At 50.2% G+C, this 57,671-nt stretch carries 45 protein-coding genes and 1 other RNA gene (2 of these 46 running past the window's edge); 38 read left to right on the top strand and 8 right to left on the bottom strand.

What is annotated here, in order from left to right; translation table 11 throughout:
- Positions 1-3,518 carry the 5' portion of a DNA polymerase III subunit alpha gene (gene dnaE, locus C510_RS0107850; protein ID WP_018710795.1) on the bottom strand. 280 nt of this gene lie to the left of the window's left edge, so the window shows 3,518 of its 3,798 coding nt (coding positions 1-3,518); the start codon lies at positions 3,516-3,518; the stop codon falls past the left edge of the window.
- Between the two features lie 313 nt (positions 3,519-3,831).
- On the opposite strand from dnaE, the gene C510_RS0107845 reads away from it, so the two are divergent.
- Genes C510_RS0107845 through C510_RS0107835 form a run of 3 tightly spaced genes read left to right on the top strand, consistent with a single transcriptional unit; the run spans position 3,832 to position 5,593 of the window.
- Positions 3,832-4,518, top strand: a complete 687-nt coding sequence (locus C510_RS0107845; protein WP_025892339.1) for a phosphatidylserine decarboxylase family protein — start codon at positions 3,832-3,834, stop codon at positions 4,516-4,518.
- A gap of 18 nt (positions 4,519-4,536) precedes the next feature.
- The gene (pssA, locus tag C510_RS0107840; RefSeq protein WP_018710793.1) at positions 4,537-5,244 is read left to right on the top strand and encodes a CDP-diacylglycerol--serine O-phosphatidyltransferase; all 708 of its coding nucleotides are present in this window, start codon (positions 4,537-4,539) and stop codon (positions 5,242-5,244) included.
- Between the two features lie 58 nt (positions 5,245-5,302).
- The gene (locus C510_RS0107835) at positions 5,303-5,593 is read left to right on the top strand and encodes a DUF4834 family protein (RefSeq protein WP_018710792.1); all 291 of its coding nucleotides are present in this window, start codon (positions 5,303-5,305) and stop codon (positions 5,591-5,593) included.
- Between the two features lie 63 nt (positions 5,594-5,656).
- Here the strand turns inward: C510_RS0107835 and C510_RS0107830 are convergent, their stop codons facing one another.
- Together C510_RS0107830 and C510_RS0107825 are read right to left on the bottom strand one after the other, a co-directional pair.
- Positions 5,657-6,091: a nucleoside deaminase gene (locus tag C510_RS0107830; protein WP_018710791.1), complete on the bottom strand. Its 435-nt coding sequence runs from the start codon at positions 6,089-6,091 to the stop codon at positions 5,657-5,659.
- A gap of 10 nt (positions 6,092-6,101) precedes the next feature.
- Positions 6,102-6,335, bottom strand: coding sequence for a hypothetical protein (locus C510_RS0107825; RefSeq protein ID WP_018710790.1), 234 nt, complete (start codon positions 6,333-6,335; stop codon positions 6,102-6,104).
- 76 nt (positions 6,336-6,411) lie between these two features.
- On the opposite strand from C510_RS0107825, the gene C510_RS0107820 reads away from it, so the two are divergent.
- The 4 genes from C510_RS0107820 (at position 6,412) to pyrH (ending at position 9,677) form a co-directional block, all read left to right on the top strand.
- Complete coding sequence (locus C510_RS0107820; RefSeq protein ID WP_025892338.1) at positions 6,412-6,777, top strand: YraN family protein; 366 nt, start codon at positions 6,412-6,414, stop codon at positions 6,775-6,777.
- Between the two features lie 54 nt (positions 6,778-6,831).
- Entirely contained in the window at positions 6,832-7,569 is a 738-nt protein-coding gene (locus C510_RS0107815; protein ID WP_018710788.1) for a biotin--[acetyl-CoA-carboxylase] ligase, read from the top strand.
- A 2-nt stretch (positions 7,570-7,571) separates the two neighbouring features.
- Positions 7,572-8,882 (top strand): MATE family efflux transporter, encoded by a 1,311-nt coding sequence (locus C510_RS0107810; protein WP_026320151.1) that lies wholly within the window; start codon positions 7,572-7,574, stop codon positions 8,880-8,882.
- Positions 8,883-8,966: 84 nt separating this feature from the next.
- A complete protein-coding gene (pyrH, locus tag C510_RS0107805; RefSeq protein WP_018710786.1) occupies positions 8,967-9,677 on the top strand; it encodes a UMP kinase in 711 nt (236 codons plus the stop codon).
- A gap of 141 nt (positions 9,678-9,818) precedes the next feature.
- Here the strand turns inward: pyrH and C510_RS0107800 are convergent, their stop codons facing one another.
- Positions 9,819-10,337 carry a histidine phosphatase family protein gene (locus C510_RS0107800; protein ID WP_018710785.1) on the bottom strand — a complete coding sequence of 173 codons (519 nt, stop codon included), beginning with the start codon at positions 10,335-10,337 and terminating at the stop codon, positions 9,819-9,821.
- Between the two features lie 333 nt (positions 10,338-10,670).
- Between C510_RS0107800 and C510_RS0107795 the strand changes: the two genes are divergently transcribed.
- The 16 genes from C510_RS0107795 to C510_RS0107720 all read left to right on the top strand — a co-directional run bounded on the left by C510_RS0107795 (position 10,671) and on the right by C510_RS0107720 (position 33,720).
- Positions 10,671-11,561 carry a hypothetical protein gene (locus tag C510_RS0107795; protein ID WP_018710784.1) on the top strand — a complete coding sequence of 297 codons (891 nt, stop codon included), beginning with the start codon at positions 10,671-10,673 and terminating at the stop codon, positions 11,559-11,561.
- A 162-nt stretch (positions 11,562-11,723) separates the two neighbouring features.
- Positions 11,724-12,284, top strand: a complete 561-nt coding sequence (gene frr / locus C510_RS0107790) for a ribosome recycling factor (RefSeq protein ID WP_018710783.1) — start codon at positions 11,724-11,726, stop codon at positions 12,282-12,284.
- Positions 12,285-12,384: 100 nt separating this feature from the next.
- On the top strand, positions 12,385-13,320 hold the full coding sequence (rsgA, locus tag C510_RS0107785; protein ID WP_018710782.1) for a ribosome small subunit-dependent GTPase A: 936 nt from the start codon (positions 12,385-12,387) through the stop codon (positions 13,318-13,320).
- A gap of 99 nt (positions 13,321-13,419) precedes the next feature.
- Complete coding sequence (locus C510_RS0107780) at positions 13,420-14,463, top strand: M28 family metallopeptidase (RefSeq protein ID WP_018710781.1); 1,044 nt, start codon at positions 13,420-13,422, stop codon at positions 14,461-14,463.
- A 470-nt stretch (positions 14,464-14,933) separates the two neighbouring features.
- On the top strand, positions 14,934-16,013 hold the full coding sequence (locus tag C510_RS0107775; RefSeq protein WP_018710780.1) for an efflux RND transporter periplasmic adaptor subunit: 1,080 nt from the start codon (positions 14,934-14,936) through the stop codon (positions 16,011-16,013).
- 12 nt (positions 16,014-16,025) lie between these two features.
- Positions 16,026-19,061: an efflux RND transporter permease subunit gene (locus C510_RS0107770; RefSeq protein ID WP_018710779.1), complete on the top strand. Its 3,036-nt coding sequence runs from the start codon at positions 16,026-16,028 to the stop codon at positions 19,059-19,061.
- The gene (locus C510_RS0107765; protein ID WP_018710778.1) at positions 19,058-20,377 is read left to right on the top strand and encodes a TolC family protein; all 1,320 of its coding nucleotides are present in this window, start codon (positions 19,058-19,060) and stop codon (positions 20,375-20,377) included. Before C510_RS0107770 ends, C510_RS0107765 begins: the two co-directional genes overlap by 4 nt.
- Before the next feature lie 96 nt (positions 20,378-20,473).
- A complete protein-coding gene (locus C510_RS0107760; protein ID WP_018710777.1) occupies positions 20,474-22,132 on the top strand; it encodes an amino acid permease in 1,659 nt (552 codons plus the stop codon).
- A 330-nt stretch (positions 22,133-22,462) separates the two neighbouring features.
- Positions 22,463-23,269, top strand: coding sequence for a 3'(2'),5'-bisphosphate nucleotidase CysQ (cysQ, locus tag C510_RS0107755; RefSeq protein WP_018710776.1), 807 nt, complete (start codon positions 22,463-22,465; stop codon positions 23,267-23,269).
- A 9-nt stretch (positions 23,270-23,278) separates the two neighbouring features.
- Positions 23,279-24,826 carry an SLC13 family permease gene (locus C510_RS0107750; RefSeq protein ID WP_018710775.1) on the top strand — a complete coding sequence of 516 codons (1,548 nt, stop codon included), beginning with the start codon at positions 23,279-23,281 and terminating at the stop codon, positions 24,824-24,826.
- Between the two features lie 30 nt (positions 24,827-24,856).
- Positions 24,857-25,462: an adenylyl-sulfate kinase gene (gene cysC / locus C510_RS0107745; protein WP_018710774.1), complete on the top strand. Its 606-nt coding sequence runs from the start codon at positions 24,857-24,859 to the stop codon at positions 25,460-25,462.
- Between the two features lie 55 nt (positions 25,463-25,517).
- Positions 25,518-26,429, top strand: a complete 912-nt coding sequence (gene cysD, locus C510_RS0107740) for a sulfate adenylyltransferase subunit CysD (RefSeq protein WP_018710773.1) — start codon at positions 25,518-25,520, stop codon at positions 26,427-26,429.
- Between the two features lie 19 nt (positions 26,430-26,448).
- Positions 26,449-27,957 carry a sulfate adenylyltransferase subunit CysN gene (cysN, locus tag C510_RS0107735; RefSeq protein ID WP_018710772.1) on the top strand — a complete coding sequence of 503 codons (1,509 nt, stop codon included), beginning with the start codon at positions 26,449-26,451 and terminating at the stop codon, positions 27,955-27,957.
- 13 nt (positions 27,958-27,970) lie between these two features.
- On the top strand, positions 27,971-29,077 hold the full coding sequence (locus tag C510_RS0107730) for a cholesterol-responsive sulfotransferase (protein WP_018710771.1): 1,107 nt from the start codon (positions 27,971-27,973) through the stop codon (positions 29,075-29,077).
- 273 nt (positions 29,078-29,350) lie between these two features.
- Complete coding sequence (locus C510_RS0107725; RefSeq protein WP_026320150.1) at positions 29,351-32,077, top strand: SusC/RagA family TonB-linked outer membrane protein; 2,727 nt, start codon at positions 29,351-29,353, stop codon at positions 32,075-32,077.
- Positions 32,078-32,088: 11 nt separating this feature from the next.
- Positions 32,089-33,720, top strand: coding sequence for a RagB/SusD family nutrient uptake outer membrane protein (locus tag C510_RS0107720; protein WP_025892335.1), 1,632 nt, complete (start codon positions 32,089-32,091; stop codon positions 33,718-33,720).
- Positions 33,721-33,816: 96 nt separating this feature from the next.
- Here the strand turns inward: C510_RS0107720 and C510_RS0107715 are convergent, their stop codons facing one another.
- Positions 33,817-36,282, bottom strand: a complete 2,466-nt coding sequence (locus tag C510_RS0107715; RefSeq protein WP_018710768.1) for a bifunctional UDP-N-acetylmuramoyl-tripeptide:D-alanyl-D-alanine ligase/alanine racemase — start codon at positions 36,280-36,282, stop codon at positions 33,817-33,819.
- Positions 36,258-37,244 (bottom strand): GSCFA domain-containing protein, encoded by a 987-nt coding sequence (locus tag C510_RS0107710; RefSeq protein ID WP_018710767.1) that lies wholly within the window; start codon positions 37,242-37,244, stop codon positions 36,258-36,260. Before C510_RS0107710 ends, C510_RS0107715 begins: the two co-directional genes overlap by 25 nt.
- 93 nt (positions 37,245-37,337) lie before the next feature.
- Between C510_RS0107710 and dxs the strand changes: the two genes are divergently transcribed.
- The 14 genes from dxs to C510_RS0107635 all read left to right on the top strand — a co-directional run bounded on the left by dxs (position 37,338) and on the right by C510_RS0107635 (position 54,802).
- Complete coding sequence (gene dxs, locus C510_RS0107705) at positions 37,338-39,245, top strand: 1-deoxy-D-xylulose-5-phosphate synthase (protein WP_018710766.1); 1,908 nt, start codon at positions 37,338-37,340, stop codon at positions 39,243-39,245.
- Positions 39,242-40,582: a Trk system potassium transporter TrkA gene (gene trkA / locus C510_RS0107700; protein WP_018710765.1), complete on the top strand. Its 1,341-nt coding sequence runs from the start codon at positions 39,242-39,244 to the stop codon at positions 40,580-40,582. Before dxs ends, trkA begins: the two co-directional genes overlap by 4 nt.
- 655 nt (positions 40,583-41,237) lie before the next feature.
- Complete coding sequence (locus C510_RS0107690) at positions 41,238-41,588, top strand: NADH-quinone oxidoreductase subunit A (protein ID WP_018710763.1); 351 nt, start codon at positions 41,238-41,240, stop codon at positions 41,586-41,588.
- Positions 41,579-42,178 carry an NADH-quinone oxidoreductase subunit B gene (locus C510_RS0107685; protein ID WP_018710762.1) on the top strand — a complete coding sequence of 200 codons (600 nt, stop codon included), beginning with the start codon at positions 41,579-41,581 and terminating at the stop codon, positions 42,176-42,178. The genes C510_RS0107690 and C510_RS0107685 overlap by 10 nt, the downstream gene beginning before the upstream one ends.
- 2 nt (positions 42,179-42,180) lie before the next feature.
- The gene (locus C510_RS0107680) at positions 42,181-43,803 is read left to right on the top strand and encodes an NADH-quinone oxidoreductase subunit D-related protein (RefSeq protein WP_018710761.1); all 1,623 of its coding nucleotides are present in this window, start codon (positions 42,181-42,183) and stop codon (positions 43,801-43,803) included.
- 163 nt (positions 43,804-43,966) lie between these two features.
- Complete coding sequence (gene nuoH, locus C510_RS0107675) at positions 43,967-45,055, top strand: NADH-quinone oxidoreductase subunit NuoH (protein ID WP_018710760.1); 1,089 nt, start codon at positions 43,967-43,969, stop codon at positions 45,053-45,055.
- Between the two features lie 16 nt (positions 45,056-45,071).
- Positions 45,072-45,539: a 4Fe-4S dicluster domain-containing protein gene (locus C510_RS0107670; RefSeq protein WP_025892334.1), complete on the top strand. Its 468-nt coding sequence runs from the start codon at positions 45,072-45,074 to the stop codon at positions 45,537-45,539.
- 9 nt (positions 45,540-45,548) lie between these two features.
- Positions 45,549-46,073: an NADH-quinone oxidoreductase subunit J family protein gene (locus C510_RS0107665; protein ID WP_018710758.1), complete on the top strand. Its 525-nt coding sequence runs from the start codon at positions 45,549-45,551 to the stop codon at positions 46,071-46,073.
- Between the two features lie 105 nt (positions 46,074-46,178).
- Complete coding sequence (gene nuoK / locus C510_RS0107660; RefSeq protein WP_018710757.1) at positions 46,179-46,496, top strand: NADH-quinone oxidoreductase subunit NuoK; 318 nt, start codon at positions 46,179-46,181, stop codon at positions 46,494-46,496.
- A gap of 27 nt (positions 46,497-46,523) precedes the next feature.
- Positions 46,524-48,413, top strand: a complete 1,890-nt coding sequence (gene nuoL / locus C510_RS0107655; protein ID WP_018710756.1) for an NADH-quinone oxidoreductase subunit L — start codon at positions 46,524-46,526, stop codon at positions 48,411-48,413.
- A gap of 26 nt (positions 48,414-48,439) precedes the next feature.
- On the top strand, positions 48,440-49,921 hold the full coding sequence (locus tag C510_RS0107650; protein ID WP_018710755.1) for a complex I subunit 4 family protein: 1,482 nt from the start codon (positions 48,440-48,442) through the stop codon (positions 49,919-49,921).
- A gap of 4 nt (positions 49,922-49,925) precedes the next feature.
- Entirely contained in the window at positions 49,926-51,338 is a 1,413-nt protein-coding gene (locus tag C510_RS0107645) for an NADH-quinone oxidoreductase subunit N (RefSeq protein ID WP_025892332.1), read from the top strand.
- A 192-nt stretch (positions 51,339-51,530) separates the two neighbouring features.
- Positions 51,531-52,499 carry a type I phosphomannose isomerase catalytic subunit gene (locus tag C510_RS0107640; RefSeq protein WP_018710753.1) on the top strand — a complete coding sequence of 323 codons (969 nt, stop codon included), beginning with the start codon at positions 51,531-51,533 and terminating at the stop codon, positions 52,497-52,499.
- Between the two features lie 101 nt (positions 52,500-52,600).
- Entirely contained in the window at positions 52,601-54,802 is a 2,202-nt protein-coding gene (locus C510_RS0107635; RefSeq protein WP_026320148.1) for a GH92 family glycosyl hydrolase, read from the top strand.
- A 161-nt stretch (positions 54,803-54,963) separates the two neighbouring features.
- Here the strand turns inward: C510_RS0107635 and C510_RS0107630 are convergent, their stop codons facing one another.
- A complete protein-coding gene (locus C510_RS0107630) occupies positions 54,964-56,121 on the bottom strand; it encodes a lactonase family protein (protein ID WP_018710751.1) in 1,158 nt (385 codons plus the stop codon).
- 113 nt (positions 56,122-56,234) lie between these two features.
- Here C510_RS0107630 and ssrA point away from each other — a divergent pair.
- Positions 56,235-56,631: a transfer-messenger RNA gene (gene ssrA / locus C510_RS17070) on the top strand.
- A gap of 181 nt (positions 56,632-56,812) precedes the next feature.
- Here the strand turns inward: ssrA and C510_RS17750 are convergent.
- Positions 56,813-57,671: the 3' portion of a hypothetical protein gene (locus C510_RS17750; RefSeq protein ID WP_244870465.1), read on the bottom strand. It continues 284 nt past the right edge of the window; 859 of the gene's 1,143 nt are visible here — the last part of the coding sequence; the start codon falls outside the window, past its right edge; the stop codon is at positions 56,813-56,815.

Genomic DNA, 57,671 nt, shown 5'->3' with positions numbered 1-57,671 from the left:
ACCTCCCACTCATCTTGCTTCCATTGCCGGGGTTGGCATTTGCCGTGCATGAAAAGGAACATCCCTTCGCAGAAGAAATTCTTCTTCTCCACCCATTCGTTACCGAAGAAGGCGAATTCCGCCACACCGGAGTAATCCTCTACCTTCGCCACTCCGTAAGGCTTCCCGTTCTTGGTATAGCCTTCACGCACTCCCGTCACGATACCTCCCAGTACCAGGTCGCGGTTCTGAAGCGAAGTCAGGTCGCTCAGTTCGGTCATGTGCACGTTGCACACGTTCTCCAATACCACGGCAAACTCGTCGAGCGGATGAGCCGAGAGGTAGATACCTACCAGTTCACGTTCCTTATTCAGACGTTCCAGGTCGCTCCAGGCCGGTGCCTTCACGATTTCCGGTGTCGCCACCTCCACCTGAAGGTCGCCTCCGAAGAGAGAATTCACCGCAGCGGCCTTATCCAGCTGATATTTACTGCCGTAACGTACCAATACCTCCGAAAAGCTTTCATCCTTGGCATTCTTTACGAAGAAGTCCTCACGCTTAATTTCCGGGAAACTGTCGAAACCACCGGCCAGCGCCAGATTCTCGATGTTCTTCCGGTTGCACGCCGAGAGGTTCACCCGTTGCACGAAGTCGAAGATACCCCGGAACGGGCCGTTCTTCTTACGTTCCTCCAGGATACTCTGTACGGCGGCCTCGCCTACTCCTTTCACCGCACCCAGTCCGAAACGGATATCACCGTGGCGGTTCACAGAGAACTTCAGGTTACTTTCGTTCACATCCGGTCCCAACACATTCACTCCAGTCGCCTTACATTCGTCCATCAGCTTGGTGATTTCAGTAATGTTCGAGATGTTCCGGCTCATGGTAGCCGCCATGTATTCCGACGGATAGTTTGCCTTCAGGTAGGCTGTCTGATAAGCCACCCACGAGTAACAGGTAGCGTGCGACTTGTTGAAAGCGTACGAAGCGAACTTCTCCCAGTCTGCCCAGATTTTCTCCAGCACCTTCGGGTCGTGTCCGTTCTTCTTTCCTCCTTCGATGAACTTCGGCTTCATGTGGTCCAGCTTGTCGCGGAGCTTCTTACCCATCGCCTTACGCAAGGCATCCGATTCGCCTCGGGTAAAATCCGCCAACAGGCGCGAAAGCAACATCACCTGCTCCTGGTACACCGTGATACCATACGTATCTTTCAGATACTTCTCCATCACCGGAATATCGTACTCGATGGGCTTCCGTCCCTGCTTACGGTCGATAAAATCCGGAATGTAGTCCATCGGTCCTGGACGGTAGAGGGCGTTCATGGCAATCAGGTCCTCGAACGTGGTAGGCTGAAGTTCACGCAGATACTTCTGCATACCGGCCGATTCAAACTGGAACGTACCGATGGTGCGTCCCTCACTATATAACTTATAGGTAGCAGGGTCGTCAATGGGGATTTCGTCGATGTTCAGGATAACCCCTTTACTCTGCTTGATATTCTCCAGAGCCTCTTTGATGATGGACAAGGTCTTCAGACCCAGGAAGTCCATCTTGATAAGTCCCGTATCTTCGATGACCGAACCTTCGTACTGGGTCACCAGCATCTTCTCACCCGTTTCCTTGTCATCGGCGGTACTTACCGGTACCCAGTCCGTAATGTCATCACGGCAGATGATGGTACCGCAGGCATGCACCCCCGTGTTCCGCACGTTTCCCTCCAGCATCTTCGCATACTTGATGGTATCGCGCAGCACCGGGTCGGACGATACCTCGGCAGCCTGAAGCTCAGGCACGTAGGCAATGGCATTTGGCAGGTTCAGTTTCTTGTCCGGTATTTTATCGGGAACCAACTTGCACAGGCGGTCCGATTCCGAGAGCGGAAGCTTCTGTACCCGGGCCACATCCTTGATGGCCAGCTTGGTGGCCATCGTACCGTAAGTGATGATGTGGGCCACCTTCTCCTGTCCGTACTTCTCGGTCACCCAGTTCAACACGCGTCCACGTCCGTCATCATCGAAATCCACATCGATATCCGGCAAGGAAATACGGTCCGGATTCAGGAAACGTTCGAACAGCAGGTCGTACTTGATAGGGTCAATCTGGGTGATACCCAAGCAATAGGCTACCGCCGAACCGGCCGCCGAACCACGTCCCGGTCCGACAGATACATCCAACTGGTTGCGGGCGGCAGAGATGAAGTCCTGTACGATAAGGAAGTATCCCGGAAAACCCATGGTCTTCATGATGTGCAGCTCAAACTTGATACGTTCCTTCACCTCATCCGTCAGCTGCTCGCCGTAGCGGCGCTTCGCCCCGTCGTAAGCCAGTTTCGCCAGGTAATCGGCCTCCAACTTGATACGGTAAAGCTTTTCGTACCCGCCCAGACGTTCTATCTTCGCCTTGGCAGAAGCCTCATCCATCACCACATTGCCGTTCTCGTCCTGCGTGAACTCATCGAACAGGTCCTTCTCCGTGAATTTCTTCCGGTATTCCTCTTCGGTACCGAAATCCTCCGGAATGGCAAAGGTAGGCATGATGGGGGCATGGTCAATGGAATAGAACTCCACCTGGTCACAGATGTCCACGGTATTGGCCAGTGCTTCCGGCACATCGGCAAAAAGCTCGTTCATCTCTTCGCGGGTCTTCATCCATTCCTGCTTGGTGTAAAGCATACGGTTCGGGTCGTCCAGATCTTTTCCGGTACTCAGACAGATAAGCCGGTCGTGAGCCTCGGCATTCTCCTCATCCACGAAGTGCACATCGTTCGTGCAGACCAGCTTGATACCGTATTTCTTCGAATATTCCATCAGTTTCTTGTTCACCACCTCCTGCAGCTTATAAGTCTCGTGGTTGGCGCGGGGTACCGTCGCCTTGTGCCGCTGAAGCTCCAGGTAGAAGTCATCGCCGAACAGGTTCCGGTACCATTCGATGGCCTCTTCGGCCTCGGCGAACTGACCGGCAGTAATACGCCGGGGAATTTCCCCACCCAGACAAGCCGAACAGACTATCAGTCCCTCGTGGTATTTCTCCAGTTCGGTACGGTCGGTTCGCGGACGCATATAGAATCCCTTGGTCCAGGCCTTCGACACCAGCTTGATAAGGTTATGATAACCTTTCAGGTTCTTGGCCAGCACCACCAGGTGATAACCGCTCTGGTCCTGCTTTCCGTCTTTCAGTTCCAGACTCCGGCGGGCCACATACATCTCACATCCGATGATAGGCTTGAACAACCGCTTTTTGGCCGCTTCCAGCTGTTCGCGGCAGGCGGCCAGTTCCGCTTCCGGATTCTCCGACTCGGCCTTTCCGCTCTCCAGGGCAGCAATCTTCTTCTTCAAGTCCTTGATTTCGCCGTTCGTACCTCCGTTCTTCTTGTTCACGTAATTGAAGAACTCCTTGATACCGAACATGTCGCCATGGTCGGTCACGGCTACTCCCCGCATTCCGTTGGCTATCGCCTTATCCACCAGACGAGGGATAGAAGCCTGTCCGTCCAGAATGGAATACTGCGTATGAACATGTAAATGAACAAAATCCTGCATATATTGTATATTTCCTTATGATTTCCCGTTTGAAAAACGTATCAAAGATACCGCCTTTTTCCGAAGTAACCAACCTCCCGGACGGGAAGAACTTATTTTCTCACGTTTTAACAAATCAAAAATCCAGCTTCCAATGAACTTCCCAGCGGCTAAACCAGCAACAACCAGTCACCTAACCACCGGATTCCCGCTATCCCGAGCAGGCCGTTTTGGCCATATCATGCAACAAACGTTCATTTTCTAAGCGTTTTTTTGCAGAGTTTTCAAATTAAATGTATTTTTGCGTGATAAATGAAACTGTGTCATGGCCAATTTGAACCGTATAAAGAAACTGAAAAAAATCCGCATACACCACGAAGGTACACACATACTGATTACCAGTGCCATCCTGCTGCTGGCTGTCAACGGCGCCTTGTATTGGGGAATTGAGTGTAAAATACCTTTTTATATTATAGCAGTAGCCAGTATCATACTCTACCTGCTCATGGTGAATTTCTTTCGCTGTCCCATCCGTCTTTTCAAGGGTGAAACCGAAAAGATAGTTGTAGCGCCTGCCGACGGAAAAGTGGTAGTCATCGAAGAAGTGGATGAATACGAATATTTCCATGACCGTCGCCTCATGATTTCCATCTTCATGGATATTACCAACGTACATGCCAACTGGTATCCGGTAGACGGAGTCATCAAACACGTCGACCATCATAACGGACGCTTCATGAAGGCCTGGCTCCCAAAAGCCAGCACCGAAAACGAACGCTCCATGGTAGTCATCGAAACGCCCGACGGACAAACGGTTATGGCCAGACAGATAGCCGGTGCGGTGGCCCGCCGTATCGTTACCTATGCCGAAAAAGGCGAAGACTGCTACATCGACGAGCACATGGGCTTCATCAAGTTCGGTTCTCGTGTAGACGTCTACCTCCCGCTGGGAACAGAAGTCTGTGTCAGCATGGGACAGAAGACCACCGGAAACGAAACCATCATCGCAAAACTTAAATAAAGGAAAAGGGGAAAAAACATGGCAAACGTTATCGTGAAGAATCTGCCGAACAGCATCACCAGTTGCAACCTGTTCTGCGGATGCATAGCCAGTTACATGGCCTTCCAGAGCAAGTATGAATACGCGCTTCTGTTCATCGTGCTGGGCGCTGTCTTCGATTTCTTCGACGGCATGACTGCCCGCCTGCTTCACGTATCGTCGCCCATCGGCAAGGAACTGGATTCCCTGGCCGACGACATCACTTTCGGACTGGCTCCGGCTGCCATCGCCTTCTCCCTGTTCAAGGAAGTACACTTTCCGGCATGGCTCGAATCCATATCGCACCTGCTCCCGTATACCGCCTTCCTGATAGCCGTCTTCTCGGCCCTCCGCCTGGCAAAATTCAACTTAGACGAACGGCAGAGCACTTCCTTCATTGGAATGCCCACACCGGCCAACGCCCTGTTCTGGGGTTCACTGGTCGTAGGCGAACATGCCTGGCTCGTTTCCGAGAACTTCAACGCGCTCTACCTGCTGGTACTGGTTCTCGTCATGTCATTGTTACTGGTAGCCGAATTACCCATGTTCTCACTCAAATTCAAGGATTTATCCTGGGGACACAATAAAATCAGCTATATTTTCCTGATTGTCAGCATTCCTTTGCTAGTTATTTTCCAGCTGAGCGGATTTGCGGCAGTCATCCTTTGGTACATCCTCCTGTCAATCCTGACTCGTAAAAAATCATAAACCGTCATGCTTTTGGGGTGGCACGGTTGTTGTTTATGAGTGACTAAAAACAATAACTATGTTTGGATTTCTAAGTTTTATACTATTTTTTGTCTTTATCATCCTTATCATTGGTCTGTCTCTGTTGGCCAAAATCATCGGTACCGTCATCAAGGCGGGTAAACGAATGACAGGAACCGACCGCACATCTGCCTACGAAAAACCACAGGACTACACCGATTCCGACACCGGATACACAGAAACGACCTCGTCCGGGAACTACCGCCGGAAATCATCCAAAGGTCCACGGAAGAAGATTTTCGATGACGATGAAGGGGAATACATCGAATTCGAAGAAATTAAAGACTAACCAGGTTTTGAGTTAATTTCAACGTAAGATTTTCAAGACACAAGAACTGAAGATTCAAAATCCTTATCGTTTTTTCTTGAAGAAATCTTTCATGAGCTGTGCACATTCCTCGGCCTTGACACCTGTAACGACCTCTGTCTTAGGATGCAATGCCTGAGGAGCATAACGACGGTAGCCCCGCTTCTCATCCACGGCACCGAAAACCAGTTTCCCCATCTGCGACCAAGCAATGGCACCGGCACACATCACACACGGCTCCACCGTGACATATAGGGTGCAGTCAGTAAGATACTTTCCGCCCAAAGCATTGGCGGCGGCCGTAATGGCCTGCATTTCGGCATGTGCCGTCACATCGTTCAAGGTCTCCGTCAGGTTGTGTGCCCGGGCAATGATACGGTCACGACAAACCACCACGGCACCCACGGGCACCTCGCCCGCCTCGGCCGCTTTCCGCGCCTCCTGCAACGCCTGTTGCATATAAAATTGTTCGTCCGCCATTCTTTTCTGATTATCTGCGCATATCATGTTCCTTGAACAGGGTAGGATAATCTTCCTCCATGTTCTCGTGGATAAAGGCCAATATGGTCTCACGAAGCCAGCGTGCCTTGTTCGTTATCTGATAAGTCTCCAGGTAACGGTTGACAATCTGTACTTCTTCTTCGCTCAACAGACAAACCATCCGTCTCTTACGGGGAGGAGCCGATGAAGGTACTTTCTTACGTTTTTTTCCTCTATTTACCATATACGACGCAAATTTACGTGACTTCCGTCAAATGACAGCATAAAATTGGCTATTTTTGCAGAAAGAATGGAAAGAAATGGCTGGACACAATGAATTAGGGAAAAACGGGGAAAACCAGGCAGCCGCCTACCTGGAGGCACAAGGCTATGTCATCCGCCACCGCAACTGGCGTTCCGGGAAGAAGGAACTGGACCTGGTAGCCGAAAAAGACGGCGAACTGGTAGTAGTTGAGGTAAAGACCCGCCAAAACCTGAACTACGGACTTCCACAAGAAGCCGTAGGCGAACGGAAGATACGGCGCATCGTCGATTCGACAGACGCCTACCTGCGGAAATTCGGACTCGACCTCCCGGTACGCTTCGACATCATCACCCTGACGGGTAACGAAGCACCCTTCCACATCGAGCACATCCGCGACGCTTTCCTCCCGCCCGTATGGTAGACGGAAAAGCGGATTTCCATCCCGAACACATCCAAAAACGTAATAGAAGAAGACATGAACTATCCTGAACCTATCTTTGTATCGGAAACAACTTCGACCAACAACTACCTGGCGGATTTGTGCGACCGGCAGAACCAGCCGGACATGACCACCGTCTATACCACTTACCAAAGTGCCGGAAGAGGCCAGCGTGGCAACACGTGGGAATCGGAAGCAGGCGCCAACCTGCTGTTCAGTTTCGTGGTGTTCCCGGAGTTTCTGGAGGCACGTCGCCAGTTCCTGTTATCGCAGGTCACCGCCCTGGCCCTCCAGGAAGTCTTGTCGGCCTATACCCCGGACGTCACCATCAAATGGCCGAACGACATCTACTGGAAAGACCGAAAACTCTGCGGTACACTGATAGAGAACGACCTGACGGGTACGTGTATCAGCCGTTCCATCTCCGGAACTGGCATCAACCTGAATCAGGAACAATTCCCGGCACACATCCCGAATCCGGTATCACTCTTCCAGATTACAGGCAAGCGCTACGAACAGCGCCCCATCCTGGAACAGGTACTGGAAAGGGCCGCCTGCTATTACGAGCTGTTGAAAGCAGGCGACGCCGAAACAATAGCCGGACGTTACAAGGAAGTACTGTACCGGCGAGACGGATTCTACCCGTATGAGGACGAAGCCGGAATCTTCCAGGCCCGCATCATAGACATCGAACCTATCGGAAAGCTCATTCTGGAGGACGAAACGGGACTCCGGAGAGAATACATGTTCAAGGAAGTAAGTTACGTGCTCTGATGATGAATCCTACCAGCCGACGCATTCTGCACATAGCCGTACCCAGTATTGTTTCCAACATCACCGTCCCTCTGCTGGGACTGGTGGACGTGACCATCGTGGGACACCTGGGAGCCGCTTCATACATCGGTGCCATCGCCATCGGTGGCATGCTTTTCAATATGATTTATTGGATATTCGGTTTCCTCCGCATGGGAACAGGTGGTCTGACGGCACAGGCTTACGGACGCCATGACCTGCAGGAGGTAAGCGATGTCCTGCTGCGTTCCCTCACCCTGAGCACGGCACTCGCCCTAGGCCTGATACTGCTGCAATACCCTATCCGTCTGATAGCATTCGCCTGTATCGATGCCAGCCCGGAAATCGAGGCATTAGCCACCCGCTATTTTCACATCTGTATCTGGGGAGCTCCGGCCACCCTGGGGCTCTACGGCTTTATCGGATGGTTCATCGGAATGCAGAACTCACGGTTCCCCATGTTCATCGCCCTTACCCAGAACATCGTCAACATAGCGGGAAGCCTGTTCTTCGTCTTTGTACTGAAGATGAAAGTAGAAGGGGTAGCCTTGGGTACTCTGATAGCCCAATACGCCGGTCTGCTGATGGCTGCCGGCCTGTATCTCACTTATTACAAGCCGTTACGCAAATACCTCCGTTTCCGCAACCTGTTGGAGCGTACGGCACTGCGCCGTTTCTTTCAGGTGAACCGTGACATCTTCCTGCGCACCTTGTACCTGGTGGCCGTCACGGTGTTCTTCACCTCGCGGGGAGCGGCCTACGGCGATGTCATCCTGGCTGTCAATACCTTGCTGATGCAGCTCTTCACCCTGTTCTCCTACATCATGGACGGTTTTGCATACGCAGGTGAGGCATTGACAGGCAAGAACATCGGCGCCCGGAACACAACCGAACTCCGGCAGACGGTACGCCACCTGTTCGGCTGGGGTATCGGACTCTCCGTAGCGTTCACCCTGCTCTATGCCATAGGCGGCAAGGGATTTCTGGGGCTGCTTACCAACGATACCACCGTCATCGAAGCCTCCGGCGCGTACTTCTATTGGGTGCTGGCTATTCCGCTGGCAGGGTTCACCGCCTTCCTGCTGGACGGTATCTGCATCGGTGCCACGGCTACGGGACTGATGCTCCGCTCCATGGCAGTCGCTTCGGTCAGCTTCTTCGCCCTGTACTTCGGGTTCGAGCATACAGGAGGAAACCATGCACTCTGGCTGGCTTTCATCGTCTACCTGGCTTTGCGGGGAATCCTCCAGGCCGTATGGGGACGCCACCTGCTGACGGGGACGGGTATCCGTTGAGAAAAAACGACACTTTCCGTTGCCTGTCTGACAATTCTTGTTAACTTTGCGTATAATGAACATTTTAACCAAACAACAACGATTATGGCAAGATTCAAACGCATCCTGTTAAAGCTCAGCGGTGAAAGTCTGATGGGCGAAAAGAAATACGGTATCGACGAGAAACGTCTGGGTGAATATGCCCAGCAAATCAAGGAAATCCACGAAATGGGGGTACAGATAGGTATCGTCATTGGCGGTGGAAACATTTTCCGCGGACTGAGCGGAGCCGGCAAGGGATTCGACCGCGTGAAAGGCGACCAGATGGGTATGCTGGCTACGGTCATCAACAGCCTGGGTCTGAGCTCGGCACTGGTAGCCGCCGGCGTGAAGGCCCGTGTTCTGACAGCTATCCGCATGGAACCTATCGGTGAATTCTATACGAAATGGAAAGCCATCGAAGCCATGGAAAACGGTGAAGTAGTCATCATGTCTGCCGGAACAGGTAACCCGTTCTTCACCACCGATACAGGTTCTTCCTTGAGAGGTATCGAAATTGAAGCCGATGTGATGCTGAAAGGTACCCGTGTGGACGGCATTTATACCGCCGACCCGGAAAAAGACCCGACGGCCACGAAATTCGATGACATCACCTACGATGAAGTGCTGGCACGCGGACTGAAGGTGATGGACCTGACAGCTACCTGCATGTGTAAGGAAAACAACCTGCCTATCATCGTGTTCGATATGGATACGGTAGGCAACCTGAAGAAAGTGATGTCCGGCGAAAACATCGGAACATTGGTACACAATTAAGTTTGTGAGTTTTCGAGTTGGTTTATCAGAAACCGGGAACCAGGAACCAAGATTTTAATGTATGGGCGGGGTTGACCCGCCCGTATAGATTTTGAACAGGTAAGTGGGTTTATCAGGCACTGGGAACTCCGTTTTTCATTATTAATTTATCTCAAAATACCGTACCTCGGCATTCTTCATGTGAGGCAAGGTATGTAACTGGTCGGCAGGAACACCCAATATCTGTGCCTGGATAGAGCGGTTCACCAGTCCATGTGCCACCACGAGCACCTTTTTTCCTTCGTAATTCTTACGCAAATATTCCACAAAACGTCCGGCACGTTCGTACAACATCTCCTTGGTCTCAGCATCAGACGGAAGATGTTTCCGGTCCACCGAATCCAGGGGACGTCCGGTCCACGAGCCCCAATCTATCTCACGGAGCAAAGAGTTTTTCTCCCACGGCAAGTTACGGTTACCCACGGCCAGTTGTACGGTATCGACCACCCGTTGTAAATCACTGCTCACCACCGCGTCCAGGGATACACCGGCCAACTCCTCTCCCATCGCTACGGCCTGCCGTTTCCCTTCTTCCGTGAGCCGTCCGGGCAATTGTCCCTGAAATATCCGGTTCACATTCTCTTCTGTCTGCCCGTGACGGGCCAAATACATCTGTATCATCGCTTCATTTTTTTTCAAAAATAGACAAAAGGAAAGAATCAGTTAAAAGTTAAGAGTTAAAAATTAAAAGCAAAAACGGAAAGCCCGCTCAATCCGAAAACTTTCCGGGGAACCAACCTCACCTCTACAAGATACACAACCCATCCCCAAAGCCAGTATCTGACGAACCTGTACCTGGTAGTCAACCCGTCAATATACATGAAAACTCAAAAGCGGACAAACGCCAAAATCCGGTTTCTTAATAAGTCTGAAAGTCCAAACAAAAGCACCGGTGAATTGATTATGTATGCAAGACATAGGCTAAACTAAACTATTCATTATAAAGAGAAAATTATGGACCGACTGAAAAAAGAATTGTTCATCCAGTTACAATTCAGCATGCTGTTTTCAGCATTGACCGTATTGCCGGAGTTTGACTTCATGCAACTCCTTTTCGACTACAACTTCAACCTCCCGATGATTGCCTGCAAGATTATCGCGACCATCACCGGAGGAGGAGCCCTTTACCAACTGTATGCCATGCAAGGCTCCAAACACATCTCCACCGGCTTCATGGCTATCTCGGGACTGGGACTTATCATCGTACTGGTATCAGCCATCGGGCTACCCATCTGGATGGAATATGCCGGACTGATACTGCTCATCATCGCCCTGTGCATGAGTGAAAAGAGTCTGCATATCAAGTGGAAAGAACGGGGTACCCAGGGAGCTTACCTCATCTCGATGGCGGTACTGCTCTACATTTTCGACATGATAGGCAATTCTTTCCTGACCCACGTAGCCGCACTGGTAGGACTAATCATCTACCTGGTGGGATTGAAAAAAATCAAGGTTTCGCTCGATAGCGCAGGATTGGCCGGCGTGACCAAGCTGACCATTGCCGTAGCCCTCTGTATCATCGGTATCCTGTTCCGCTTCGTCCCCTGGATAGGAACCGTCGTTACCGTTACCTTGGCTACCCTCGCCTTCATCGTACAATATTCGGGCTACTGCTCGTTGCGTAATTCGCTGGCCATCGGTACTGAAGGCCAACGGGGAGCAGCCAACCTGAAAACCAGCATGATTCTGCTTGTCATCGGCGCACTGACCATCCTCATTCCGGAGTACGGCCTTACCATCAGCGCCTTCATCTCCATGATTTCCATCTGGTTGCTCTACCTGGGCTGGAAACGGATTATGTTCGGCATCGAGACCTCGGCCGAAGGTATCGAAGAGATGTACTAACCGCTTCGGAAGAAAGACGTTAACGGAAACTTCAGGCCTTGAAAGCACAAGATGCAACGATTAAATAAGTGGAAGTGTTGCAAAAGAGCAAAAAATAACCTACTTTTGTTCACCTAAAATCTTATTTTATAATTGCATAACTTTTAAAAAACTGAAGAATATATGGCAGACTCAAAGACTATTATCAGCGAAGCTGAAGAGAAAATGGATATGGCAGTGATGTATCTGGACGATGCACTGGCTCACATCCGTGCCGGTAAAGCCGATATCCGTCTGTTGGACGGCATCCGCGTAGACTCTTACGGAAGCATGGTACCTATCAATAATGTAGCGGCTGTTACAACTCCCGATGCACGCAGCATCGCCATCAAGCCGTGGGACAAGAGCATGTTCCGCATCATCGAAAAGGCCATCATCGACTCCGAACTGGGAATCATGCCGGAAAACAACGGTGAAATCATCCGTCTGGGTATTCCTCCATTGACCGAGGAACGCCGTAAACAACTGGCCAAACAATGTAAAGGTGAAGCCGAAACAGCCAAAGTAAGTGTCCGCAACGCACGCCGTGACGCCATCGATGCCCTGAAAAAGGCCGTAAAAGACGGTATGCCGGAAGACGAGCAGAAAAACGGCGAAGCCAAATTACAGAAAGTGCATGACAAGTATATCAAACAGATAGACGACATGCTGGCTGCCAAAGACAAGGAAATCATGACCGTATAAACGCATAACCCGACCGACAAAGCTGGCTTTCATCCGGAAGCCGGCTTTTGTCGGTTTATGGTTGACCGAAATATATCATCCCTAAAAATCTGAAACAGCATTGGATAAAGGCTTAGTCATCAAGAATACAGGAAGCTGGTACGTGGTAAAGACCGACGACGGAGCCCTGGTGGAATGTAAAATCAAAGGTAATTTCCGTCTGAAAGGAATCCGCAGCACCAACCCGATAGCCGTGGGCGACCGGGTATGTATCGTTCCGAACGCCGAAGGCACCGCGTTCATCACCGAAATAGAAGACCGCAAGAACTACATTATCCGACGGGCTTCGAATCTCTCGAAACAATCGCACATCATCGCGGCCAATGTAGACGCGTGCATGCTGGTAGTCACGGTGAACTATCCGGAAACCTCGACCACTTTCATCGACCGTTTCCTGGCTTCGGCCGAAGCGTACCGGGTGCCGGTCAATCTGGTATTCAACAAGGTAGACCTGTATTCCGAAGACGAACTGCGCTACCTGGACGGACTGGTGAACCTCTACACACACATCGGCTATCCGTGTTACCGGATTTCGGCCGCAAACGGCGAAGGTGTCGATGCACTGAAAGAAGACCTGCAAGGCAAAATAACCCTCTTCTCAGGACACTCGGGCGTTGGGAAATCAACCCTCATCAACTACCTGCTCCCCGACCAGCAACTCAAGACAGGGGAAATCTCATCGGTACACAACAAGGGTATGCACACCACCACTTTTTCTGAAATGTATCCCCTCGGCGAAAACGGCTACATCATCGACACACCGGGCATCAAAGGATTCGGTACCTTCGACATGAAGGACGAGGAAGTAGGACATTACTTCAAGGAGATTTTCGAATTTTCGGCCCGTTGCAAGTACGGGAACTGCACCCACCGCCACGAGCCGGGCTGTGCGGTACGCGAGGCGGTGGAAAACCATTACATCAGCCAGTCGCGTTATAACTCATACCTGAACATTCTGGAAGACAAGGAGGAAGGGAAATACCGTTCGGCTTTTTAAAGAAGGCTGAATACCTGGGGAGGCTCTCGAGCCGTTGAAAGAAGATTCCCAGCCAATGCCATTCCAATCAACCAACTTAAAGAAAACAACTATTAAAATATGAGAAACAAACTGATTTACACCTTAGTCATCGCAATTGCGTGTCTACTGGCGGCACCGCAGCTACAAGCCGCATCGCCCAAGAAACCGACCGCCGAAGAAAAAGGGTTGGCTTCCATCAACAAACTGAGTGCCCAATCACTGGTAGGATTCCTTGCCTCCGATGAACTGGAAGGCCGCGAAGCCGGCTGGAAAGGCGGACGCATCGCTGGAAACTACATCGTATCGCTGTTGCAACAATGGGGATTACAACCCGTGTTCGACGACTACTTCCAGCCGTTCGAAGCCTATCGCGTGGAACGTCAGAGACCGGGCAAACTACAGATTCATCCGGACTCTATCGCCGCCATCAAGGCCAAAGGCGTACACCAGAAATACAACATGCGCAACATCCTGGTAAAGATTGAAGGAAAACGGACCGACGAAATCGTTATCCTGGGCGCACATTACGACCACATCGGCTACGACCCGATGCTGGACGGTGACAAGATTTACAACGGTGCGGACGACAACGCTTCGGGTGTAGCCGCCGGACTTCAGATTGTACGTGCCTTCCTGGCTACCGGACAACAACCGGAACGTACTGTTATCTTCGCCTTCTGGGACGGCGAGGAAAAAGGGCTGCTGGGCTCACGCTACTTTGCCATGACTTACCCTGAAATCCAGAAAGTGAAAGGTTACCTGAACTTCGACATGGTAGGCCGCAACAACAATGAAGCCAAACCGAAACATGTGGTTTACTTCTACACCGAAAGCACACCGGCCTTCGGCGACTGGCTGAAACAGGACGTCCAGAAATACAGCCTGCAACTGGAACCGGACTACCGTCCATGGGACAATCCGGTGGGAGGTAGCGACAACGGTACTTTCGCCAAACTGGGTATCCCCATCATGTGGTATCATACCGACGGCCATCCGGACTATCACCTGCCGGGCGACGAAGCCGATAAAATCAACTACGACAAACTGGTGGAAATCACCAAGGCTTCTTTCCTCGGCATGTGGAAAATGGCCAACGAAGACTTCTCTTCCAGCAAGAAATAATCCCGTCCGATAAAGACGTACACGACCGTCCTTTCCCGGTAATTTCCCCGGAGAAGGGCGGTCTTTCTTTTATTCTCCACAACTTTATGCTAAATAAATGTAAAAACAGGAGATTTCTTTTAAACCTTTCACTACCTTTATCATCATAAAAAAATCAGAAAATAGGCGGAAATGAAACATGTTCCGTACCTGACGGAGATTTTTTGACAGTAAAGAAACACTAAAGACGGAATCTACCGAAGTGTGGACATTTGAAAAAATAGAAAAACAAACGTTCGTTTGATACAGAACAAACGTTCGTTTCAAGTAAAATGAACGTTCGTTTAAGACAAGACATACGTTCGTTTCAAGTCAAACAAACGTTCGTTTCCAATTCCGGCAGCTCTCTGGAACAACCAGACCGCTTCCGTAACCTTTTCTGAATAATCGGTTAGAATTAATATATTGTTTCATCTATACCTGAAAAACACATGGATAAACGAATCAAATGGGGAATCGTCGCACTGATTGGTATCGGCCTGATCGGACTGGCCATCCATACCTTCGTACCGAGAACCAACGACGAACTGGCCGAAGTGGAACAACAGAAGCCGACCACTACCAAGAAAAACTCACTCAACGTCAACGCCCAAATTATCAAGCCTCATCTGCTGACCGACAAACTGTTCGTGAGCGGTAAACTGATACCGGACGAGGAAGTAGACCTGTCTTTTGAAACCTCCGGAAAAATTGTGGATATCTTCTTCACCGAAGGTACTTTTGTCAACAAAGGACAATTGCTGGCCAAGGTGAACGACCGTCAGCTACAGGCCCAACTGGACCGTCTGGAAGCCCAGATGCCATTGGCCGAAGACCGTGTGTTCCGCCAGAATGCCCTGCTCCAGCGTGACGCGGTCAGCAAGGAAGCCTACGAACAGGTGAAAACCGAACTGGCAACCCTGAATGCCGACATCGAAAACGTGAAAGCCAGCATCGAACTGACCGAGCTGCGTGCCCCGTTCGACGGTGTCATCGGTCTGCGCCAGGTAAGTACGGGAGCATACGCCTCACCCAGTGTCGTGGTGGCCAAACTGACCCGAATCACTCCGTTGAAAGTGGAATTCGCCGTGCCGGAACGTTATGCCCGACAAATCCGGAAAGGCGCCAACCTCTCCTTCAAGGTTGAAGGGAAACTGGATGCCTACCAGGCACAGGTCTACGCCACCGAATCCAGTATCGACCCCTCTACCCATACCTTGAACGTACGTGCCATCTATCCGAATAAACAAGGAGAACTCCTTCCCGGACGCTATGCCAGCATCGAACTGAGTCAGAACGAAATCAAGGATGCCATCGCCATCCCGTCCGAAGCCATCGTGCCGGAAATGGGTCAGAACAAGGTATTCGTCTACCGGAACGGCCTGGCCCAACCGGTGGACGTGGAAATCGGTATCCGCACCGAAGCCGAGGTTCAGATTCTGCGCGGACTGGCCATCGGTGATACCATCCTGACGACAGGTACCCTGCAACTCCGTACCGGCATGCCGGTCATCCTCGACAACATCAACTAAACCGGGAGCCTTATGAACATTTCCGAACTTAGTATCCGCCGACCCGTACTCGCCACGGTATTGACCGTCATCATCCTGCTGTTCGGTATGATTGGGTATACCACCCTGGGAGTACGTGAATACCCGTCGGTCGACAATCCGATTATCTCCGTAACCTGTAGCTATTCGGGAGCCAATGCCGACGTCATCGAGAACCAGATAACCGAACCCCTGGAACAGAACATCAACGGTATTCCGGGCATCCGTTCCCTTTCCAGCGTGAGCCAACAGGGACAATGCCGCATTACCGTAGAGTTTGAATTGTCCGTCGACCTGGAAACGGCCGCCAACGACGTGCGCGACAAGGTTTCGCGTGCCCAGCGCTACCTGCCCCGCGATTGCGACCCTCCTACCGTGTCGAAGGCCGATGCAGACGCCAGCCCTATCCTGATGGTAGCCATCCAGAGCAACAGCCGTTCGCTTCTGGAACTGAGCGAAATAGCCGACCTGACCGTGAAGGAGCAACTCCAGACCATCTCGGATGTAAGTAGTGTATCCATCTGGGGAGAAAAACGTTACTCCATGCGTCTCTGGCTGGACCCGGTACGCATGGCAGGCTACGGCATCACCCCCGTGGACATCAAAAACGCCATGGACAACGAGAACGTGGAACTTCCATCGGGTAGCATCGAAGGAAATACCGTGGAACTTACCCTGCGTACCATGGGACAGATGCACTCCGCCGAAGAATTCAACAACGTAGTCATCAAGGAAGTGGACGGCCAGATTATCCGTCTGAGCGATATCGGCTATGCCGAATTGGGTGCTGCCGACCTGAAGAGTTACATGAAGATGAACGGCGTGCCGATGGTGGGTGTCGTAGTCATCCCTCAACCGGGAGCAAACCACATCGAGATAGCCGATGCCGTATACGAACGTATGGAACAGATGCGGAAAGACTTACCGGACGACGTAGACTTCAGCTACGGATTCGATAACACCAAGTTCATCCGGGCCTCCATCGCCGAGGTAGAGAGTACCGTCTACGAGGCATTTGTACTGGTAATCATCATCATCTTCCTCTTCCTGCGCGACTGGCGTGTCACCTTGGTGCCCTGCATCGTGATTCCGGTATCCCTGATCGGTGCCTTCTTCGTGATGTACGTGGCGGGCTTCTCCATCAATGTGCTTACCATGTTGGCCGTCGTCTTGTCCGTAGGTCTGGTGGTGGACGATGCCATCGTCATGACCGAAAACATTTACATCCGCATCGAACGGGGCATGAAACCTTTCGACGCGGGTATCGAGGGAGCGAAGGAAATCTTCTTCGCCGTCATCTCCACCACCGTCACCCTGGTGGCCGTGTTCCTGCCTATCGTCTTCATGGAAGGTACCAGCGGACGTCTGTTCCGCGAGTTCAGCTTCGTAGTGGCAGGTTCCGTCATCATCTCATCTTTCGTGGCACTGACCTTTACCCCGATGCTATCCACCAAACTGCTGCTGAAGCGGGAAAAACAGAGCTGGTTCTACCGGAAGACGGAACCGTTCTTCGAAGGCTTGAACCGCGTCTACTCCAAGGCCCTGGAAAGTTTCCTGAAACGAAGGGTCATTGCCATTCCGTTCACCCTCCTCACCCTGGTGCTCATCGGTTATCTCTGGAACAAGATTCCGGCCGAAATGGCTCCGCTGGAAGACCGTTCGCAAATCAACATCAATACGAAAGGAGCCGAAGGAGTGAGCTACGAATACCTGCGCGACTATACAGAAGACATCAACCTGCTGGTAGATTCCATTGTTCCCGACGCCCAGTCTGTCACCGCCCGTGTATCGAGCGGTAGCGGAAACATCCGTATCACCCTGAAGGACATCAAAGACCGTGACTATACCCAGATGGAAGTAGCCGAAAAGATTTCGAAGGCTATCAAGACCAAGACGAAAGCCCGTTCCTTCGTCCAGCAACAATCTTCGTTCGGAGGCCGGCGGAGTAGCATGCCTATCCAGTACGTGCTCCAGGCGGTCAGCATCGAAAAGCTGGAAGAAGTGTTGCCCAAATTCCTGAATGCGGTATATGACAACCCGACCTTCCAGATGGCGGACGTGGACCTGAAGTTCAGTAGCCCGGAAATGCGTGTGAACATCAACCGCGACAAGGCCGGAACCATGGGCGTCACCGTAAAAGACATCGCCTCGGTCCTGCAATACGGATTGAGCGGCCAACGTATGGGATATTTCTACATGAACGGCAAGCAATACGAGATTCTGGGCCAATTCAACCGCCAGCAACGGAACCAGCCGTCGAACATCAAGTCCATCTATATCCGGAGCGACAACGGAGAAATGATCCAGCTGGACAACCTGGTAGACTTCGTGGAATCCATCACTCCTCCGAAACTCTACCACTATAACCGGTTCATCTCTGCCACCATCTCTGCCGGACTGGCCGAAGGAAAGACCATCGGCGAGGGACTGGAAGAAATGGACAAGATAGCGGCCCAGACTTTGGACGATACTTTCCGTACCGCCCTGTCGGGTGATTCGAAAGACTACCGGGAAAGCTCCTCCAGCCTGATGTTCGCCTTCATCCTGGCTCTGGTATTGATTTACCTGATTCTTTCCGCCCAGTTCGAGAGCTTCAAAGACCCGCTCATCATCATGCTCACCGTACCGCTGGCCATCGCCGGTGCCCTGGTGTTCATGCACTTCGGCGGCATCACCATGAACATCTTCAGCCAAATCGGTATCATCATGCTGATTGGTCTGGTAGCCAAGAACGGTATCCTGATTGTGGAATTCGCCAACCAGAAACAGGAAGCGGGTGAAGACAAGATGCAGGCCATCAAGGATGCTTCCCTGCAACGTCTACGCCCCATTCTGATGACGAGTGCCTCGACCATCCTGGGCTTGCTCCCATTGATGTTCGCCAGCGGAGAAGGAGCCAACCAACGTATCGCCATGGGTAATGCCGTAGTGGGCGGTATGCTGGTATCTACCTTCCTGACGATGTTCATCGTACCCGCCATCTATTCCTACATTTCAACCAACCGTCTTAAAAAGGAGGAAGAAGCATGAAACGAATCATCTTAATCGTCTGCCTGCTGGGAGGATGGATTCTCCCGGCGGTGGCACAATATTACTATACCCTGCAACAATGCCTGGAAGAAGGGCTGGCCAACAACTACCTGCTACGCATCACCCGTAACGAGGAGCAGATAAGCAAGAACAACGCGACCCTGGCCAATGCCGGTTACTTGCCTACCGTAGACCTGACCGCCGGATATTCCGGAACCGTAGACAACACGGACAGCAAATTACGCGAAAGCGGATTGACGGAAACCAGCCGGGGAGTCTTCGACCAGACCTTAAACGCCGGTATCGACCTGAACTGGACGGTTTTCGACGGATTCAACATCAGTACCACGTACAAGCAATTGCAGGAACTGGAACGCCAGGGAGCCACGAATACCCGCATCGCCATCGAGGACTTCATCGCCAGCCTGACGGCCGAATACTACAATTACATCCAGCAGGAAATCCGGTTGAAGAACTTCCGGTACGCGGTTTCACTCTCGAAGGAACGCCTGCGCATCGTGGAAGAACGGTACCACATCGGTAACTTCTCACGACTGGATTACCAACAGGCCAAAGTGGACTTCAATGCCGATAGTGCCCAGTACATGAAACAACAGGAACTGGTACACACTTCCCGCATCAACCTGAATGAGCTGATGGCGGTAAAGGATGTAGACCGGCCGATACGGGTAAAGGATTCCATCATCGACGTGACGGACAAGCTGAACTTCACCGAATTGTGGAACAGCACGCTCGCTACCAACGCCAACCTGCTGAAGGCGGACCAGAATACGACTCTTGCCCAACTGGATTACAAGAAGGTACTCTCACGCAACTATCCGTACCTGCGCCTGAACGCCGGCTATGGCTATACCTTCAACAAATATGACGTGAACGCTACCCGCCAACGGAGCAATTGGGGATTCAACGGAGGTATCACCGTAGGTTTCAACCTGTTCGACGGAAACCGCCGACGCGAAAAACGGAACGCCAGCCTGGCCATCCGCAACGCACAACTGGAACGGGAGGAACTGGAACAGGGACTCCGGGCGGACTTGAGCAACTTGTGGCAGGCTTACCGGAACAATCTCCAGTTGTTGAACCTGGAACGCCAGAACCTGGTTTCGGCCAAGGAGAACCACGAAATCGCCAAGGAACGTTACCTGTTGGGAGATTTGTCCGGTATCGAAATGCGTGAAGCCCAGAAAAGTTTGCTGGACGCCGAAGAGCGCATCCTCTCTGCCGAATACGATACGAAAATGTGCGAAATATCCTTGCTCCAGATAAGCGGGAAGATTGCACATTATCTGGAATAGGGAGACTCGCTTTCAATTTTTAATTGCCAAATCTTAATTGATTGCTATCTTTGCGCTTCGAATCGAGTTATAAACCAACTAATCAAAGAAAAATTCATGGGATTATTCATTCGTAAGAGCATAGAAGCCCTGCAGGCGGAAGCCAACCAGTCGGGCAAACAAACCTTGAAACGAGTATTGGGGCCCGTCAGTCTGGTGGCCCTGGGAGTAGGAGTCATCATCGGAGCGGGATTGTTCTCCATCACCGGTACGGTAGCCGCCGGTTATACCGGTCCTGCCATCACCCTGTCATTCATCATTGCCGCCATCGGTTGCTGTTTCGCCGGACTCTGCTACGCCGAGTTCGCTTCCATGATTCCGGTGGCCGGTAGTGCCTATACCTATTCCTACGCCACCATGGGTGAACTCATCGCCTGGATAATCGGATGGGACCTGGTGCTGGAATATACCGTAGCCGCCACGACGGTGAGTATCAGCTGGAGCCGGTACCTGGTGGTCTTCCTCCAAGGAATCGGCATCGACCTGCCCCATGCCTTTACGGCCTGTCCGTGGGATGGAGGTATCGTCAACATCCCCGCCATGGTCATCGTGGTCCTGATGAGCCTCATCCTGATGCGGGGAACGGCGGGCAGCTCGTTCTTCAACGGACTCATCGTCTTCCTCAAGATTGCCGTTATCCTGGTCTTCGTCATTCTGGGATGGAAGTTCATCCAAGCCGAAAACTATGTACCATACATTCCGGAAAATACCGGGAAGGTAGGCGAATACGGCTTCTCGGGCATCTTGCGCGGAGCCGCCATTGTCTTTTTCGCCTTTCTGGGCTTCGACGCGGTCAGCACGGCTGCCCAGGAAACCCGGAATCCGAAACGGGACATGCCCATCGGTATCCTGGTATCGTTGCTGGTCTGCACCATCCTGTATATCCTCTTCGCCCATGTCATGACGGGAGTAGCACATTACACCGATTTCCAGGGGCAAGTAGGTATCGCCCCCGTAGCGGTAGCCATCGAGCACATGGGAACGGCCGATGCTTCAGGCGTCATCCAGCCGGCCTATCCGTGGTTGAACAAGGCCATCATCCTGGCCATCCTCTTCGGGTATTGCTCTGTCATCATGGTGACATTGCTCGGACAGAGCCGTGTCTTCCTGAGCATGAGCCACGACGGCCTGCTTCCACCCTTCTTCTCACGCATCAACGAACGTTTCCGTACCCCTGTACATAGCAATTTCCTGTTCATGATATTGGTAAGCCTGCTGGCTGGATTCATCCCGGCGGAGGTAGCGGGAGAAATGACCAGCATCGGTACCCTGCTTGCCTTCACCCTGGTATGTGCGGCCGTCCTGATAGTCCGTAAGACAATGCCGGACGCTCCCCGTGCCTTCAAGACTCCGTTTGTACCGCTGATTCCTATTCTGGGCATCCTGACCTGCCTGTGCATGATGTGTTTCCTGCCTGCCGACACATGGATCCGGCTGGTACTCTGGATGCTCATCGGACTGGATGTCTATGCCTGCTACGGCATCAAGCACAGCAAACTGGAACATGACATGCCACACCGGAAAGGAACCATGGTACTCAACGTATTGGGTCTGGTACTGGCGGTGCTGAGTGTCATCACCGGACTCTGGCACCAGCAGACCGTAGGATGGGACCAGGACATGACGCTTCTGATCATCTCCTTCGTCTTTGCCTTTACCCATTGCGCCTTCTACATGTACCGCATCTGGAAGACGACCCACGAGAGCGCTGCCTGATGATGAACCATTATAAATAAATCAGCTAACCTGTCATTCCTTTTGCAGGAATGCACTGCCTGTCCGTTCCTGCAAAAGGGAAAAAATTCCTTCACCTTCCCATTGAAATTTGTGAATTCGTCAAATCGCAATCAAAAGCCAGAGAGCTGGATTCCGCTTTTCCTCCTAAACCCTCCACTTTTACCTAATTCACATTTTCCCCTACCAAAATACAAAAATAATCCTTAAAGAATGTTATAAGACATGCTTAAGAACAGAAAAAACGAATAATCAACCAATGATAACTGACCAAAAAGCCGTTATTTTGCAATTCTTTAGAGAGTTAACATTATGGATAAAACGATATTATTGACGGCTATCCGGGCTGCTTTGGAGGCCGGAAAAGAAATTATGGCCGTTTACACCGACCCGAATTCAGACTTCGAGATAGAAAAGAAAGCGGATAATTCCCCGCTGACCATTGCCGACCGGAAGTCGCATGCTGTCATTGCAAAGACTTTGCAAGAGACTCCTTATCCCCTGCTCAGCGAAGAAGGAAAACAGATTCCGGTAGAGGAACGTAAAAACTGGAACGAGCTTTGGATAGTAGACCCGCTGGACGGTACCAAGGAATTCATCAAACGGAACGGTGAATTTACGGTCAACATCGCCTTCGTGCAGAACGAAACCCCCGAAGCCGGAGTCATCTACATCCCGGTAAAACAGGAGTTGTTCTTCGCCGATTGCGCATACGGTGCCTACAAGATAGGTTCGATTACCGAGTTACCGGCCGACGCGACCCTCGATTCACTGATGAATCAAGGGCAACGGCTTCCCTATGCCGCTCCCCGGAAGGATTTCGTTATTGTCGCTTCCCGGTCTCACCTGACTCCGGAAACCGAAGCCTACATCAACGAAATGAAGCAATGCCACGCACAGGTAGAAACCGTTTCGAAGGGAAGTTCCCTGAAGCTCTGCCTCATCGCCGAAGGAGAAGCGGATGTCTATCCGCGCTTTGCCCCGACCATGGAATGGGACACCGCCGCCGGACACGCCATCATCCGTGCCGCCGGAAAGGAGGTCTACCAGGCCGGTAAACAGGAACCGCTACAGTATAACAAAGAAGAGTTGCTGAACCCCTGGTTCATCGCTCAATAAATACACGTCATGACTTTTGAGATAATTATCGTATTGCTGGCGCTGGTAGGTATGCTGGCCGCTCTGATTATGGACAAGATGCGTCCGGGAATGATCCTGTTCTCGGTAGTAGTCCTGTTCCTCTGTACGGGAATCCTTTCCCCGAAGGAAATGTTGGAAGGATTCAGCAACAAAGGAATGATTACCGTCGCCCTCCTGTTCCTGGTAAGCGAAGGAATCCGTCAAAGCGGCGCCCTGACGCAACTCATCAAGAAGTTACTTCCCCAGGAACGTACCTCGGTCTTCAAGGCACAGGTCCGCATCCTGCCTTCCATCGCCTTCATTTCCGCCTTCCTGAACAATACGCCGGTAGTGGTCATTTTCGCTCCTATCATCAAACGATGGGCGAACTATGTCAAGCTTCCGGCCACCTACTTCCTCATCCCCCTGTCGTACGTTACCATCCTGGGTGGTATCTGTACCTTGATTGGAACATCCACCAACCTGGTGGTACATAGTATGATGATAGATGCCGGACTAAGAGGGTTCAGCATGTTCGAGTTAGGTAAAGTAGGTATCTTTGTGGCCATAGCGGGCATCCTGTACCTGTTCTTCTTCTCGAAACGCCTGCTTCCGGCTGAGCGACCGGACAAAGCGACCGACGATGAGGAAAACGTAGATAGCGGACTTCATCCGGTAGAAGCCGTCATCGGTCCCCGTTTCCCGGGTATCAACAAACGCATCAGCGACTTCGATTTCGAACGGCATTACGGTGCAAAGATCAAGGAACTACGCCGGAGCGGACGTACCTATACCTCGTTCGGCGACATCAGCTTCCGCGAAGGAGATACGCTGATTGTCATGGCAGACGACAGCTTCATCAAGACCTGGGGAGAATCTTCAGTCTTCATCATGCTGGCCAACGGCAAGGAATATGAACCCGCCGGAAAGAAGAAACGCTGGTTTGCCCTGACCCTTCTGTTCATCATGATTGCAGGAGCCACCATCGGCGAACTTCCTGCCGTACAGGAAATGCTTCCTCCGGGCATCAAGCTGGACATGTTTTTCTTTGTATCGGTAACCACCGTCATCATGGCCTGGACCAAAATCTTCCCGCCTCAGAAATATACCAAATACATCTCATGGGATATTCTGATTACCATCTCGTGTGCCTTCGCCATCAGCAAGGCCATGGAGAACTCGGGAGTGGCCGACTTGCTGGCCGGCTACATCATCGACCTGAGCCATAGCCACGGTCCGTATATCCTGCTGGCGGCCATCTTCATCATAACGAACATCTTTACCGAAGTGATAACCAACAATGCGGCGGCAGCCCTTTCATTCCCGTTGGCTCTCTCCCTGTCGCAACAACTGGGAGTAGACCCGATGCCGTTCTTCGTGGTCATCTGTATGGCGGCTTCGGCCAGTTTCTCCACGCCTATCGGTTATCAGACCAACCTGATTGTGCAAGGTATCGGAAACTACAAGTTCACCGATTTTGTGCGGATAGGACTACCGCTGAACATCATCACCTTCCTGATTTCAGTCTTCCTGATTCCGCAGATATGGCCTTTCTAAGTATTCATGAATTCAATAAAACAACGATATATGCAAGCTGAAAATCATATTTATCCGATATTCGACCGCATGTTAGGACGTGCCGACAAGGAAGCGCTCCTCCATCAGCATAGCGTCATGATATGGTTCACCGGATTGAGCGGTTCGGGGAAAAGCACCATCGCTATCGCCCTGGAACGTGAATTGCAGAAGCGGGGACTTTTGTGCCGCATCTTGGACGGAGACAACATCCGTAGCGGCATCAACAACAACCTGGGCTTCTCGGCCGAAGACCGTGTAGAGAATATCCGCCGCATAGCAGAAGTGGGCAAACTCTTCGTAGAAACGGGAATCATCACCCTGGCCGCCTTCATCAGCCCGAACAACGAATTGCGCGAGATGGCCTCCCGCATCATCGGGAAAGAGAATTTCCTGGAAATCTACGTCAGCACTCCCCTGGAGGAATGTGAACGCCGCGATGTAAAAGGACTCTATGCCAAGGCACGCAAGGGGGAAATCCGGAACTTCACCGGCATCTCTGCCCCGTTTGAGGCTCCCGCACATCCGGACCTCTCACTGGACACCTCCAAACTTTCGGTAGAGGAATCGGTCAACCGCCTGCTGGAACTGATTCTGCCACGCGTAAAGGCCGAATAACCCAAAGGATTACTCCGGTAATCCGCCAACCAAGAACAAACAAAATTCATACATCATGAAAGAAACTTATAATCTGAGCCACTTGAAAGAACTCGAAGCCGAGTCTATCTACATCATCCGTGAGGTGGCTTCCGAATTCGAGAATCCGGTCATGCTGTACAGCATCGGTAAGGACTCCTCCGTCATGGTCCGCCTGGCAGAGAAAGCCTTCGCACCGGGTAAGGTTCCGTTCCCGTTGATGCACATCGACTCGAAATGGAAATTCAAGGAAATGATTCAGTTCCGCGACGAATATGCCAAGAAATACGGCTGGAACCTGATTGTGGAAAGCAACATGGACGCCTTCCGCGCAGGAGTAGGACCGTTCACCCACGGTAGCAAGGTGCATACCGACCTGATGAAGACACAAGCCCTGCTTCACGCCCTCGACAAATACAAGTTTGACGCCGCCTTCGGTGGTGCCCGCCGCGATGAGGAGAAATCGCGTGCCAAGGAACGTATCTTCTCCTTCCGCAACGAATTCCACCAATGGGACCCGAAGAACCAGCGTCCGGAATTGTGGGACATCTACAACACCCGCATCCGTAAGGGAGAAAGCATCCGGGTATTCCCGCTCAGCAACTGGACCGAACTGGATATCTGGCAATACATCCGTCTGGAAAATATCCCCATTGTCCCGCTTTATTTCGCCAAGGAACGTCCGGTGGTAAACATCGACGGACAGCTCATCATGCCGGATGACGACCGCCTGCCGGAAAAATACCGCGACAAGATTGAAATGAAGAAGATACGTTTCCGTACCTTGGGATGCTGGCCGCTCACCGGTGCCGTAGAAAGCGAAGCCGACACCATCGAAAAGATTGTGGAGGAAATGATGACCACCACCAAGAGTGAACGTACCACCCGTGTCATTGACTTCGACCAGGAAGCCAGCATGGAACAGAAGAAGCGTGAAGGATATTTCTAACCAATTTTCAGAAAGAATCATGGAAGAACTAGATAAAAGCAAATCCGGGAATCCGATGGAAGGAGAAAGCCGTGGCGCATTGTCCATCGAAGAATTCCTGAAGAAAGACGAACAGAAGGACCTGCTGCGTTTCCTGACGGCCGGTTCGGTGGACGACGGGAAATCAACCCTCATCGGACGCCTGCTGTTCGATAGCAAAAAGTTGTACGAAGACCAGTTGGATGCCCTGGAACGTGACAGCAAACGTATGGGTAACGCCGGCGAGCACATCGACTATGCCCTCCTGCTGGACGGTCTGAAGGCCGAACGCGAACAGGGTATCACCATCGACGTAGCTTACCGTTACTTCTCGACCAACAACCGTAAATTCATCATCGCCGATACTCCGGGACACGAACAATATACCCGAAACATGATTACCGGCGGTTCTACCGCCAACCTGGCCATCATCCTGGTTGACGCACGTACCGGTGTCATCACCCAGACCCGCCGTCATACCTACCTGGTTTCCCTGCTGGGTATCAAGCACGTAGTACTGGCGGTCAACAAGATGGACCTGGTGGACTTCTCGAAAGAAGTCTTCGACAAGATTGTGTCCGACTACCGGGCCTTCATCGACCCGCTGGGTATTCCCGATGTCAACTGCATCCCGTTGTCTGCCCTCGACGGCGATAACGTAGTAGAGAAATCCGACCGTACGCCGTGGTACGAAGGTCCGTCCCTGCTGGAATTCCTGGAAACCGTACACATCGGCAACGACCATAACCTGAACGATTTCCGTTATCCGGTTCAGTACGTACTCCGTCCGAACCTCGATTTCCGTGGTTTTTGCGGCAAGGTGGCTTCGGGTATCATCCGTAAGGGCGATGAAGTGATGGCGCTTCCTTCCGGCAAGAAATCGCACGTCAAAAGTATTGTCACCTACGACGGAGAGCTCGACTATGCCTACCCTCCGATGTCAGTAACCCTGACCCTGGAAGACGAAATCGATGTTTCACGCGGAGAAATGCTGGTTCACCCGGACAATGTACCAACCGTCGGACGGAACTTCGAAGCCATGCTGGTATGGATGGACGAAGAAAAGATGGACCTGGAGAAATCTTTCTTCCTGAAACAGACCACCAACACTAGCCGTACCCGCATCGATAGCATCAAATACAAGGTAGACATCAATACGATGGAACACCTGAGCGTAGAAAACGGCAAGCTGAAGAAAGAAGACGTACCGATGCAGCTGAATCAGATTGCCCGTGTGGTACTCACTTCCTCGAAAGAGCTGTTCTTCGACCCGTACAACCAGAACAAGGCTACCGGTTCGTTTATCCTGATTGACCCTATCAGCAACAATACCAGCGCAGTAGGTATGATTCTCAACCGGGTAGACGATAAGGACATGCACAACACCATGGAATTGCCTGTGCTGAACCTGCCGAAACTGGGTATCGCTCCCGAACACTACGACGCCATTGAACGTGCCGTGAAGGAACTGGAACGTCAAGGTATCGCCATCGAAATCAAGAAAAACTAATTAAAGAAATATCATGGGATTACTAGAATTCAGTAAATTACCTATCAATACCCTGGTGGGAGCCGACTGGAAAACTTTCAAGCAGATTACCGGAGGCAGAACCATCGACCCGGCCTACAAAGGCAAATACCGCCTGACCAAGGCCGTATGCCGTCTGCTTTCCACCCTTACCCCCTTGCAGGAAAGCCGTTACCAGAAGTTGCTGGCCGACAAACCGCTGGAACACGACCCGGTATTCATTCTGGGACACTGGCGCAGCGGTACTACCTTCATGCACAATGTATTCTCGTGCGACAAGCATTTCGGTTACAACACGACCTACCAGACCGTATTCCCGCACCTGATGATGTGGGGACAACCCTTCTTCAAGAAGAACATGAGCTGGCTGATGCCGGACAAACGTCCTACCGACAACATGGAGCTGGCGGTAGACCTTCCGCAAGAAGAAGAGTTTGCCTTGGCCAACATGATGCCGTATACCTACTATAATTTCTGGTTCCTTCCGAAATATACCCAGGAATACGCCGACAAATACCTGCTTTTCGAGGACATCAGTGCTGAAGAACTGAAAATCTTTGAAGAGACCTTCACCAAACTCATCAAGATTTCTTTGTGGAATACCAACGGTACCCAGTTCCTGAGCAAAAACCCGCCTCACACCGGACGTGTGAAAGAGCTGGTCAAAATGTTCCCGAACGCCAAGTTCATCTATTTGATGCGTAATCCGTATACGGTATTCGAATCGACCCGGAGTTTCTTCACCAACACCATCCAACCGCTGAAGTTGCAGGACATCAGCAACGAGGAAATCCAGGCAAACATCCTGTCGGTATACGCCAAGCTATACCACAAGTATGAAGCCGACAAGCACCTGATTCCGGAAGGTAACCTGGTAGAAGTCCGTTTCGAAGATTACGAAAAAAATGCCTTCGATATGACACAGGACATCTATCGGAAACTCTCTTTGCCGGGATTCGAAGAGGCACGTCCGGCCATCGAAGCCTATGTCAACAAGAAGAAAGGCTACAAGAAGAACAAATACCAGTACAAACCGGAAACCGTAGAACTGGTTGAAAAGCATTGGTCGTTCGCACTGGAGCAGTGGGACTACCAGTTATAAAGTTCTTTGGAGCTGTTGACTAAGGGTTTGATGTCACTATCAAGGAAAGCTCCTCGGCAACAAATTAAAACAAACCGTCCGTTGGAAATCTCATTTTATTTTCCTAACTTTGTTTAAACGACAGGGGTGTCTGAAACCGACACTACCTGTCGTTTCTTTTTTCTGACAGAAACAAAACGGACTCGACAAATGTTTTATATCTATCCGGAAGGATTGTCCCTTCTCCGGATAAATGACAAAGACCTTGGTAAAACCTCAGAAATCTTAAAGACTATGAAACATCTATTATGTTGCACACTGGCCCTGTCGGGCTTTCTGCCAGTATTCGCGCAGAACGGTCCTACAGAAACAGAAGTCCCGAAAGACTCTGTTGTCAACGTAGGCTATGCCGTAGGAAACCTCAAGAACCTCTCCGGTCTGGTAGAACAGATTACGGAAAAACAGATGAACAAGGAACAGATTACGAATCCGTTGGAGGCTATCCAAGGACGAGTGGCCGGACTGACCATCCAGAAAAGCAACAACGGGACGGCAGCTCTGGAATCCGTGCGAATGCGCGGTACCACTTCCTTGACCAGCGGAAACGAACCGTTGATTATCGTGGACGGAGTATTGGGAGACCTTACCCTGCTGACCTCCATCTATCCTACCGATATTGAAACCTTCACCATCCTGAAGGATGCCGCCGAAACGGCTCAGTACGGTTCCCGGGGAGCGGCCGGAGTCATCAACATCACAACCAAGAAAGGTATCGCCGGAAAGACCCGGGTGAATTACAGCGGAAGTTTCGGCATCGCCCATGCCTACAAGCACATCGACATGCTGGACGGAGATGCCTACCGGAAAGTGGCACAGGAAAACGGTATCTCGATTCTGGACCGCGGTTACAACACCGATTTCCAGAAAGAAATTGAACAGACCGGCCTGCAACAGAACCATAATGTAGCCTTCTACGGGGGAGGTGACAACTCGAATTACCGTGTATCGCTGGGATACATCGACCGCAAAGGAATCATCGACAACGAATCCCTGAAGCTGTTCACCTCCAACATGAATCTTTCACAACGACTGCTGGATGGCCTCATCGATTGTGAGCTGGGACTGTTCGGTTCCGTCAAACGCGAACGAACCCTGTTCGACCTGCAAAAAACCTTCTACTCGGCTGCAACCTTCAATCCTACCTTCCCGAATTTCAAGAACCCCACTACCGGTGCCTGGGACCAAATAACCGCCGCCAGCCAGATAACCAATCCGCTGGCCTGGATGGAAGTGGACAACAAGGGGGAGGCTTCATACTTCAGTGCCCATGCCAAACTGACGCTCAACCTGTTGCAAGACCTGAAACTGATTCTATTCGGTTCTTACACCTACAACAATTCGGAAGACAAGCAATACCTGCCGACTTCCGTCTGGGCGAAAGGTCAGGCTTACCGAGGCAGCCAACGCTCGGAGGCTCTGCTGGGCAACCTGATGTTTACTTACAACAAGCGGTTCAACAAGCATTTCATCGACCTGTTAGGACTGGGTGAACTCTCGAAAGAAACCTATTCAGGATTCCATACAACAGTTACCAACTTCTCCAGCAATGCACTGGGATACAACAACCTGCAGAGTGGGGCTCTCCGTCCGTGGGAAGGAACCGGCTCGTATTACGACGAACCGACCCTGACCTCTTTCCTGGGACGTGCCAATTATGCCTACGACGAAAAATACATCCTTACCTTTAACCTGCGTGCTGACGCTTCGTCCAAATTCGGAACAAACCATAAATGGGGAGTCTTTCCTTCCGTCTCGGCAGCCTGGAACATCACCCAAGAAGATTTCATGAAAAATCTGCCAATTATCGACAACCTGAAACTCCGCGTAGGCTACGGAACAGCCGGAAACCTGGGAGGTATCGATTCGTATACCACCCTGGCCCTGCTCCGTCCGAACGGCATTGCGCCGGTAGGCAACTCTCCCATCGTTACCTACGAACAGATGCTGAACATCAATCCTGACCTGAAATGGGAAGTAACCCGTACCTTCAATGCCGGTATCGACCTGGCCTTATACGGTAATCGCCTGCTGCTCTCCGTCAACTACTACAACTCCAAAACGACGGACATGCTCTATAACTACGATGTAAGTGTTCCTCCTTTCCCTTACAGCACCCTGCTGGCCAATCTGGGTTCAATGAGGAATTGCGGAACGGAAATCGCGGTAGGAATCACCCCGCTACAGACCAAGGACATGGAACTGAACATCAACGCGAACCTGACCTTCCAGAAGAACAAGCTGCTCTCACTGAGCGGCATGTATAACGGAGAATACGTATCTGCTCCGGAATATACGGCCATCGGAGGACTGAACGGAGCCGGATTCCATGGAGGTTACAACAACATTGTATATCAGATTGTAGGCCAGCCGCTAGGCGTGTTCTACCTGCCTCATTGCACCGGTCTGAAACCCGACGGAAACGGCGGCTACATCTACGAAGTGGCCGACCTGAACGGAAACGGAGTCAACCTGGAAGACGGAGAAGACCGCTACATTGCCGGTCAGGCAGTACCGAAAGTCGTACTCGGTTCGAATATCGCTTTCCGATACAAGCAGTTCGACCTGTCCCTGCAGATAAACGGAGCCTTCGGACACAAAATTTACAACGGAACTTCCCTTTCCTACATGAACATGGGTTCTTTCCCCGACTATAACGTCATGGCAGACGCCCCTCATCAGAACATCAAGGACCAGACAGCTACCGACTATTGGTTGGAAAAAGGCGATTACGTGAACTTCGACTACCTGACCATAGGATGGACCATGCCCACTCCTTCCAAAGGATTACTGAAAGGACTCCGGCTGGCCTTTACCGTCAACAATCTGGGAACCATTACCGGCTATTCCGGACTTACTCCGATGATTAACAGCTCGCAAGTAGGAAGTACCCTGGGTATCGACGATAAACGGACTTACCCGCTTTCACGCACCTACACCCTGAGCTTGAGCATTAACCTTTAACATTTTCGACTATGAAGACATATCCTATGATTCTGGCCACGATACTGACCTTCTTCTTAACCTCCTGCAACAGCTTTCTGGAAGAAGACCCTCAGAACCTGCTTCCCGAAGAAATAGCCCACAGTACCCAAGAAGACCTGTTGAATAATGCCGTACTGATGCTTTACACCCATGTAGGTGGAAACGCAGACAGCGAAGGAATACAAGGTACCGGCAGAGGCATCTACGATCTGAATACCTTCACCACCGACGAGGCTATCATGCCGACCCGTGGAGGCGACTGGTACGACGGCGGATTCTGGCAAGGACTGTTCCTCCACAAATGGGGCGTAAACAACGATGCCATCCTCAACACCTGGGAATACCTGTACCGCACCATCATCCTGTGTAACCGTTCACTGAAAGGTATCGCAGATTTTGGAGTACAGCACCCGGATACCGATGTATCAGCTTTACAGGCCGAGGTAAGGGCATTACGGGCCATGTTCTATTATTATGCCATGGACCTTTTCGGGAGAATTCCACTGATAGTGAGCCACGACAATACCGGAACAGATATGAAACAGGTAGAACGGAGCGTCCTGTTCCGGTTCATTGTGAAAGAACTACAAGAGTCACTTCCCCTACTCAGCTCCGAACGAAGCAACTGGCCGGGCGAATATTACGGACGGATGACCCAAGGGGTAGCCTGTTTCCTGCTGGCCAAACTGGCACTCAACGCGGAAGTCTATACGGATGACAACTGGACCGATGGCCAGCGTCCCGATGGTAAACAAATCATGTTCAATATAGACGGTACGGAAAGGAATGCCTGGGAAACCACCATCCATTATTGCGAACGACTCACGGCCATGGGCTACATACTGGAACCGGACTATACCGCCAATTTCGCCGTATTCAACGAATCATCTACAGAAAACATCTTCATCATCCCGATGGACAAGAACCTGTATACCAACCAGTATATCTACCTGTTCCGTTCACGCAACTACAACCATGCGGCTGCCTACGGACTGGGCGGCGAAAACGGTTCAAGTGCCACCATCGAAGTGCTGGAGACCTTCGGTTACGATACCCCGCAACAGGACGCCCGCTTCGACTACTGCTACTTTGCCGGTCCGGTGAAAGACCTGTCGGGTAACCAGATTTACCTGGACGACAAAGTCACTCCACTGGTCTACGAACCTTGGAACGTCAAACTGGATGTCTCAGGGGAAACTTACGAAAAAACGGCCGGAGCCCGGATGAAGAAATACGAAGTAGATACCAAAGCCTACAAAGACGGCAAGCTCTTCGACAATGACATTGTAGTATTCCGTTATGCAGACGCATTGCTGATGCAGGCAGAAGCCAAGGTACGGAACGGGCAGAACGGCGATAACGAGCTGAATGCCGTTCGCCAACGGGTTGGTGAAGAAACGCGTACGGCTACCTTGGAAAATATCTTAGCCGAAAGGCAACTGGAACTTGCCTGGGAAGGCTGGAGAAGACAAGACCTGATACGCTTCGGGCAGTTTACCAGAGCTTACCATTCCCGTCCGCAACTGGAAAACGAAGCCAGTGGCTATACCACGGTTTTCCCGATTCCGGAATCCATTGTCCAGCGGTACAGCGAAAGCATGAAACAAAATGATGGATACTGAGAAAATAAAAAAGAAAGAATGATAATGAGCAATCATGCTCTAATGTAAAGGGACGCACATGAAGTGCGTCCCTACAACATATACTAAACTTACCAACTAATCCTGATAATATACCCGTTTTACACGGTTAGAGACACTGGTCAGAATCTCGTATGGAATGGTGTCCAACCACTCTGCCAATGTCGTAACCGGCAAAGCATCACCAAAGATAATCACCTTATCTCCTTCCTTACAATCAATGCCAGTCACGTCTATCATACAGACATCCATACAGATATTCCCCACATACGGAGCCTTCTGTCCGTTCACCAGGCAATAACCGTGCCCGTTGCCCAAGTGACGGTTCAATCCATCTGCATACCCGATAGGAATAGCGGCGATACGCGAATCCCGTTGCAAGGTCCCTTTGCGGCTGTAACCTACCGTTTCATCGGCCGGGACATCATGTATTTGGAGAATGGTCGTCTTCAGGGTACTGATATTGTGCAATACCTTGTTCGTAAACGGATCGATGCCGTAAAGGCCGATACCCAGACGCACCATATCGAACTGAGCTCCCGGATAACGTTCGATACCTGCCGTATTGCAGATATGACGCAGAATCTTATGTTTGAAACCCTCCTGCAAGGCAGTAGAAGCCTGTTCGAATGTCTCAATCTGCTTACGGGTGAAACTATCAAAGCGTTCCGCATCACTTCCCACCAAGTGTGAGAATACCGAACGGGGAATCACGGCCGACTGACGGTGCAGACGATCTACCAAGTGTGGAATCTCTTCGGGCAAGAAACCCAACCGGTGCATACCGGTATCTATTTTAATATGGATAGGGAAATTGCTGACTCCTTCATGTTCGGCCGCTTTTATCAGCTCATCCAGCAGATGGAAACTATAAACTTCCGGCTCCAGCTTGTAATCGAACATGGTACGGAAAGCCGTCACCTCCGGATTCATGATGATAATGGAACTGTTGATACCTGCCTTACGCAAATCGGCCCCTTCATCAGCCACCGCTACAGCCAGATAATCCACCCGTTGGTCCTCCAAGGTCTTGGCAATCTCGAATGAACCGGCTCCGTAGGCCGAAGCCTTCACCATGCAGACCATCTTGGTCTCCGGTTTCAACCGGTTACGGTAATAGTTCAGGTTATCCACCAACGCATTCAGATTGATTTCCAGAATCGTTTCATGTACTTTCAGTTCCAGCAAATCAGTTATCGCATCGAAATGGAACGCACGGGCACCTTTAATCAGTACCACCTCATTGCGCAACCCATTCAGAATACCGGAATCAATCAGTTCTGCCGTTGTACGGAAGAAATGTTTTTCCAGTTCAAAACGGGAAGAAGCCGCAGAAATCTCCGGACCGACGCCGATAATTTTATCGACCCCCCGACTATGTACCAAATCGGCTACCTGCCGGTACAGCAAACTGCCTGTCTGACCCGATTCCAGGATATCTGAAAGAATCAGTGTACGCTTGCGTCCTTTGTCTTCGGTACGTCGAGCCATAAAATCCAATGCGATATCCAACGAAGCAAAATCGGAATTGTAGCTGTCGTTTATCAGCACACATCCGTTCTTCCCCTCTTTCACCTCCAGACGCATGGCTACCGGCTCCAGATGCAACATCCGTTCGGCAATCGTTTCAGGAGGTACCATCAGATACAAGGCCACAGCCAGGCAATGCAACGAATTTTCGATGGAAGCATCGTCAATGAACGGGATGCGGTATTCCTTGAAGAATCCCAAATAACGGTATTTGATAGTGGTTCCGGTCTCATCCTTCTGGATATGCTCGATAAACAACGGACGTTCGGTATCCTTCATAGACCAGGCTATCTCACGGGCCGTAAACAAAGACTTGGAAACACAACTGCTGATCTGTTCATTGTCACCATTATAAATAATCACATCGCAATCCTTGAACAATTGCAGTTTCTCCATGCATTTGTCCTGGGTAGAAGCAAAATTTTCCTGATGGGCTCCACCGATATTCGTCAATATACCAATGGTAGGCTGGATAATCGGCTTCAAAGCCTCCATCTCGCCCATCTCCGAAATGCCGGCCTCGAAAATTCCCAATTCTGTTTGTTCATTCATCATCCAGACAGACAAAGGAACCCCAATCTGAGAATTATAGCTACGCGGAGAACGGGTGACCACACGGTCCGGGCCTAAAAGTTGGTACAACCATTCCTTGACCACCGTTTTTCCATTACTTCCGGTAATTCCGATGACAGGAACCTGGAATTGCTCCCGGTGTTTGGCCGCCAACCGCTGTAAAGCCTTCAAAGGTTGGGCTACCTGCAGGAAATTGGCATCCGGATAATCTGCCAGATTCTCCGGCAAATCACTTACGACAAAATTGCGTACCCCCCTTGTATAAAGGTCAGGAATATATTTATGACCGTCGTTCCGTTTGGTCTTCAAGGCAAAGAACAAAGTCTCTTCCGGGAAACACAACGAACGGCTGTCTGTCAGTATCCAATCAATGGCAGCCGGGGTGTTTCCGCTGCGTTGGGCTCCAATAATAGAACCTATTTCTTCAATAGTGCTTGACATAACTCGATTTCATTTTGCACATCTAAGTACGGTAATTTTTCTTTTAGCGCATCTATTTTTAACAGAATTTGACTTAAAAAACGCTGGTAAGCATCCGATTGGGCATCGAAAGGACGGTGTTCCAACCCTTTGCGGATTTTCTCCCACTCCTGCATAATCTGTCGGGTAGCAGGACTGAAACAGGTTTCACAGAAGCATTCCCAAATATAATCTACTGCCACAGGAGAAGGGTGCAACATATCGTCTGCATAAAAACGGTAATCACGGAGTTCATCCATCAGAATCTCGTACGAAGGGAAATAGTGACAATACGGAAGCCGGATACAAAGCTCTTCAACAGCCAATAGAAGGACAGCCTTATTCAGCTGATTTCCATGCATTCCGTCTTTTGCATGACGGATGGGACTAACCGTAAACAACACATTCAACCGGGGATTCCGATGATGCAAATCCTCCAGAAGTTCCAGATAGGTGGAAACAATTTCTTCAACCGATAGTAATCGGCGTACAAAACAATGGTCGGGCAATTTATGGCAATTACCGACTATACGCCCGTCTTCCTTCCATTGATATACCCGGGAAGTCCCCCATGTGAACAACAGCCAATCAGCCTGCTGCAAATGCACACGTCCCGCATTGAACCGACCATTGATACGTGCCAGACACTCTTCCTGCGAACGGGAAGAAAAGACGCTATGATGCATCAGGCTAAACCAAACACCTTGATGTTCCAGCAACCGGTCGGCAGTATACGGTTTGCCTTCCAGCAGTTCGCTCAACGCCTCTGCTATGGAAAACGGATTATATAACACTCCGAACGGATTGACATCGCAGGAGAACTTATTATCGGTCAAACGTTTCCCGATATTCTCCGCAAAACAGGACCCCCACAGCATCATCGGGTCGGCATGACCGATAGAGACCTGTCCCAAAGGCAATTCTACTTTTGTACGAAAATCCATAAGCCTCTCTGATACGTTAAAATTTTGCACAAATGTAAGCAGATTAGATATATTTATACTATTTTTGTGCAACTAATGTTTAATGAAAACAGGATGGAACAGCAAAATTCATGCGAATTGTTGAATAAAATAGATAGCCCGAGCGATTTGCGGAAGCTACCTGTTACAGCACTGCCGGAAGTATGTGCCGAGCTCAGGAACAAGATTATCGATGAGCTCTCCCGGAATCCGGGACATTTCGGTTCTAACCTGGGAGTGATTGAACTGACTGTTGCCCTTCATTATATCTACCATACCCCTTACGACCGCATTGTCTGGGACGTAGGCCATCAGGCATACGGCCACAAGATTCTTACAGGCCGTCGTGACCAATTCTGTACCAACCGGAAACTGAACGGATTACGTCCGTTTCCCAGCCCGGAAGAGAGCGAATATGATACCTTCACCTGCGGACACGCTTCCAATTCCATTTCCGCCGCATTGGGAATGGCTGTAGCTGCCGCCAAGAAAGGAGAAGAAGACCGCCATGTAGTAGCCGTCATCGGTGACGGTTCAATGAGTGGAGGACTGGCCTTCGAAGGTCTGAACAATGCCTCATCTACTCCGAACAACCTACTTATTATCCTGAATGACAACAACATGGCTATCGACCGTAGCGTAGGAGGCATGAAACAGTGCTTGCTGAACATGCACACTTCTCAAGGATATAACCGGATGCGGAATGCCATTGCGCGCAAGTGTTACCAATGGGGTATTCTGAACGATGAACGCCGGAAAAGTCTTATCCGCTTCAATAACAGCCTGAAATCAATGCTCATGCAGCAACAGAATATCTTCGAAGGCATGAATATCCGGTATTTCGGTCCCATAGACGGACACGATGTACTGCAACTGACCAAGGTATTGAAGGAAATCAAGGACATGAAGGGCCCCAAACTGCTTCATATCCACACCGTCAAAGGAAAAGGCTACAAGAAAGCCGAAGAAGCAGCTACCGTTTGGCATGCCCCCGGTACATTCGACAAGGAAACCGGTAAACGCTTCATCGCAGATACCCAAGGACTCCCTCCCCTCTTTCAGGATGTATTCGGAGAGACTTTGCTGGAACTCGCCAAACAGAACGACCGCATTGTAGGAGTTACACCCGCCATGCCGACAGGGTGTTCCATGAATATACTGATGAAAGAGATGCCGGACCGTGCTTTCGATGTCGGCATAGCCGAAGGACATGCCGTAACCTTCTCGGGAGGCATGGCTAAAGACGGTCTGCTCCCGTTCTGTAACATCTATTCCTCGTTCATGCAACGGGCATACGACAATGTGATACACGATGTAGCGATTCAAAAGCTGAATGTCGTACTCTGCCTGGACCGTGCCGGACTGGTAGGAGAAGACGGACCGACCCATCACGGAGTATTCGATCTGGCTTACATGCGTCCCATTCCGAACCTGACCATCGCTTCACCCTACGATGAACATGAACTGCGCCGGTTAATGTATACCGCCCAGCTTCCGGATCAAGGTCCTTTCGTCATCCGCTATCCGCGGGGAAGAGGAGTATTGCCAGACTGGAAATGTCCGCTTGAAGCCGTAGAAGTAGGTAAAGGGCGGAAATTAAAAGACGGAAAAGACATAGCCCTCATCAGTATCGGTCCTATCGGGAACACTGCCGCCCGAGCCATTTCACGGGTAGAAAAAGAAACCGGTTGCAGTATTGCCCACTACGACCTCCGCTTCTTGAAACCCCTTGATGAAGAAATGCTGCATGAAATCGGGAAAAATTTCAGCCGGATTGTTACAATAGAAGACGGAGTACTGAAAGGAGGTATGGGCAGTGCCATCCTGGAGTTCATGTCCGACAACGGCTATTCCCCCCAAGTGAAACGAATCGGCATTCCCGACCGCTTCATCCAGCACGGTCCTGTCAAGGACCTCCATGCAATATGCGGAATGGATGAGGCCGGTATCTACCAAGTATTAACACAGATAGTAACTATATGAAAATCATCATTGCAGGAGCAGGAGCTGTAGGTACCCATCTGGCCAAGCTTTTATCCGGAGAGAAACAAGACATCATTCTGATGGATGAAAGCGAAGAAAAACTGGGAAAAATCAGCAATAACCTTGACCTGATGACCGTCAACCATTCGCCTACTTCCATCAACGGACAAAAGGCAGCCGGTGTAGCCGGCGCCGACCTGTTCATTGCTGTCACACCCGACGAAAGTCAAAACATGACAGCTTGTATGATCGCTACCCGATTGGGAGCCAAGAAAACCGTAGCCCGCATTGACAACTATGAGTATCTGCTGCCTAAGCACAAAGAATTTTTCGGGACGTTGGGAGTTCACTCGCTTATCTACCCGGAAATGCTGGCGGCGAAAGACATTGTAGATGCCGTCAAAATGAGTTGGATCCGTCAGTGGTGGGAATTCGCCGGAGGCGCACTGATTCTGTTAGGAACCAAGATGCGCGAAACGGCAGAAATCCTGAACGTACCGCTACACGAAATGGGAGGTTCGAATATCCCTTTCCACATTGTAGCCATCAAACGAGGAGCAGAAACCATTATTCCCCGCGGTGACGACAGTATCCGATTGAATGACATCGTCTATTTCACCACCACCAAGAAATACATCCCATACATCCGGAAAATCTCAGGAAAAGAAAACGAAGCGGATGTACGGAACGTCATGATTATGGGAGGAAGCCGTATCGCCGTACGTGCTACCCAATACATGCCTAACTATATCCACTGTAAAATCATTGAAAGCAACCCTAGCCGCTGTACTCGTTTGACGGAACTGGTAGACGACGGCGTAATGGTCATCAACGGTGACGGACGGGATATGGAACTACTGCTGGAGGAAGGAATCAAGAATACGGAAGCGTTTGTAGCACTGACTGAAAGCTCAGAGACAAATATCCTGGCCTGTCTGGCAGCCAAACGCATGGGAGTCACCAAGACGGTAGCCGAAGTAGAAAACGTGGATTACATCAGCATGGCCGAAAGCCTGGACATCGGTACCGTCATCAATAAAAAATTCATCGCTGCCAGCCACATCTATCAGATGATGCTGGATGCCGATGTAACAAACGTCAAATGTCTCACCTTCGCCAATGCCGATGTAGCCGAATTCACCGTCAAGCCCAATGCCTACATAACGAAAGCCCCCGTAAAGGACATCGGACTGCCTAAAGGAGCCACCATCGGTGGACTGATCCGGAACGGTGAAGGTATGTTGGTGACAGGTAACACCTTAATCAAAGAAAACGACCATGTAGTCGTGTTCTGTTTAGGGATGATGATAAAGAAACTGGAAAAATTCTTCAATTGAAAATTCCGTTAGAAATGCAAAGTAGATTTGGCAATTTAAACAGGTCTACTTTGCTTTTTTTCATTTATTTTGATTCATGAGTCAAAATAAATGCCTAACTTTGCAACCGCAACAGAAAACTGTATCCATGGAAATCCGTAAAAAAGGTGTCATATTACTTCTATTCTTCCTGGCATGTATGCTGACAGGAAAGGGAGTTCCTGCCTTTCAGCACCTGTATACGGAGGAAATTACGGAAGAACAGCATTTCACCTGCCAACGGAGAGAGTGTGTACAGGAATCAGGAAACATACCTTTAGACAGAACAATCCGTCATTTATACAACAGTCAGGTAGCTTATCCACAATCAGTCAGCTACTATGTTCTGACAGACAATTCCTTCGGGAAATTACTTCCCCATATACCTAGAGAAGTGTCTCTACTATTCAAATCGCCTTTACCCTCCCAACAACACAAAGGCTGGATCTGGCGCCATCCTCTTTCGGGAAGAGCAACAGACTATTATGTATATGGGCTACAAAAGCTTCTGATTTAGCCAACAACCTTTTCTTCCCCTCAGACCATCCTGTCAAACAAATGGTCAACAACATGCGGTACTCCATAGTTGATATTGGGTACCGGATATTTCTTTGTATCATTACAAAACTTTTACTATATGTTCTTTACATTTATTATTGTCGTTATTCTTACGGCAGTAGCCTTAGTTGTAGCCGCCATGACAATCGCCCATCTGATTGCCCCACGGTCTTTCAACCCACAGAAAGGCGAACCGTATGAATGTGGTATCCCTACTCGTGGGGAATCATGGGTACAGTTCCGCGTAGGCTATTACCTGTTCGCAATCCTGTTCCTGATGTTCGACATCGAGACTGTATTCCTCTTCCCGTGGGCTGTTGTAGCTGCATCGGCAGGTACTTACGCATTGGTATCGGCAGCCTGTTTCCTGGGAATCCTCATTTTAGGCCTGGCTTACGCTTGGCGGAAAGGAGCGTTGGAATGGAATTAAAGAAACGTACAGAAATCCGCTCGATGGAATATGAGGATTTCAAGAACAACGATTACCTGGAACGCCTGGTACAACAGCTGAATCAGGACGGAGCCGGAATCATACTAGGTACAGTAGACGAACTCATCAACTGGGGCCGTAGCAACTCTTTGTGGTCATTGACCTTCGGTACCAGTTGCTGCGCCATTGAATTCATGGCCCTGGGAGCAGCCCGCTACGATATGGCCCGTTTCGGGTTCGAAGTAACCCGAAACTCCCCCCGTCAGGCAGATATGATCATGGTATTGGGTACCATTACTTACCGCATGGCTCCTGTACTGAAGCGTCTGTACGACCAGATGGCCGAGCCCAAATACGTAGTGGCTGTAGGTGGCTGTACCATCAGTGGCGGTCCTTTCATCAAATCCTATCACGTAGTGAACGGTATTGATAAGATTATTCCGGTAGATGTCTTCATCCCCGGATGTCCTCCACGTCCTGAAGCCTTCTATTACGGCATGATGCAGCTGCAACGGAAAATCAAAGTTGAGAAATTCCTGGGCGGAGTGAACCGCCAGGAGAAGAAACCTGAAGAGAAAGGAGAAGAATAAGCATGGAACTCATTGAAAAGATTAAAAAGACAGCTCCAGATGCTACTGTTTCCGAAAACGGAGAACCTGTAGTCAGCGTCAGCGCACAAGAGCTGCACCAAGTGGCAGAAGCTCTTTACGCAGATTCTGAACATCCCATGGATTACCTGCGCGACATCGTAGGTATGGACTGGGGCGAAACAGGACTGGGAGCCCTCTACCTCCTGGAATCGACACGGACCGGACACCGCATTATCCTGAAGACTGTAACAGCCGACCGCGAACAGGCCTTCCTGCCTACGGTATCCGACCTGTGGAAAACCGCCCTCATCAAAGAACGGGAAGTATTCGACTTCTTCGGTATCCGTTTCCTGAACCATCCGGATATGCGCCGCATCTTCCTGCGCGAAGACTGGAAAGGATATCCGCTCCGCAAAGATTATGACATGAACTCGAATCCATTGAATATGGAGAACGAGGTGAATGCCGATATCACCGATGAATATTTCCTGAAACCGGACGGCACAATAGCCGATAAAAAGAATATCGTGTTCGACCAGAAGGACTTTGTAGTAAACATCGGTCCGCAACACCCGTCTACACACGGTGTGCTGCGTATGCGTACTTCGCTGGACGGTGAGAATATCTGCAAGGTAGACCCTATTTTGGGTTACATCCACCGGGGCATCGAAAAACTGAACGAAAGTCTGACCTACCCTCAGACACTGGCTCTGACAGACAGACTGGACTACCTGAGCGCGCACCAGAACCGCCATGCCTTGTGCATGTGCATTGAGAAGGCGGCAGGTATCGAAATTTCCGAACGTGCTCAGTACATCCGTACCATCATGGATGAACTGCAACGTATCGATTCACACCTGCTGTTCTATTCATGTCTGGTAATGGATATGGGTGGACTTACTCCTTTCTTCTACGGATTCCGCGAACGTGAAATGATACTCGATATTTTCGAAGAGACAACAGGAGGAAGACTTATCCAGAACTACAACATGATAGGTGGTGTACAAGCCGACATCCATCCTACCTTCTGCACTAAGGTAAAAGAGTTCATCGCCCATCTACGCAGCGTCATCAAGGACTATCACGACATTTTCACAGGAAACGTCATCGCACGTACCCGTCTGCAAGGAGTGGGTATCCTCTCACGTGAAGATGCCATTTCGTTGGGCTGTACCGGCGGAACAGGACGAGCTTCAGGCTGGGCCAACGATGTACGTAAGCATCACCCGTATGCCTTGTACGATAAGGTAGATTTCAAGGAAATTACCTATACCGAAGGAGACTCGTTCGCCCGATACATGGTGCGTATGGACGAAATCATGGAATCCTGTCACATCATCGAACAGTTGATAGACAACATTCCAGCCGGTGAATACAAGGTAAAGACAAAACCAATCCTGAAACTTCCCGAAGGTGTATTTACCAGTTCGGTAGAAACAAGTCGTGGTGAATTCGATGTCGTATTGGAGAGTCATGGCGACAAGACCCCGTACCGTCTGCACTATCGGTCTACAGGTATGCCGCTGGTACATGCCATGGATACGGTATGCCGCGGACAGAAAATCGCGGACCTAATAGCCATCGGTGGTACACTGGACTTCGTAATCCCGGACATCGACAGATAAAATTTTAGGTTTGTTTGAGTCTTTGAATCTTTGGTCTGCAGGCTATTTCTGTTCAAGACCTACGTTTAAGGACCTGGAAAATGGCAACAAGCCAAGGCCGTCCGTCCGGACGGCAATCTTCCAACAAGCCTGAAAACTAAAAAACTAAAAATAAAAAAAGCATATGGAACAATATTACGACCTTACCCCGCTACTGAACCTCATCCATACATGGTTATGCGGATGGATGCCGGAGTGGCTGGCCCTGACGCTGGAAGGTATTGTGGTAGGAGTATTCATCCTTATCATGTATGCCGTGCTGGCGATCATCCTCATCTATATGGAGCGCAAGGTATGTGCGGCTTTTCAGTGCCGTATCGGTCCGAACCGTGTAGGTGGAAAAGGCGGTCTGCTACAGGTACCTGCCGACGTCATCAAGATACTGACGAAGGAAATCATCACCTTGAAGAACGCTGACCGTTTCCTTTATAATCTGGCACCTTTCCTGGTTATCCTGGCCTCCATCCTTACTTTTTCATGTTTGCCTTGGAACAAGGGAGGAGAAATCCTGCACATGAACATTGGAATCTTCTTCGTACTGGCGGCCTCATCCATCGGTGTACTAGGTATCCTGTTGGCCGGATGGAGTAGTAACAGCAAATACACCCTTATCGGTGCAGTGAGAAGTGGAGCCATGATTATCAGTTACGAACTCTCCATCGGTATCTGCGTACTCACAATGGTAGTACTGAGCGGAACAATGGACATACAGGCTATTGTGGCCAACCAAGCCGACGGATGGAACCTGTTCAAAGGACACATCATAGCCATAGCCGCTTTCATCATCTACCTGATAGCAGGAAACGCCGAAGCGAACCGTGGTCCGTTTGACTTGGCTGAAGCCGAACAGGAACTTACCGCCGGTTACCATACGGAGTATTCAGGTATGCACTTCGGTTTCTTCTACCTGGCCGAGTACCTGAACCTGTTCATCACAGCCGGTATTGCTACGACACTCTTCCTGGGAGGCTGGATGCCGTTACATATCAGCGGCCTGGACGGATTCAATCAGGTAATGGATTTCATACCGGGTGTAGTCTGGTTCGTGGGCAAGACCTTTGCGGTGGTATTCCTGCTGATGTGGATACGCTGGACTTTCCCCCGATTGCGTATCGACCAGGTATTGACACTGGAGTGGAAGTACCTGATGCCGGTATCACTGGTAGTATTACTGCTCATGACCGTTTGCAAGGTCTTTGGGCTGGTGTTTTAACGTCAATTGAATGATCATGAGTACACTGAAAGAATATCTGGAAGGATATGCCGGCGGAATCAAGAGTCTGCTGGTGGGCATGCGCACCTCGATGAAGGTGTTCTGCCAGAAAAAGGTGACGGAACAGTATCCGGAAAACCGTCATACCACCCTCCACATCGCCGAACGTCACCGTGCCATGCTCGTCATGCCACACGATGAGGAGAACCATCACCACTGCATAGCCTGCGGCCTGTGTCAGATGAACTGCCCGAACGGTACCATCCGTCTGACTACCGAAATGCAAGAAGATGGAGAGGGGAAAAAGAAAAAAGTATTAGTTAAATATGAGTATAACCTGGGCTCGTGCATGTTCTGCGAAGTCTGTGTGAACGTCTGTCCGCAACATGCCATCCGTTTCAGCAACGAGTTTGAAAATGCTGTATTCGAAAAAGAAAAGCTGCTGCTCACACTGAACCACGAAGGGTCATCACTCGCCAAATGACAGAAGATTATGGGAATTACACTTCAAGAAATCGCATTCTATGCCGTAGCCGTCTGTATCATCGTCTGCTCAGTATTGGCCGTAACCACCGGCAAAATCCTGCGGGCGGCCACCTATCTGCTGTTCGTACTCTTCGGTACCGGAGCCATCTATGGAATTCTGGGATACACCTTCCTGAGCGCAGTACAGTTGATGGTATATGCCGGAGGTATCGTGGTGCTGTATGTATTCTCTATCCTGCTCACTCAGTCGGATAAAGATATGAAATACCACATCCGTCGCGGCAAACTCGTGAGTGTACTGCTCACGACCTTGATTGGGGCCGGATTGGTACTCTTCCTTTTGGTAACCAACGGATTCGCATTAAATCTGATTCCGCAAGGCGATGAGCTTCCTGTAGAACAGATAGGCCAAGCCCTGATAGGAACGGACAAATATCAGTTTGTACTGCCGTTCGAGGTAGTCAGCTTCTTGCTGCTTGCCTGCATGATAGGCGCGATACTGATAGCCAGAAAGGAAGAAAAAAAGGATTGATGAAACTCTTTTAGACAGGAACCGAAAAGCTGTCGGTCAGCCGATAGACGGATACCACCAGCATGTATTCGGTACTTCTGTCTAAAAATAAAAAAAGAGAAAAAAATGGAAATAGAAATACATGTCATACATTACCTGGTCATCAGTACCGTGATGATGTTCTGCGGCGTGTACGGATTCTTCACCCGTAAGAACCTGCTTGCCCTCCTCATCTCTGTGGAACTGATGCTGAATGCCACGAACATCAATTTCGCCGTATTCAACCGTTACCTGTTCCCGGGGCAACTGGAAGGACACTTTTTCAGCCTGTTCGGCATCGCCATTGCAGCCGCCGAGACTGCCGTAGCCATTGCCATCATCATCAATGTATACCGCAACGTCAAGCATATATTGACCGATGATATCACCGACCTGAAAGGATAAACGCTTAACGATTCAACAAACAAGTTTATGGACTATACGATTCTAATACTCGCCCTGCCGCTACTCAGCTTTCTGGTGCTGGCGCTGGCAGGCATGAAGATGCCGCACCGCGTGGCCGGAGCTATCGGTACCCTCTCCTTGGGAGCCGTAGCTGTACTGAGCTACCTGACGGCCTTCAGCTATTTTACAGCCGAACGGACAGCCGAAGGAACCTACCCGACCCTTACCCCGTGGAACATCGACTGGCTGCCGTTCACCCAACAGCTGCACATCGACATGGGAATCATGCTGGATCCCATTTCCGTGATGATGCTGATTGTCATCTCTACCGTCAGCCTGATGGTACATATCTATTCTTTCGGCTATATGAAAGGTGAAAAAGGTTTCCAGCGCTACTACGCTTTCCTGAGCCTCTTCACTTTCTCCATGTTAGGACTGGTGGTAGCCACCAATATCTTCCAGATGTATGTGTTCTGGGAGCTGGTGGGAGTATCTTCCTACCTGCTTATCGGTTTCTACTACACCAAACCGGAAGCCATCCTGGCCTCAAAGAAAGCCTTCATCGTTACCCGTTTTGCCGATTTAGGCTTCCTCATCGGTATCCTGATTTACGGCTACTACATGCAGACCTTTACTTTCACCCCTTCGGAAGAACAGTTGATGAAAGCCGGTATGGTACTGCCTTGGGCCTTGGGACTGATGTTTGTAGGAGGTGCCGGTAAGAGTGCCATGTTCCCGTTGCATATCTGGTTGCCGGATGCCATGGAAGGTCCTACACCGGTATCTGCCCTCATCCACGCCGCTACCATGGTTGTAGCCGGAGTGTATCTGGTAGCCCGCATGTTCCCGCTCTTTATCGGATTTGCTCCAAGTGTACTGCACTGGGTAGCCTACATCGGTGCTTTCACCGCCTTCTATGCCGCCTCGGTAGCCTGTGCACAGAGCGACATCAAGCGTGTACTCGCCTTCTCCACCATCTCACAGATAGGATTTATGATGGTAGCTTTAGGTGTATGTACTTCCATGAACCCGCACGAAGGTGGTCTGGGTTACATGGCCGGTATGTTCCACCTGTTCACTCACGCCATGTTCAAGGCACTGCTTTTCCTGGGAGCCGGATGTATCATCCATGCCGTACACAGCAACGAAATGGAAACCATGGGAGGTCTGCACAAATACATGCCTATTACGCACATCACCTTCCTGATAGCCTGTCTGGCCATTGCGGGAATCCCGCCGTTCTCAGGTTTCTTCTCAAAAGATGAGATTCTGACGGCCTGCTTCCAGTTCAGCCCGGTCATCGGTTGGGTAATGACAATCATTGCCGGTATGACCGCATTCTACATGTTCCGTCTGTACTACTGTATCTTCTGGGGTAAGGAGAACAAAGAACTTCATGCAGCTCATGTTCCGCACGAAAGTCCGCTGAACATGACTTTCCCGCTGATGTTCCTGGCTGCCGTTACACTCATAGCCGGTTTTATCCCCTTCGGACATTTTGTATCGGCAAACGGTGAAAGCTATGACATCCACCTCGATATACAGGTAGCTGCCACCAGCATCGTAGTAGCACTCATTGCCATCGGTCTGGCTACCTGGATGTATGCCCGCGAGAAACAACCCGTGGCCGAAATGCTGGCACGCCGCTACAGTGGTCTACACCGGGCTGCCTACAAGCGTTTCTATATGGATGAAGTCTGGATGTTCGTTACCAAACGCATCATCTTCCGTTGCATCTCTACCCCGCTGGCCTGGTTCGACCGCCATGTAATCGACCAGTTCATGAATTTCATGGCCTGGTGTACACAGGCTTTCGGTGTTACCGTACAGCCAGCCCAAAGCGGACGTATACAGACCTATACCATGTGGTTCCTGGGTGGTATCATCCTGCTGACTTTGGTACTTCTGTTGTTCTAATCATTGAAAAGAAAAAATAAACTGATATGAATCTATTGAGTCTATTCGTTCTGATACCTCTGCTCATGCTGCTGGGCCTTTGGATAGCCCGCAACGTAAACCAAGTCAGAGGCGTGATGGTAGCCGGTTCATCGCTGTTGCTCATACTGGCCGCCTACCTCACCGTGTCGTATATCGGACTTCGTCAAGCCGGTGCCACCGAAGAAATGCTCTTCACAGACAGCATCAGCTGGTACGCACCGCTGCACATCTGCTATTCGGTCGGCGTAGACGGTATTTCGGTAGTCATGCTGCTGCTGAGTGCCATCATCGTCTTCACCGGAACCTTCGCTTCGTGGAAACTGAAACCGCTCACCAAAGAATACTTTCTGTGGTTTACCCTGTTGAGTACCGGTGTATTCGGTTTCTTCATCTCCACCGACCTGTTCACCATGTTCATGTTCTATGAAGTGGCGCTCATTCCTATGTACCTGCTTATCGGCGTATGGGGAAGCGGCCGCAAAGAATATGCAGCCATGAAGCTGACTCTGATGCTGATGGGAGGTTCCGCATTCCTGCTCATCGGTATTCTGGGTATCTACTACGGTGCCGGAGGCGAAACCATGAACATTCTGGAAATCGTACAACAGAAGATACCGACCGAAATGCAACGCATCTTCTTCCCGATGGTATTCCTGGGATTCGGCGTATTGGGTGCCCTTTTCCCGTTCCATACCTGGAGCCCTGACGGTCATGCTTCAGCCCCTACCGCTGTAAGTATGCTGCATGCCGGGGTACTGATGAAACTGGGTGGTTACGGCTGTTTCCGCATCGCCATGTATCTGATGCCGACCGGAGCCGCTATCTGGGGCGACTTCTTTCTGGTATTGACCACCATTTCCGTTGTATACGGTGCCTTCAGTGCCGTCGTACAGACCGACCTGAAATACATCAACGCCTACTCTTCTGTAAGCCACTGCGGACTGGTACTCTTTGCCTTGCTGATGATGACCCGCGTAAGTGCTACCGGTGCCATCCTGCAGATGTTGAGCCACGGACTGATGACCGCCCTCTTCTTTGCCCTCATCGGTATGATATACGGCCGTACCCACACCCGTGACATCCGACAGCTGAGTGGATTGATGAAAATCATGCCGTTCCTGGCCGTAGGTTACGTGATAGCCGGTCTGGCCAACCTCGGTCTGCCGGGTCTGAGTGGATTCGTGGCCGAAATGACAGTCTTTGTCGGTTCTTTCCAGAATCCGGATCTGTTCCACCGTACCTGCACCATCATTGCCACAACCAGTATCGTCATTACGGCTGTGTATATCCTGCGTGTAGTAGGAAAAATCCTTTATGGTACCTGTCAGAACCCGGAACACCTGAAACTGACGGATGCCACCTGGGACGAACGTTTTGCGGTCATCTGCCTGATTATAGCCGTTGCCGAACTGGGATTGGCACCTTACTGGGTAAGTCACCTCATCAGCGGTAGCGTGGAACCTATCATCTCACAACTCATACATTAATTGAATTATGAATATAACAGCATTATTCCCGATGCAAGCTGAAATCAGCCTGGCGGTCATACTCATCATTATCCTGCTGGCCGACCTGATACTGAAGGCACCGCATCACAAAGCCCTGCAGACACTGACCTGCACACTGATGGTAGTACAACTGATACTGAATCTGGTACCGGTAAATCAGGAACTCTTCGGAGGTATGTACAACAGCACCACCATGGCTTCGGTAGTGAAAACCATCCTTACAGCCGGTACCCTGCTGGTATTCATGCAATCCGGACGCTGGCTGTCCGGTGAGGACACCCGCCACAAAGCCGGAGAATTCTACCTGCTTACTTTGAGTACCTTGCTGGGTATGTATTTCATGGTCAGCGCAGGCAGCTTCATTCTTTTCTATGTTGGACTGGAACTGGCCAGTATTCCGATGGTCTGCCTGATAGCCTTCGATAAATACCGTCATCACAGTGCCGAAGCCGGAGCCAAATTCATTCTGAGCTCCATGTTCTCTTCTGCATTGATGCTGTATGGCTTGTCATTGGTATACGGTACTTGCGGAACCACCTATTTTGCCGACCTGCCTCAAGCATTGACAGGTACTCCCCTGCAACTGATGGCGATGGTCTTCTTCTTTGCCGGTCTGGGCTTCAAGCTGAGTCTCGTTCCGTTCCACATGTGGACGCCGGATGCCTACCAGGGTGCTCCGACTCCGGTGAGCGGATATCTGTCCGTTATTTCCAAAGGAGCCGCCGCATTCGCCCTGATGAACATCCTGCTGAAAGTCTTTACTCCAATGACGGAAGAATGGGGACTGATGTTGAGTGTCACCATTGTACTCACCATCACCATCGCCAACGTCTTCGCCATCCTGCAGCAAGACCTGAAACGATTCATGGCCTACAGTAGTATCTCGCAGGCGGGTTACATCCTGCTGGCTGTATTGGCTGGCAGCGAACAGGGAATGACAGCCCTGGTATACTACATCGTTGTGTACATCGTAGCCAACCTGGCTGTGTTCGGTGTTATCGGAGCCGTAGAACAGCAAACCAACGGTCGGGTAGACCGGGAAGCCTATAACGGACTTTATCAGACCAATCCGAAACTGAGCTTCGTCATGACACTGGCTCTCTTCTCACTGGCCGGAATTCCGCCTTTCGCCGGATTCTTTTCGAAGTTCTTCGTATTCGCTTCAGCCTTCCACACCGGCTATTGGCTGGTAGTCTTCCTGGCCTTGGTAAACACCATCATTTCGCTGTATTACTACCTGCTGATTGTAAAAGCCATGTACATCACTCCGAACGAGCATCCCGTACCTGCATTCCGTTCCTCAGCACTGATGCGTACCAGTCTGGTTGTCTGCCTCATCGGTATCGTCCTACTGGGTATCTGCAGCGGAGTCTATCAGTGGATTGACAAATTCTGATAAACCGACAGAAGAATATATTCCTTGAAACGGAAGGACAAAAGGGCAGAACAAGCATCCGTCCCTTTTGTCCTTCCGTTTTTTTTTAGTTCTTCGCTCTTCATTCTTCATTTCCATTAGTTAATTCTTCATTCTTAATTTATTTTTTCTATTTTTGCAAATAGATAAGTAAACATTTTATTTTGAGTCACTATGTATCCATTAAAATTTCAACCGATTCTGAAATCCACCTTGTGGGGAGGTGAAAAAATCATTCCGTTCAAACATTTGGACAGCAATCAGACACAAGTAGGCGAAAGCTGGGAAATCTCTGACGTTCCGGGCGACGAATCCATCGTAGCCAACGGTGCCGATGCAGGCAAGAACCTGACACAAATGGTCAACGAATACAAAGGAGCATTGGTAGGCGAAGCCAACTACAAACGCTTCAACGGCAAATTCCCGTTGCTCATCAAATTCATCGATGCCCAGCAGGATTTGTCCATCCAGGTACACCCGAACGACGAATTGGCCATGAAACGCCATAACTCCATGGGTAAAACCGAAATGTGGTATGTAGTAGATGCTACTGCAGACGCTCACCTGCGTTCAGGTTTGTCTAAAGCCATTACGCCAGACGAATATGCCCAGATGATTGCCGACAACACTATCTGCGACGCCTTGAAGGATTATTCCATCAAACCGGGCGACGTATTCTTCCTGCCTGCCGGACGTATCCACAGCATCGGTGCCGGCTCATTCATCGCCGAAATCCAGCAGACTTCCAACGTAACTTACCGTATCTACGACTTCAATCGTAAAGACAAGAACGGTAATACCCGCGAACTGCATACCGAACTTTCTAAGGATGCCATCGATTATACCGTTTACGATGACTACCGCACCAACTATACACCGAAAGAAAACGAACCAGTAGAACTGGTAACCTGCCCGTATTTCACTACAACCGTATACGATTTGACTGAAAAGATGAGCATGGATTACAGCGAGCTCGACTCTTTCGTCATCTACATCTGCATGGAAGGTGCCTGCACCGTAACCGACAACGAAGGAAATACCATCAGCCTGCAGGCAGGTGAATCTGTCCTGTTCCCGGCTACAACCCGTTCTCTGGAAGTAGTTCCGGAAGGTAAAGTCAAATTCCTGGAAACTTACGTATAATCTTTATTTTTCACCATTCAGACCCTGTACCCTTCGGCTACATACCAGCCCGGAACGGAACAGTGGTCTGAATGGCCTTTTTATATACACGAATCTTTATCATGAAAAAATCAACGACATTCTGGCTCAGTCTGGCATTCACAGGTTTCCTGGCAGGCTGTTCCACCGCACAGCAGGAAACCGCCCCAATAGATTATACCCAATACGTCAATCCTTTCATCGGAGCAGCCGACAACGGTCATACATTCCCGGGAGCCTGTCGTCCCTTTGGGATGGTACAGACCAGCCCCGTAACCGGAGCAGTGGGATGGCGTTACTGCTCGGAATATGTCTACAGTGATTCCATCATCTGGGGATTCACCCAGACTCACCTGAACGGTACCGGCTGTATGGACCTGGGCGATATTCTGGTAATGCCGGTTACCGGCAACCGCCAGCGCAACTGGGACGGCTACCGCAGCCGCTTCCAGAAATCCACCGAGAGCGCTACACCGGGATATTACACCGTTACCCTCGATGAACCGGGCGTAAAGGCAGAACTGACTTCTACCATCCATGCAGCCCTGCACCGTTATACCTATAACAAGGCTGATTCTGCTTCTATCCTGATAGACCTGCAGCACGGTCCGGCCTGGAACGAAAACCAATATCACTCACATGTACGCAGTTGCGAAGTACAGTGGGAAAATGACAGTACACTGACCGGTCACGTAAACAACAGTGTATGGGTAGACCAGGACTATTTCTTTGCCATGCAGTTCGACCGTCCGGTAGTAAGTACAGTCGATTTGCCGATGGGTGAAACCGAAAAAGGGAAACGCATCGTCGCTACCTTCCAGGTACAGCCGGGCGAAGCCGTACAGATGAAAGTAGCTCTCTCTACCACCGGTATCGAAGGAGCCAAAGCCAACTTAAAGGCCGAGATTCCGGGTTGGGACTTCGAAGCTGTACGCCAGGCTTCCAAGGATGAGTGGAACAGCTACCTGAGCCGCATCGAAGTACAGGGAACCGACGAGCAGAAAACCAACTTCTACACTTCACTGTACCACGCCTTCATCCAGCCGAACGAAATTTCGGATGTAGACGGCAAATACCGTAACGCAGCTGATTCCATCGTACAGGCTACCGGTGGGAAGTTCTATTCTACCTTCTCTGCATGGGACACTTACCGCGCCGCTCATCCGTTCTACACCATCGTTACTCCGGAACGTGTAGACGGTTTCGTCAACTCCCTGGTAGACCAGGCCGATGTACAAGGCTTCCTGCCTATCTGGGGACTGTGGGGCAAGGAAAACTACTGTATGGTAGCCAACCACGCCGTTTCCATCGTGGCAGAAGCATATGCCAAAGGTTTCAAAGGTTTCGATGCCGAACGTGCCTTCCAGGCCATCAAGCGTACCCAGACCATCTCGCACAAACTGAAATCCAACTGGGAAAACTATACCAAGTACGGCTATTTCCCGACCGACCTGACTGAAGCCGAATCAGTATCTTCTTCACTGGAAAGCGTATACGATGACTATGCAGCCGCCGATATGGCTACCCGTATGGGCAAGACAGAAGACGCAGCCTACTTTGGCAAACGAGCTGAATATTATAAAAATCTGTTCGACCCTGAAACGAAGTTCATGCGTCCGCGCAAATCTGACGGAAGCTGGAAATCTCCGTTCAACCCCAGTCTGGTAGGACATGCTGAAAGTACCGGTGGCGACTATACCGAAGGAAATGCCTGGCAATATACCTGGCATGTACAGCACGATGTTCCGGGACTGATTGAACTGATGGGAGGTGCTGATGCCTTCACTGCCAAACTGGATACCTTCTTCACGTTGAAACTGGAAACCACCCAGGCCGACGTAACCGGTCTGATTGGCCAGTATGCCCACGGTAACGAACCGAGCCATCACGTAACTTACCTCTATGCGTTGGCCGGCAAACCGGCACGTACCCAGGAACTGATCCGTGAAATTTTCGACACCCAGTATCGTCCGGAACCCGACGGTCTGTGCGGAAACGACGACTGCGGTCAGATGTCTGCCTGGTACATGTTCTCAGCCATGGGATTCTATCCGGTGAATCCGGTAAGCGGCGAATATGTATTTGGCGCCCCTCAGATGCCGGAATTCGTACTTCACCTGGCCGACGGAAAGACCTTCACCATCAAGGCAGAAGGACTCTCTGAAACCAACAAGTACGTAAAGAGCATCACACTGAACGGCGAACCGTATACCAAAAACTTCATCTCACACGCCGATATCATGAAAGGTGGTACACTGGTTTACCAGATGACAGACCAGAAATAAAAAACAAACGGACGTTTTACCTCAAACGCCTAAACGTTCTCATTCAAACGAACGGACGTTCTGACTGAAACAAACGGACGTTTTCCATAAATAAAAAGAGCTTGACATTTCCTCTGTGGGTGTCAAGCTCTTTTCATCTCCTATAATCCGGAGCTGTAACTTCAATTCATGGAAACGAATTTCAGACAAACCGGTTTCGACATTTCAATTCTTTCGCCGGTATTCTCCAGTAATCCAGTTTCAGTATTGCGGGCAAATACCTGAATCTCATTGGTATCCCGGCAGGCTACCAACAGAAATTTACCGTTCGGCGTGATGATGAAGTTACGCGGATGAATTCCCGTAGACTGATATCCCACCTTATCCAAGGTACCGTCTTCCGGATTGACCGAGAAAATAGCAATACCGTCTCCCTTCAAACGGTTTGAAGCATAAACAAAATTACCGTCAGGCGATATGTGGATATCCGCACTACCCCGTGCATCGAGCGTATCAGCCTTGATGGTCTGGATGGTATCCAACTTCATTTCATCGTAAGAAAGCACAATGACATCTCCTGAAAGTTCCGTAATCAGGTACGCATGCTTCCCGTCGGGCGCAAAGCAAGTATGCCGTGGACCTGCTCCCGAAGTTAACTGGACATCGTATGCAGCTGTACGATCCAACAATCCCTTACCTTGCTTATCGTTTACCGGAAAAACATGAATACAGTCAGTACCCAAATCATTGGCCAACATCAAGCGGTTATCTGGTGTAAAGAGTACGCAATGCAAGTGCGGTTGAGCCTGTCGTTCACTATCGGGACCGTGTCCGGAAAAATCCAGTGTATCGCCTTCCAAAAGTTCACCGTTTTTCCCTACCGGGAATACTGTTACATTCCCTCCCATATAATTTGCAGTCAACACGTAATCTTCCTTAGGACTCAACACGATGTTACAAGGAGCCCCTCCTTTCGTCGGTTGTGTATTCACCAAAGAAAGCATTCCTTTCTCACGGTCGAAAGTCAATGCGTTGGCGGTAGAAGTCACTCCTTCATCCTCACACACTGCATACACCCGGCTCCCATCGGCCGAAGGAGTTAGAAATGAAGGGTTCGAAATACCGGAGAATCCGCTCCGGTATGTTCCTTTCCCGGTCTCCTGATTGAATACATACACACGGATGCCTTCCTCCTGCGGTTGGGCATAACTTCCCACCAGCAGATAATATAACGAATCTGTATTCTCTGCAGAAACAGCCTCTGTCTGTTTGGCACTTCCCATACAACTGCTTCCTGTCAAGGCCATAGCGGCCATACATACACCTATCAATGTCTTCATATTCCTTATGGTTTGATTTTCTGTAAAAGCTTTCAAAAATAATTAAAATCCATTACATTTTGGCAAAATCACAAATATTTCGTATCTTTGCATTCAGATATTATCACAGACTTGGGGTTGTTTGGTTTTGACAGCGAGAGATGTGGTATGTAAGCATGCAGTGCGTCAGTGATTTGCACTATAATCTCAGTTACTGAACAATTATCTGGCAACGAATCTTATGCTCTCGCTGCTTAATCGAAGTATAGTAGATTAACTTTATTCCCGTCACAGTGACGGGAACGAGACATCGCTCAAAAGCTCTTGTTCCGAAGCGTTTGGTCCAGCGGTGCAGTAAATTCGGGAATAGTTCCGGCCGGGTTCCGAGGCCGGGATGAAGTTTTAGGGACTAAGGTATAAGTGGGTGGCTCTGGTCTTGCTTATGCACGAAAACCGAAGGCAGAGATAAGCATGTAGAAAGCGTATGGCTTCCTCGTTTGGACGAGGGTTCGACTCCCTCCAGCTCCACGAAAAAAGACATTGATAATTAAAGGATTTACAAAACACCCGAAATATAAGTTCGGGTGTTTTTTTATATTCATACCACCCGTTATACCAATCTGATACCTATCAATACAAACAAATGTGGGGCTCTTCACCGAGCCCCACATTCCCCTAACTAAAAATCAACTATGCCCTAATCAGAAACAACTTACAATGTCCAGCCTGCAGTCCAGTCTTCATCGGCCTTTACTGCACCTTTATAATTTGTTTTTGTAAAGAAGGAATCAGCCGACAAGTCTTTGCCTCCATCTGCAATACCTACATACTTATCTGTCCATGAGAATGTCTGGTTGGTAAGGTTTCCGGTAGCTTGTGCAAAATCAGCATTTGTATAGATATTTTCCTTCGATGTCAGTTCCTTGCTGATAGCTACATATTCCAGTTTGGAAGTACCTTCCTTCAAGGCATTTTCAGTTTCGGCAGTTTCTACTGTCAACGGTTTTTCTTTTCCGGTAATCAAGGTATTATACAGTTCTACCTGTGTACCGGCACGCAGACGTACTCCCTGTGCATCGCCACCGTTACCGACAAGAGTCGCATTGGCAATAACCGGATGAGCAACCGGAGTAGCAGCATAATTTGAACCGTTATTGTCGCATTCCATCAGACAGTCGCAGGCATAACCCAACTCATCTTCCGTTGACTGATAAGCAACCAGGAATTGTGCTTTTCCGTTCCAGCCTTCAGTCCAGTCGAATGAATCGTCACTACAATCCGTAGCCACCATATATTTTACATTCACAGATCCGCCAAAAAATTCGAAACCATCGTCAGATCCCTGATAAGCCTGCAGGTGTTCCACCGTCGTACCATTTCCTACACCGTAAAACGAAACGCCATTGGCTTCGTGTTCCTCATCGAAAGCATATCCTGTATATTCCAAACGAATGTATTTCAGCACACCAGAATTATCATTGTCGTCATTGCCACCATAAGTAGCATTACCTATTTCAGATTTTCCTGTACCTCCGGCAGCGTTCGTATGTGCATAGCCACAGATGTGCAAG

Source organism: Phocaeicola barnesiae DSM 18169 = JCM 13652 (assembly GCF_000374585.1).
GTDB classification, from domain to species: domain Bacteria; phylum Bacteroidota; class Bacteroidia; order Bacteroidales; family Bacteroidaceae; genus Phocaeicola; species Phocaeicola barnesiae.
Note: the sequence above shows the minus strand (reverse complement) of the source record. Positions and strands in the feature narration are given on the sequence as shown.

What these genes read in the sequence shown, in the direction of transcription:
- pssA (WP_018710793.1), top strand. Translation starts at nt 4,537, where the DNA reads ATGGCAAACGTTATCGTGAAGAATCTGCCGAACAGCATCACCAGTTGC.
- C510_RS0107835 (WP_018710792.1), top strand. Translation starts at nt 5,303, where the DNA reads ATGTTTGGATTTCTAAGTTTTATACTATTTTTTGTCTTTATCATCCTT.
- C510_RS0107830 (WP_018710791.1), bottom strand. Translation starts at nt 6,091, where the DNA reads ATGGCGGACGAACAATTTTATATGCAACAGGCGTTGCAGGAGGCGCGG.
- C510_RS0107825 (WP_018710790.1), bottom strand. Translation starts at nt 6,335, where the DNA reads ATGGTAAATAGAGGAAAAAAACGTAAGAAAGTACCTTCATCGGCTCCT.
- C510_RS0107820 (WP_025892338.1), top strand. Translation starts at nt 6,412, where the DNA reads ATGGCTGGACACAATGAATTAGGGAAAAACGGGGAAAACCAGGCAGCC.
- C510_RS0107815 (WP_018710788.1), top strand. Translation starts at nt 6,832, where the DNA reads ATGAACTATCCTGAACCTATCTTTGTATCGGAAACAACTTCGACCAAC.
- C510_RS0107810 (WP_026320151.1), top strand. Translation starts at nt 7,572, where the DNA reads ATGAATCCTACCAGCCGACGCATTCTGCACATAGCCGTACCCAGTATT.
- pyrH (WP_018710786.1), top strand. Translation starts at nt 8,967, where the DNA reads ATGGCAAGATTCAAACGCATCCTGTTAAAGCTCAGCGGTGAAAGTCTG.
- C510_RS0107800 (WP_018710785.1), bottom strand. Translation starts at nt 10,337, where the DNA reads ATGATACAGATGTATTTGGCCCGTCACGGGCAGACAGAAGAGAATGTG.
- C510_RS0107795 (WP_018710784.1), top strand. Translation starts at nt 10,671, where the DNA reads ATGGACCGACTGAAAAAAGAATTGTTCATCCAGTTACAATTCAGCATG.
- frr (WP_018710783.1), top strand. Translation starts at nt 11,724, where the DNA reads ATGGCAGACTCAAAGACTATTATCAGCGAAGCTGAAGAGAAAATGGAT.
- C510_RS0107780 (WP_018710781.1), top strand. Translation starts at nt 13,420, where the DNA reads ATGAGAAACAAACTGATTTACACCTTAGTCATCGCAATTGCGTGTCTA.
- C510_RS0107775 (WP_018710780.1), top strand. Translation starts at nt 14,934, where the DNA reads ATGGATAAACGAATCAAATGGGGAATCGTCGCACTGATTGGTATCGGC.
- C510_RS0107770 (WP_018710779.1), top strand. Translation starts at nt 16,026, where the DNA reads ATGAACATTTCCGAACTTAGTATCCGCCGACCCGTACTCGCCACGGTA.
- C510_RS0107765 (WP_018710778.1), top strand. Translation starts at nt 19,058, where the DNA reads ATGAAACGAATCATCTTAATCGTCTGCCTGCTGGGAGGATGGATTCTC.
- C510_RS0107760 (WP_018710777.1), top strand. Translation starts at nt 20,474, where the DNA reads ATGGGATTATTCATTCGTAAGAGCATAGAAGCCCTGCAGGCGGAAGCC.
- cysQ (WP_018710776.1), top strand. Translation starts at nt 22,463, where the DNA reads ATGGATAAAACGATATTATTGACGGCTATCCGGGCTGCTTTGGAGGCC.
- C510_RS0107750 (WP_018710775.1), top strand. Translation starts at nt 23,279, where the DNA reads ATGACTTTTGAGATAATTATCGTATTGCTGGCGCTGGTAGGTATGCTG.
- cysC (WP_018710774.1), top strand. Translation starts at nt 24,857, where the DNA reads ATGCAAGCTGAAAATCATATTTATCCGATATTCGACCGCATGTTAGGA.
- cysD (WP_018710773.1), top strand. Translation starts at nt 25,518, where the DNA reads ATGAAAGAAACTTATAATCTGAGCCACTTGAAAGAACTCGAAGCCGAG.
- cysN (WP_018710772.1), top strand. Translation starts at nt 26,449, where the DNA reads ATGGAAGAACTAGATAAAAGCAAATCCGGGAATCCGATGGAAGGAGAA.
- C510_RS0107730 (WP_018710771.1), top strand. Translation starts at nt 27,971, where the DNA reads ATGGGATTACTAGAATTCAGTAAATTACCTATCAATACCCTGGTGGGA.
- C510_RS0107725 (WP_026320150.1), top strand. Translation starts at nt 29,351, where the DNA reads ATGAAACATCTATTATGTTGCACACTGGCCCTGTCGGGCTTTCTGCCA.
- C510_RS0107720 (WP_025892335.1), top strand. Translation starts at nt 32,089, where the DNA reads ATGAAGACATATCCTATGATTCTGGCCACGATACTGACCTTCTTCTTA.
- C510_RS0107715 (WP_018710768.1), bottom strand. Translation starts at nt 36,282, where the DNA reads ATGTCAAGCACTATTGAAGAAATAGGTTCTATTATTGGAGCCCAACGC.
- C510_RS0107710 (WP_018710767.1), bottom strand. Translation starts at nt 37,244, where the DNA reads ATGGATTTTCGTACAAAAGTAGAATTGCCTTTGGGACAGGTCTCTATC.
- dxs (WP_018710766.1), top strand. Translation starts at nt 37,338, where the DNA reads ATGGAACAGCAAAATTCATGCGAATTGTTGAATAAAATAGATAGCCCG.
- trkA (WP_018710765.1), top strand. Translation starts at nt 39,242, where the DNA reads ATGAAAATCATCATTGCAGGAGCAGGAGCTGTAGGTACCCATCTGGCC.
- C510_RS0107690 (WP_018710763.1), top strand. Translation starts at nt 41,238, where the DNA reads ATGTTCTTTACATTTATTATTGTCGTTATTCTTACGGCAGTAGCCTTA.
- C510_RS0107685 (WP_018710762.1), top strand. Translation starts at nt 41,579, where the DNA reads ATGGAATTAAAGAAACGTACAGAAATCCGCTCGATGGAATATGAGGAT.
- C510_RS0107680 (WP_018710761.1), top strand. Translation starts at nt 42,181, where the DNA reads ATGGAACTCATTGAAAAGATTAAAAAGACAGCTCCAGATGCTACTGTT.
- nuoH (WP_018710760.1), top strand. Translation starts at nt 43,967, where the DNA reads ATGGAACAATATTACGACCTTACCCCGCTACTGAACCTCATCCATACA.
- C510_RS0107670 (WP_025892334.1), top strand. Translation starts at nt 45,072, where the DNA reads ATGAGTACACTGAAAGAATATCTGGAAGGATATGCCGGCGGAATCAAG.
- C510_RS0107665 (WP_018710758.1), top strand. Translation starts at nt 45,549, where the DNA reads ATGGGAATTACACTTCAAGAAATCGCATTCTATGCCGTAGCCGTCTGT.
- nuoK (WP_018710757.1), top strand. Translation starts at nt 46,179, where the DNA reads ATGGAAATAGAAATACATGTCATACATTACCTGGTCATCAGTACCGTG.
- nuoL (WP_018710756.1), top strand. Translation starts at nt 46,524, where the DNA reads ATGGACTATACGATTCTAATACTCGCCCTGCCGCTACTCAGCTTTCTG.
- C510_RS0107650 (WP_018710755.1), top strand. Translation starts at nt 48,440, where the DNA reads ATGAATCTATTGAGTCTATTCGTTCTGATACCTCTGCTCATGCTGCTG.
- C510_RS0107640 (WP_018710753.1), top strand. Translation starts at nt 51,531, where the DNA reads ATGTATCCATTAAAATTTCAACCGATTCTGAAATCCACCTTGTGGGGA.
- C510_RS0107635 (WP_026320148.1), top strand. Translation starts at nt 52,601, where the DNA reads ATGAAAAAATCAACGACATTCTGGCTCAGTCTGGCATTCACAGGTTTC.
- C510_RS0107630 (WP_018710751.1), bottom strand. Translation starts at nt 56,121, where the DNA reads ATGAAGACATTGATAGGTGTATGTATGGCCGCTATGGCCTTGACAGGA.